Annotated in this window: 47 protein-coding genes and 5 pseudogenes (2 of these 52 cut by a window edge); 25 read left to right on the forward strand and 27 right to left on the reverse strand. The window is 61.6% G+C overall.

The features are described from left to right. The 7 genes from ACS4RR_RS26670 to ACS4RR_RS26700 all read right to left on the reverse strand — a co-directional run. Positions 1-837 carry the 5' portion of a glycosyltransferase family 2 protein gene (locus tag ACS4RR_RS26670; protein ID WP_456190428.1) on the reverse strand. The gene continues 402 nt to the left of window position 1, outside the view, so only the first 837 of its 1239 coding nucleotides appear in the window; the start codon lies at positions 835-837; its stop codon lies off the left edge, out of view. Positions 838-854: 17 nt separating this feature from the next. Next, on the reverse strand, positions 855-1481 hold the full coding sequence (locus tag ACS4RR_RS26675) for an SIS domain-containing protein (RefSeq protein ID WP_456190429.1): 627 nt from the start codon (positions 1479-1481) through the stop codon (positions 855-857). Positions 1482-1921: 440 nt separating this feature from the next. Further along, positions 1922-2899 (reverse strand): ABC transporter ATP-binding protein, encoded by a 978-nt coding sequence (locus tag ACS4RR_RS26680; protein ID WP_456190430.1) that lies wholly within the window; start codon positions 2897-2899, stop codon positions 1922-1924. 4 nt (positions 2900-2903) lie between these two features. Beyond that, positions 2904-3731, reverse strand: coding sequence for a carbohydrate ABC transporter permease (locus ACS4RR_RS26685; RefSeq protein WP_018483069.1), 828 nt, complete (start codon positions 3729-3731; stop codon positions 2904-2906). After that, positions 3728-4606 carry a carbohydrate ABC transporter permease gene (locus ACS4RR_RS26690; protein ID WP_456190431.1) on the reverse strand — a complete coding sequence of 293 codons (879 nt, stop codon included), beginning with the start codon at positions 4604-4606 and terminating at the stop codon, positions 3728-3730. The genes ACS4RR_RS26685 and ACS4RR_RS26690 overlap by 4 nt, the downstream gene beginning before the upstream one ends. Before the next feature lie 66 nt (positions 4607-4672). Further along, positions 4673-5956 (reverse strand): ABC transporter substrate-binding protein, encoded by a 1284-nt coding sequence (locus ACS4RR_RS26695; protein ID WP_456190432.1) that lies wholly within the window; start codon positions 5954-5956, stop codon positions 4673-4675. A 37-nt stretch (positions 5957-5993) separates the two neighbouring features. Then, positions 5994-8315 carry a family 78 glycoside hydrolase catalytic domain gene (locus ACS4RR_RS26700; protein ID WP_260112119.1) on the reverse strand — a complete coding sequence of 774 codons (2322 nt, stop codon included), beginning with the start codon at positions 8313-8315 and terminating at the stop codon, positions 5994-5996. 139 nt (positions 8316-8454) lie between these two features. Between ACS4RR_RS26700 and ACS4RR_RS26705 the strand changes: the two genes are divergently transcribed. Beyond that, positions 8455-9513, forward strand: coding sequence for a LacI family DNA-binding transcriptional regulator (locus ACS4RR_RS26705; RefSeq protein ID WP_162117492.1), 1059 nt, complete (start codon positions 8455-8457; stop codon positions 9511-9513). A gap of 42 nt (positions 9514-9555) precedes the next feature. Here the strand turns inward: ACS4RR_RS26705 and ACS4RR_RS26710 are convergent, their stop codons facing one another. Next, a complete protein-coding gene (locus tag ACS4RR_RS26710; RefSeq protein WP_222384976.1) occupies positions 9556-10572 on the reverse strand; it encodes a LacI family DNA-binding transcriptional regulator in 1017 nt (338 codons plus the stop codon). 179 nt (positions 10573-10751) lie between these two features. On the opposite strand from ACS4RR_RS26710, the gene ACS4RR_RS26715 reads away from it, so the two are divergent. From ACS4RR_RS26715 to ACS4RR_RS26735, 5 genes are all read left to right on the forward strand, one after another. Continuing rightward, positions 10752-11999, forward strand: a complete 1248-nt coding sequence (locus tag ACS4RR_RS26715) for an ABC transporter substrate-binding protein (protein ID WP_260112120.1) — start codon at positions 10752-10754, stop codon at positions 11997-11999. Between the two features lie 83 nt (positions 12000-12082). After that, positions 12083-13006, forward strand: coding sequence for a carbohydrate ABC transporter permease (locus tag ACS4RR_RS26720; RefSeq protein ID WP_260112121.1), 924 nt, complete (start codon positions 12083-12085; stop codon positions 13004-13006). Beyond that, positions 13006-13875 carry a carbohydrate ABC transporter permease gene (locus tag ACS4RR_RS26725; protein WP_260112122.1) on the forward strand — a complete coding sequence of 290 codons (870 nt, stop codon included), beginning with the start codon at positions 13006-13008 and terminating at the stop codon, positions 13873-13875. The genes ACS4RR_RS26720 and ACS4RR_RS26725 overlap by 1 nt, the downstream gene beginning before the upstream one ends. Before the next feature lie 27 nt (positions 13876-13902). Next, positions 13903-15846, forward strand: a complete 1944-nt coding sequence (locus ACS4RR_RS26730) for a glycoside hydrolase family 127 protein (protein WP_260299778.1) — start codon at positions 13903-13905, stop codon at positions 15844-15846. Between the two features lie 9 nt (positions 15847-15855). Beyond that, positions 15856-16956 carry an ABC transporter ATP-binding protein gene (locus ACS4RR_RS26735; RefSeq protein WP_456190433.1) on the forward strand — a complete coding sequence of 367 codons (1101 nt, stop codon included), beginning with the start codon at positions 15856-15858 and terminating at the stop codon, positions 16954-16956. Positions 16957-17005: 49 nt separating this feature from the next. On the opposite strand, the gene ACS4RR_RS26740 is transcribed toward ACS4RR_RS26735, so the two are convergent. After that, entirely contained in the window at positions 17006-17917 is a 912-nt protein-coding gene (locus ACS4RR_RS26740; protein WP_260112124.1) for a dihydrodipicolinate synthase family protein, read from the reverse strand. A gap of 150 nt (positions 17918-18067) precedes the next feature. On the opposite strand from ACS4RR_RS26740, the gene ACS4RR_RS26745 reads away from it, so the two are divergent. Further along, the gene (locus tag ACS4RR_RS26745; protein WP_017968568.1) at positions 18068-18772 is read left to right on the forward strand and encodes a GntR family transcriptional regulator; all 705 of its coding nucleotides are present in this window, start codon (positions 18068-18070) and stop codon (positions 18770-18772) included. 29 nt (positions 18773-18801) lie between these two features. Here the strand turns inward: ACS4RR_RS26745 and ACS4RR_RS26750 are convergent. Next, positions 18802-18957, reverse strand: a pseudogene (locus ACS4RR_RS26750) (alpha/beta fold hydrolase); the annotation flags it as partial. Between the two features lie 149 nt (positions 18958-19106). Between ACS4RR_RS26750 and ACS4RR_RS26755 the strand changes: the two are divergent. Further along, entirely contained in the window at positions 19107-20249 is a 1143-nt protein-coding gene (locus tag ACS4RR_RS26755) for a M24 family metallopeptidase (protein ID WP_456190434.1), read from the forward strand. 258 nt (positions 20250-20507) lie between these two features. Next, positions 20508-21248 (forward strand): hypothetical protein, encoded by a 741-nt coding sequence (locus ACS4RR_RS26760; RefSeq protein ID WP_456190435.1) that lies wholly within the window; start codon positions 20508-20510, stop codon positions 21246-21248. On the opposite strand, the pseudogene ACS4RR_RS26765 reads toward ACS4RR_RS26760, so the two are convergent. Beyond that, positions 21185-21376, reverse strand: a pseudogene (locus tag ACS4RR_RS26765) (hypothetical protein); the annotation flags it as partial. The gene ACS4RR_RS26760 and the pseudogene ACS4RR_RS26765 sit on opposite strands and share 64 nt — an antisense overlap. 11 nt (positions 21377-21387) lie before the next feature. Here ACS4RR_RS26765 and ACS4RR_RS26770 point away from each other — a divergent pair. After that, a pseudogene (locus tag ACS4RR_RS26770) lies at positions 21388-21580 on the forward strand (efflux transporter outer membrane subunit); the annotation flags it as partial. Positions 21581-21640: 60 nt separating this feature from the next. Here the strand turns inward: ACS4RR_RS26770 and ACS4RR_RS26775 are convergent. From ACS4RR_RS26775 to ACS4RR_RS26800, 6 genes and pseudogenes are all read right to left on the reverse strand, one after another. Further along, positions 21641-22477, reverse strand: a complete 837-nt coding sequence (locus ACS4RR_RS26775) for an HpcH/HpaI aldolase/citrate lyase family protein (protein WP_260112127.1) — start codon at positions 22475-22477, stop codon at positions 21641-21643. After that, positions 22474-22926, reverse strand: coding sequence for a MaoC family dehydratase (locus tag ACS4RR_RS26780; RefSeq protein ID WP_260112128.1), 453 nt, complete (start codon positions 22924-22926; stop codon positions 22474-22476). Before ACS4RR_RS26780 ends, ACS4RR_RS26775 begins: the two co-directional genes overlap by 4 nt. Continuing rightward, on the reverse strand, positions 22926-24791 hold the full coding sequence (locus ACS4RR_RS26785; protein ID WP_260299779.1) for an acetyl/propionyl/methylcrotonyl-CoA carboxylase subunit alpha: 1866 nt from the start codon (positions 24789-24791) through the stop codon (positions 22926-22928). Before ACS4RR_RS26785 ends, ACS4RR_RS26780 begins: the two co-directional genes overlap by 1 nt. Before the next feature lie 7 nt (positions 24792-24798). After that, a pseudogene (locus ACS4RR_RS26790) lies at positions 24799-26410 on the reverse strand (carboxyl transferase domain-containing protein). Beyond that, positions 26407-27552, reverse strand: a complete 1146-nt coding sequence (locus ACS4RR_RS26795; RefSeq protein WP_260112131.1) for an isovaleryl-CoA dehydrogenase — start codon at positions 27550-27552, stop codon at positions 26407-26409. Before ACS4RR_RS26795 ends, ACS4RR_RS26790 begins: the two are co-directional and overlap by 4 nt. Before the next feature lie 43 nt (positions 27553-27595). Beyond that, positions 27596-28681 carry an AraC family transcriptional regulator gene (locus ACS4RR_RS26800; protein ID WP_260112132.1) on the reverse strand — a complete coding sequence of 362 codons (1086 nt, stop codon included), beginning with the start codon at positions 28679-28681 and terminating at the stop codon, positions 27596-27598. 82 nt (positions 28682-28763) lie between these two features. On the opposite strand from ACS4RR_RS26800, the gene ACS4RR_RS26805 reads away from it, so the two are divergent. The 7 genes from ACS4RR_RS26805 to lpdA all read left to right on the forward strand — a co-directional run bounded on the left by ACS4RR_RS26805 (position 28764) and on the right by lpdA (position 36836). Next, entirely contained in the window at positions 28764-29531 is a 768-nt protein-coding gene (locus tag ACS4RR_RS26805) for a 3-hydroxyacyl-CoA dehydrogenase (RefSeq protein WP_260112133.1), read from the forward strand. A gap of 23 nt (positions 29532-29554) precedes the next feature. Further along, positions 29555-30763 carry an acetyl-CoA C-acyltransferase gene (locus ACS4RR_RS26810; RefSeq protein WP_260112134.1) on the forward strand — a complete coding sequence of 403 codons (1209 nt, stop codon included), beginning with the start codon at positions 29555-29557 and terminating at the stop codon, positions 30761-30763. Continuing rightward, the gene (locus ACS4RR_RS26815; RefSeq protein ID WP_260112135.1) at positions 30760-31887 is read left to right on the forward strand and encodes an acyl-CoA dehydrogenase family protein; all 1128 of its coding nucleotides are present in this window, start codon (positions 30760-30762) and stop codon (positions 31885-31887) included. Before ACS4RR_RS26810 ends, ACS4RR_RS26815 begins: the two co-directional genes overlap by 4 nt. Positions 31888-31952: 65 nt before the next feature. Beyond that, positions 31953-33185 carry a 3-methyl-2-oxobutanoate dehydrogenase (2-methylpropanoyl-transferring) subunit alpha gene (locus ACS4RR_RS26820; RefSeq protein ID WP_260112136.1) on the forward strand — a complete coding sequence of 411 codons (1233 nt, stop codon included), beginning with the start codon at positions 31953-31955 and terminating at the stop codon, positions 33183-33185. A 1-nt stretch (position 33186) separates the two neighbouring features. Further along, positions 33187-34200, forward strand: a complete 1014-nt coding sequence (locus ACS4RR_RS26825; protein WP_260112137.1) for an alpha-ketoacid dehydrogenase subunit beta — start codon at positions 33187-33189, stop codon at positions 34198-34200. 3 nt (positions 34201-34203) lie between these two features. Further along, on the forward strand, positions 34204-35433 hold the full coding sequence (locus ACS4RR_RS26830; protein ID WP_260112138.1) for a dihydrolipoamide acetyltransferase family protein: 1230 nt from the start codon (positions 34204-34206) through the stop codon (positions 35431-35433). A 5-nt stretch (positions 35434-35438) separates the two neighbouring features. Further along, entirely contained in the window at positions 35439-36836 is a 1398-nt protein-coding gene (gene lpdA / locus ACS4RR_RS26835; RefSeq protein WP_260112139.1) for a dihydrolipoyl dehydrogenase, read from the forward strand. A 342-nt stretch (positions 36837-37178) separates the two neighbouring features. Here lpdA and ACS4RR_RS26840 read toward each other — a convergent pair. Continuing rightward, a pseudogene (locus tag ACS4RR_RS26840) lies at positions 37179-37418 on the reverse strand (IS66 family transposase); the annotation flags it as partial. A gap of 16 nt (positions 37419-37434) precedes the next feature. On the opposite strand from ACS4RR_RS26840, the gene ACS4RR_RS26845 reads away from it, so the two are divergent. After that, the gene (locus ACS4RR_RS26845; protein WP_260112141.1) at positions 37435-37560 is read left to right on the forward strand and encodes a hypothetical protein; all 126 of its coding nucleotides are present in this window, start codon (positions 37435-37437) and stop codon (positions 37558-37560) included. Positions 37561-37813: 253 nt separating this feature from the next. Here ACS4RR_RS26845 and ACS4RR_RS26850 read toward each other — a convergent pair whose 3' ends face one another. Continuing rightward, complete coding sequence (locus ACS4RR_RS26850) at positions 37814-38338, reverse strand: hypothetical protein (protein ID WP_222385006.1); 525 nt, start codon at positions 38336-38338, stop codon at positions 37814-37816. Between the two features lie 677 nt (positions 38339-39015). Next, the gene (locus ACS4RR_RS26855; RefSeq protein WP_260112142.1) at positions 39016-40083 is read right to left on the reverse strand and encodes a cyclic nucleotide-gated ion channel; all 1068 of its coding nucleotides are present in this window, start codon (positions 40081-40083) and stop codon (positions 39016-39018) included. Between the two features lie 160 nt (positions 40084-40243). Here ACS4RR_RS26855 and ACS4RR_RS26860 point away from each other — a divergent pair, with 160 nt between their 5' ends. After that, positions 40244-42205 carry an elongation factor G gene (locus tag ACS4RR_RS26860; protein WP_456190436.1) on the forward strand — a complete coding sequence of 654 codons (1962 nt, stop codon included), beginning with the start codon at positions 40244-40246 and terminating at the stop codon, positions 42203-42205. 91 nt (positions 42206-42296) lie between these two features. Here the strand turns inward: ACS4RR_RS26860 and ACS4RR_RS26865 are convergent, their stop codons facing one another. The 4 genes from ACS4RR_RS26865 to ACS4RR_RS26880 all read right to left on the reverse strand — a co-directional run bounded on the left by ACS4RR_RS26865 (position 42297) and on the right by ACS4RR_RS26880 (position 47145). Beyond that, positions 42297-43856: a gamma-glutamyltransferase family protein gene (locus ACS4RR_RS26865; protein WP_456190437.1), complete on the reverse strand. Its 1560-nt coding sequence runs from the start codon at positions 43854-43856 to the stop codon at positions 42297-42299. 72 nt (positions 43857-43928) lie between these two features. After that, positions 43929-45410 carry an FGGY-family carbohydrate kinase gene (locus ACS4RR_RS26870; RefSeq protein WP_260299788.1) on the reverse strand — a complete coding sequence of 494 codons (1482 nt, stop codon included), beginning with the start codon at positions 45408-45410 and terminating at the stop codon, positions 43929-43931. A gap of 15 nt (positions 45411-45425) precedes the next feature. Then, the gene (locus tag ACS4RR_RS26875; RefSeq protein ID WP_222385011.1) at positions 45426-46226 is read right to left on the reverse strand and encodes a BtpA/SgcQ family protein; all 801 of its coding nucleotides are present in this window, start codon (positions 46224-46226) and stop codon (positions 45426-45428) included. 67 nt (positions 46227-46293) lie between these two features. After that, positions 46294-47145 carry a DeoR/GlpR family DNA-binding transcription regulator gene (locus tag ACS4RR_RS26880; RefSeq protein ID WP_260112145.1) on the reverse strand — a complete coding sequence of 284 codons (852 nt, stop codon included), beginning with the start codon at positions 47143-47145 and terminating at the stop codon, positions 46294-46296. 164 nt (positions 47146-47309) lie between these two features. Here ACS4RR_RS26880 and ACS4RR_RS26885 point away from each other — a divergent pair, with 164 nt between their 5' ends. Both ACS4RR_RS26885 and ACS4RR_RS26890 read left to right on the forward strand, forming a co-directional pair. Beyond that, positions 47310-48095, forward strand: a complete 786-nt coding sequence (locus ACS4RR_RS26885) for an SDR family NAD(P)-dependent oxidoreductase (RefSeq protein ID WP_260112146.1) — start codon at positions 47310-47312, stop codon at positions 48093-48095. A 46-nt stretch (positions 48096-48141) separates the two neighbouring features. Beyond that, a complete protein-coding gene (locus ACS4RR_RS26890; RefSeq protein WP_170281469.1) occupies positions 48142-49290 on the forward strand; it encodes an ABC transporter ATP-binding protein in 1149 nt (382 codons plus the stop codon). A 116-nt stretch (positions 49291-49406) separates the two neighbouring features. Here the strand turns inward: ACS4RR_RS26890 and ACS4RR_RS26895 are convergent, their stop codons facing one another. From ACS4RR_RS26895 to ACS4RR_RS26905, 3 genes are all read right to left on the reverse strand, one after another. Continuing rightward, positions 49407-50225 carry a carbohydrate ABC transporter permease gene (locus ACS4RR_RS26895; RefSeq protein WP_260112147.1) on the reverse strand — a complete coding sequence of 273 codons (819 nt, stop codon included), beginning with the start codon at positions 50223-50225 and terminating at the stop codon, positions 49407-49409. After that, positions 50222-51163: a carbohydrate ABC transporter permease gene (locus tag ACS4RR_RS26900; RefSeq protein ID WP_162117523.1), complete on the reverse strand. Its 942-nt coding sequence runs from the start codon at positions 51161-51163 to the stop codon at positions 50222-50224. The genes ACS4RR_RS26895 and ACS4RR_RS26900 overlap by 4 nt, the downstream gene beginning before the upstream one ends. 152 nt (positions 51164-51315) lie before the next feature. Continuing rightward, positions 51316-52602 carry an ABC transporter substrate-binding protein gene (locus ACS4RR_RS26905; protein ID WP_024322518.1) on the reverse strand — a complete coding sequence of 429 codons (1287 nt, stop codon included), beginning with the start codon at positions 52600-52602 and terminating at the stop codon, positions 51316-51318. A gap of 218 nt (positions 52603-52820) precedes the next feature. On the opposite strand from ACS4RR_RS26905, the gene ACS4RR_RS26910 reads away from it, so the two are divergent. The 4 genes in view from ACS4RR_RS26910 to ACS4RR_RS26925 are tightly spaced (at most 37 nt apart) and all read left to right on the forward strand, a layout consistent with a single transcriptional unit that may run on beyond the window. After that, complete coding sequence (locus ACS4RR_RS26910; RefSeq protein WP_260112148.1) at positions 52821-54272, forward strand: FAD-dependent oxidoreductase; 1452 nt, start codon at positions 52821-52823, stop codon at positions 54270-54272. Beyond that, positions 54269-55306 carry a questin oxidase family protein gene (locus ACS4RR_RS26915; RefSeq protein ID WP_260112149.1) on the forward strand — a complete coding sequence of 346 codons (1038 nt, stop codon included), beginning with the start codon at positions 54269-54271 and terminating at the stop codon, positions 55304-55306. Before ACS4RR_RS26910 ends, ACS4RR_RS26915 begins: the two co-directional genes overlap by 4 nt. An 18-nt stretch (positions 55307-55324) precedes the next feature. Further along, on the forward strand, positions 55325-56521 hold the full coding sequence (locus tag ACS4RR_RS26920) for an amidohydrolase (RefSeq protein WP_456190438.1): 1197 nt from the start codon (positions 55325-55327) through the stop codon (positions 56519-56521). Between the two features lie 37 nt (positions 56522-56558). Then, positions 56559-57085, forward strand: the beginning of a protein-coding gene (locus ACS4RR_RS26925; protein ID WP_260112151.1) for an 8-oxoguanine deaminase. Its footprint extends 823 nt past the window's final position; only the first 527 of its 1350 coding nucleotides appear in the window; the start codon lies at positions 56559-56561; the stop codon falls past the right edge of the window.

Below are 57085 nucleotides of genomic sequence, written 5' to 3' on the forward strand. Positions count from 1 at the left end.
AGGTCCAGCGAGCAGCGGCAGCATGATGATCAAGCCGAGGGCCAGAAGCAGGAAGCCCGGCCAGATGAGAAAGAAATCGAACCCGTAGACGAACATCGCCTGGAGATTACGCCAGCCTGCGCGCCACGGCTCCATCCAACCCCGCCGCTTCATGTGGCTGAGCCGTCCATCCGGATCTTTCAGGAAGTGGATCGGCACTTCGGTGGTCGGAAGCTCCATATGCACGGACTTCAGCACCATTTCCGACGCATATTCCCATCCTTGCGACCGAAGATCCATGCGCAGCAATGCATCGACGCTGATGCCGCGCATGCCGCAATGGATGTCGGAAAAGCGGCTGGCGAACATCCGATTGAGAATCCACGTCGTCAGTGGCGTTCCGAAATAGCGATGCAGGGGCGGCATCGCATTGTCTTCGATCGAGCCCTTGAACCGCGAGCCCATCACGAAGTCGGAGCCCTTCCGAAAGGCCTCGATAAACGGCGCTATCTGGCGAAAATCATAAGTGCAGTCCGCATCGCCCATGATGATGAACTTGCCGCGGACGAATGGAATGGCATCGATATAAGCCCTGCCCAAACCGCGCTTCGGCGTCCGCAACACGCGGGCGCCCCTGTCACGCGCGATTTCGGGTGTGCGATCGGTTGAGCTGTCGACGATGAGGATCTCCACCGCCGCACCGCTTGCCGCAATACCCTCGCGGCACCAGTCGACGAAGGTCCCGATCGTCAATTCCTCATTAAGAGACGGGACGAGGATGGTCACTTCAGGTTCGGTGACATCATCGTCGGGGGTAAGGAGCGTCAATTCCGGATCGTGAATGCTGGGAAAAGTCATGCGCGCAAATCGGCTCGTTAGGAAAGAGTAGGCGGGACAAGTCCGCAGGAAAAATCCAGTACGGCATGGCAAATCGCCAGATGTGCGATCTCCACATAGCCATATTGATCGGAAGCCACATAAAAGTTCAGGTCACCCAGATCACGCAGCGGATTGCCCGGCGCGAATCCGCTCAAAGTCACGACGGCGCAGCCTTTATCCCGGGCCGTATGGACGGCCTTGGTAATGCTTTCGGATCTCCCCGAACTGCTGATTGCCACCAGCAGGTCACCTTCGTTCGCGTGCATGGCGATTTGCGTCGAGAACACGTTCTCATATCCGAGATCGTTTGAGAGGCATGTCAGCGTCGCGCCGTCGTTCATCGCCATGGCGCGCAGCCCGCCGTTTTTCGAATAGTCGGTTGCCATGTGGCTGGCGATTGCCGCGCTGCCGCCATTGCCAATGAACATGATCTTCCGTCCGGCATCGTGCGTGGCGCGAGCCAGTTGCATGGACTCCGTCACCGCTGCTGCATAATCCAGGCTCTCTCCCGCTGACCGCGTAGCGGTTGTATTCACAAGAACATGGCGGAGAAATGTGAAGTAGCGATCCAGGTCGCCGGCTGTTACGCCAAGCCCAGAAGATCTGTTCTCATTTTGTAACATGCTCGTTCCGTCCCTACGCCTTGGGAATTGGGGCGTCCTTAAAGACAAAATGAGACAAAGGCAAGTTGCCCGCCCCTCTTTCAGGGTTGTCGGCGGGTGTCGCGGCTTTGCAACTAGCGGTCTTCCGTGACGTGAGGCTCGGCGGGCACGCCGCTCGCTTGAGTATCGGCGCTTATTCTTTCGGCTGGAAGTGAGCCACGCGCGAACAAGGCAGGTGTGAAGGCAAAGTCCGTATCACGACGCACCTTGGGGTCAAACCGGGGGAGCGGATCGAATTCGACAAGCTGCCTGGGGGCGAGCTGCGGGTAAAGGCTGCTCGTCCGACGGGGACAATCGACGACTTTATCGGTCGGCATGCTGGAAATTCCGCAGCCTCATGAGCGGGTCGATGCTGAGCGGCCGCAAGCTTTTCAACGCTGAGACGACGGGCGGCGTTCGCTTCAGAACCGATGTTCCGCTCCCTCGACCGGATTTGCCCAGACCGTCATGCCCGGTGCAAACGGCGTCTCGCCTTCGGCGCGCACGACCATCTCGCCGAGCTCGGGAATGTCGAGGTAGAGGATCGCGTCGGCGCCAAGCCGCTCCACATGCCGGATCCTGCCCTGCCATTGCCCGGCACCTTCCGAAAGCCTGATATGTTCCGGGCGAATACCGTAGGTCGCGCAGTTCATTCGCCGCGCTATCTCGCCGCCATAGAGGTTCATCCTCGGGCTGCCGATGAAGCCGGCGACGAAGGGTGTCGCCGGATTGCGGTAGAGCTCCATCGGACTGCCGATCTGTTCGACCGCGCCGCCCTTCAGGACGACGATCTTGTCCGCCATCGTCATGGCTTCGACCTGGTCGTGGGTGACATAGATCATCGTCGATTTCAGGCGGGCGTGCAGATCTGATATCTCAAGGCGCATCTGGGCGCGAAGCGAAGCGTCGAGATTGGAGAGCGGCTCGTCGAACAGGAAGACCTTGGGATCGCGGATGATCGCGCGGCCGATGGCGACGCGCTGCCTCTGGCCGCCGGAGAGCGCTTTCGGCTTTCTCTCCAGCAACTGGGTGAGCTGCAGCGTTTCAGCCGTCGCCGCGACCTTGGCGGCGATCTCAGCCTTTGGGCGGCGGGCGAGCGAAAGGCCGAAGCCGATATTCTCGGCAACGGTCATATGCGGGTAGAGCGCGTAGCTCTGGAACACCATGGCAATGCCGCGCTCGGAGGGTTCGGCATAGGTCACGTCCTTGCCGCCGATGGTCAGCGCGCCTGACGTTGTTTCCTCCAGGCCGGCGATGATCCGCAGCAGCGTCGACTTTCCACAGCCAGACGGACCGACGAAAACGACGAACTCGCCCGAGGCAACCTCCAGATCGATCCCCTTGATGACTTCAAGTGCGCCAAAACTCTTGCGAACCTGTTTGAGAGTGAGCTCAGCCATTCGGTTACCCTTTTACTGCGCCTGATGTCATGCCGGCGACGATCTGCCGGTTGAAGAAGATGAAGACGACCAGCGGCGGGATCGTCACCAGGAGGATATTCATGAAGAGGAGATTGTACTGGCTCGTATACATGCTCTGGAAATTATAGAGCGTCAGCTGCACTGTCACGTTCTCCTTGCCGGGAAGGTAGTAGAGCGGGTTGGTAAAATCGTTGAAGATCGCGATCGACTGCACGACGATGTTGGTGACGGTCACCGGCTTCAGCAGCGGCAGGATCACTCTGAAGAAAATCTGTCGGGGCTTGGCGCCATCGATCAGCGCCGCCTCGTCGAGGTCGCGGGGTATGGTCGAAATGAACGACCGGTAGAGCAATGTCGAGAACGAGAGATTATAGGCGACCTGGATCAGGATCATCCCGGTCATGGTCTTGAAGAGACCGATCTCCTGCAAGAGGCCGATGGTGGGGACGACGGCTGGGGGCATCATCAGACCCATGAACAGGGCAATGGAGGCCACCCTGTTCCAGACGGTCTTGCGGCGCTGCATCACATATCCGACCATTGCCGACAGCAGGATCAGGATCGTGACGGAGACCACGGTGATCAGCGTGGAGTTGAAATAGGCGAGCGCGAGCTGGTAGTCGCGCGCCTTGAACACGGCGATCAGATTATCCCAGAACAGCCACTGCTCGGGCAGTTCGAAATCAAGGCGAGAGGCTTCGGATTTCGATTTGACCGCCTGGAGAGCGACGAAAACGAAAGGCATGACGAAGATGACGGCCGCCACCGCAAGGGCTATCGCGCCGGTCACGTAAGGGCGGACGCTTCTCATTCCTCGACCTCGCGCCGGTTGAACCACAGGGTGAATGGCAGGATGATTATGGCGATCAGCGCGAACAGGATGACGTTTCCGGCCGTCGACAGACCGTAGAAACCCGCCTGGTACTGCTTATAGATGACCGAGGCGATCACGTCGGAGGAGAAACCAGGCCCGCCGCGGGTCATGGCCCATATCAGGTCGAAGGATCGAAGCCCGCCGATCAGCGACAATGTCACCACGATGACAGTGGCGGGACGCACGAGCGGGAGGGTGATCCGGAAAAATTGCTGGAGACGCGTGGCCCCGTCAATCCTTGCGGCCTCATAATAATCGGGGCTGATCGCGGCAAGCCCGGCGATGAAGATCAAGGTGGCGAGGCCGACACCCTTCCAGACATCGACCAAAGCCACCGAAAAAAGCGCCAGCGCCGGATTGGTGAGCCACCCAGGTCCTGGAATGCCGAGCGTTTCCAACGTGACATTGATGATGCCCCTGGTCGGATGCATCATCACCGTGAAGGTGATGCCGATGCCGATCGTCGAGACCAGGACGGGAAAGAAGACCAGCGTGCGCAGGAAGCCGCGGGCGAAGATATTGCTGGTCAGCAGCACGGCGAGCAGCAACCCGCAGACCGTCTTCAGGCCGGAGGTCGTCACGGCGTAGATCAGTGTGTTGACGAGCCCTTTGACCAGAAACGGTTCGGAAAAGAACTGCTGAAAATTTTCGAGCCCGATGAATTCGGCGGTCGAAAGATCCCAGCGCGTCAAGCTGAACCAGAGAGAGGATAGGGTGGGAACGAGAAAGAGCACGCCGTAGATGATGGCGGCGGGAATGAAAAACCACAGCGGGTAGGGCGATTTGCGCGAACGGCGGCGTGTCTCGGTCATATCAATCTCTTCGATCGGGTGGAACCTCGCTCCATCAGGAGCGAGGATAACTTGCCCGAAAGACCGCTACCAGTTGGGCAGGCCAAGCTGCTTGGCCTGCTTGCGCACATCGTCGTCATAGAGTTTCGCCGCGTCGGCCGGCTGGCGAATACCGGAGCCGACTTCGACGGTGATCTGCTCGAGAGCCGGTCCCTTGATTGGCGAAACGAATTCCAGCGCCGGGGTCGTCTTGTCCTTGGCCTCGAAATAGGGGAGCATGTCCTTTATCGCAGGCGGCACGCTAGCTGGCAGGTCGCAGCCGTCGATCAGAGAAGGCCCCTGAACGGCATTGGTTTCCACCATGATCTTGCAGGCCTCGACGCTTCCGGCGAAATCGACGAATTTCCGCGCTTCCTCGGCGTGCTGGCTGGTCAAGGGAATGTAGAGGGCGGGCGGCATCCAGACCGTCAAACCGTTGGTTGCGGCGTCGTCGCTCGGCTGGGCGAAAAAGCCGACATCGTTGAGGTTTTCGGGATAATTCTGTTTGAGCGCGCCGACCGCGAAGCTCAGCATCGGATAATGCGCCGCCTCGCCGGTTGCCACCATTCTCAGGCCATCGTCGTAGCTTGCCGCGCCGAAATCGTCGTTCATCAGACCGGCGTCGTGAACGTCCTTCAGCCGTTCGAAGCCCTTCAGGGCCGCAGGCGTCTCGGCGTATTTTGCCTTGTTGGCGGTATAGTCTGCGGCGAAGTTCGGCACGGCAGCGTGCAGGTTGTAATAGTCAGCCAGAACGAACAACTGCGAGGTCCAGGTATCGCGATAGGTCTGCGCCACGGCGACCTTTCCTGACGCTTTGACCTTCGCGTTGTTCGCCATGAAGTCCGCCCATGTCTTCGGGACGGAGAGGCCAAGCTCCTGGTAGATTTTCCTGTTGTAGAGGATCCCGCCCGCCATCGCCGTGCCGAAGGGAACGCCGTAGAGCTTGCCATCGGCACGGACGACCGATTTGAAACCGTCGTCGACCTTCGCCTGCGACGAGAGATCGCTCAGATCGACAAGCGTCTGTGTCGGCTTCAGCGCCTGTAGCAGCGAGCCGGAATTGTAGAGGAACACATCGGACATCTCCCCCGTCGCCAGGCGCGTCTTGATGATGTTGTCGCCCTCGCCACCGCCGGCCCGCGGCTCGATTTCAATCGTCACGTCGGGTGCATTTGCCTGATAGGCGGCAACCAGTGCCTCGGCCGCCGCGACGGTGTCGGGGTTGTTGTCGATCAGGAATGACAGCGTGGTTTCTGCATGCGACGGGCCAGCCGCGGCCAGTGCCAAAAGCGCGGAGGCGCCCGCAAGAATGAGTTTTATCCGATGTGTCATGACGTTCCTCCTCTGAACGATGCGACGTGTATGCTCCTCAAGAATTGGGTAGGGAAAAGACCAGCTGGTGTGTCCCGGGGGGAAGAATGGCTTCCGCGACGACAGGTTCTCCATTGAGCGACGGGTTTTGATGCCGTTTTCCAGGTCGGAACCGGCCGATGCAGCCTTTCGGAAGCGTCAGCACATAGGTGATCTTGTTGCCGTCGCATTGCCAGCCGGCCTCTATGCGCCCCTGGCTGCTATCATGATGGGCCGAAACCGGCGAAAGGGACGGAATCGGCGCCGGATCGACGATCACCTCGGTAAATCCGGGCGCGCTCGGGCTCGGCGAAATTCCGGCGACGCTTTCGAACAGCCACTGACAGACCGCGCCATAGGCATAGTGGTTGTAGCTGTTCATGTCGGGTTCGTAGATGGTGCCGTCAGGCGCCATGGAATCCCAGCGCTCCCAGATCGTCGTCGCTCCCTTCGAGACCTGGTAGAGCCAGCCCGGCACATCCTCCTGCAGGAAGACCTTTTCGGCCAGATCGTCCATGCCGAGCTTCGTCAGCGCCGGCAGCAGGGCGGGCGTGCCGATGAAGCCGGTGCCGATCTTGTAGTCTGCATCGATGATCACCTGCCGGAAATGCTGCTGTGCGGCTTGCGTGTGCTCCGCCGGTATCAGGTCGTGGAGGAAGGCCAAGGCATAGGACGTCTGGTCATTATGCGCGAGCCGTCCCGCCGGCGTGATGAACTCGTTGGTGAATGCCCGCCGGATCTCGCTTGCGCGCTGTTTCATCTTCTCTTCAAGCGCATGCTCGCCGAGAATGGCTGCGATCCTTGCCAGAAGGTCGGTCGAGATGAAGTGGTAGAGCGTCGCCGCGCAATCGTCGGCGATCGTCGGACGAGGCTTTCGATTGTCGCCGACCGGTTGCAGCCAGTCGCCGAAAGTGAAACCTCGGGCCCCCCAATGCGAGGGCGGACGCACGAGCGGACCGTCCGAGATCGACCAGACGAAATCGACCCAGCGCACCATGGAATCCAGGCACTCCGACAGGACGGCCCGGTCGCCGTAATGCGTGTAGAGTACCCAAGGAATCACGACGATCGCGTCGCCCCAGCCAGTCGAACCGGCATAGCCCGGGAAATTGGCCGGATGCAGACGCGTCGGATCCGGCGAAAAATGTGAGACGGCGCCATCCTCGCGTTGATCGGCCATCACATCCCGCAGATACTTCCTCAGGAAGAATTGGCTGTCGCTCAGCCAGCATGCGGTTGCGGCAAAGACCTGGGCGTCGCCCGTCCAGCCCAAGCGCTCGTCGCGTTGCGGGCAATCGGTCGGTACTTCGACGAAATTGGCGCGCTGCGACCAGATGGTATTCTCGACGAGGCGATTGACCAGTGTATTGCCCGAGGTGAAACCGCCGGCGGGCTCGGGCACCGACGAGATCGGGATGGACGCGATTGCAAGGATCTTCGCATCGCCCTTGATCGTTACCCTGGCATAGCGGAAGCCGTGGAAGGTGAAATGCGGTGCGTAGGTTTCATCGCCGTCTCCCCGCAGCGTGTAGACAGTGTGCGCGGTGGCCGTGCGATAGTTGCGATTGTCGAAATGACGATCGGGGCCGAGTACCTCCGAATGCTCCACCCGAATTTCGGCGCCGGCGGTGCCGCGGACTGTATATCTGACATAGCCGCCGGAATTCTGGCCGAAATCGTAGACCGTCCTGCCCTCATCGTCGGTCCAGCTGTCGACCGGGGCGAGTGGCCGCAACTCGCGCACGGCAGCCGTTTCATGCGCGACGAGCAGTTCCCTGTCGAATGGCAATCGTTCGGTGCCGTGGCTCTCCAAGTAGTTTTCGTGGCGGGCATCGTAGATTTCGCCGAAGTAGATCCCCGACTTCAGGATCGGCAGAATACCGCTTCGCCATGTGGTGTCGGTGGAAAGAACGGTGCCATCCGATCCGATCAGATCGGCAATGGCGCCGATCCTGTCGCCCCAGCAATTTGGGATTGCCTGGGCGCCCCACATCAAAGGCGACCGGTACCATCCGTCGGCAAGCCAGATCTCGATCCGGTTGAGGCCCGGCTTGAACAGGTTCGAGACGTCATATCGCTGATAGGCAAGGCGATCGTCGTAGTTCGTCCAGCCCGGGGTCAACAGGTCGTTGCCGACACGAACGCCGTTGATGAAGCAGCGGTAGAGGCCAAGTGCGGAGATAAAGAGCTCGACGGGAAGCTTGGCGCCGTCATGTTCGAAAGTCTTGGAGACGAAGCTTGCGGCCGTTCCCTGACCGCCATCCGATAGTGGCGCGATCATTTCCCCCGACCAGGCACGCGAAACGAGGTTGCCGCCGATGGCTGCCGGCTGAAAGTTCATCAAGTCCTCCCGACAGATGTAGAACGTTCTCCATATAACGTTCTACATTTTCTTCGGAAGCGCAATAGAATTTTCGTTGCCAGTCTGCCATGGTGGTTCTGCGGACGATGTTGACGACCCGCAGCAAGCCAGAGATTTCATGCCAATCGAAGACAAACAAAAGCCGCAACGAAACGATCGCGTGACGATCCGGACCGTGGCAACTCACGCAGGCGTATCGGTCGCAGCGGTTTCCAAGGTGATGCGAAATGCCTATGGCGTCAGCGATGCGCTGCGCGCAAGGGTGATTGATGCCATCGAGGCACTCGCCTATCGCCCCTCGCGGGCGGCACGCGGGCTGCGTGGCCGGAGTTTCACCATCGGAGTGCTCCTGATCGATATCCGCAATCCCTTCCTTCCGGAGGTGATTGCCGGCGTGAACGAGGTGCTTGGACCTTCGCATTACCAGGCGATGATCGGCGTCAGCGATGCGCGCGTGCAGTTGGAGACGTCGTTGATCGAGTCGATGATCGACTACAAGATGGACGGCCTTATCCTTGTTGCGCCGCGTTTGCCCTCGGAGATTCTGGCGAAGTTCGCAGTCCAGATACCGATCGTCGCGGTCGGCTACCACGATGCCAGCGCCACGGCCTTCGATACCGTCAATGCCGACGATCAGCGCGGCGCGGAGATCGCCGTGGAAGCGCTTTTAGCCTGCGGCTATCGCGACATCGAAATGCTCAGCCTTGGCGAGCGCCAGGGGCACGCGGTCTCTGTCGTCCGCCAGCGTGAGATCGGGTTCCGCCGTGCGATGCAGCGTGGCGGGCTCGGCTCCTCGCCAGCGATCGGCAAAATTCCGATTGCTTCGCCAAAACGGGAAGAGGCGATGCGAAGGTTCCTATCGAGGAAGGATAGACCGCGCGCCGTGTTCTGCTGGAGCGATCTCGACGCGATCACCCTTCTGAGCTTGGCTATGGAGATGGGGGTGCGCGTGCCCGAAGACCTCGCCGTCATCGGATACGACAATTCGTCGACCGCAGCACTTGGCCTCGTCAATCTCGCAAGCATCGACCAGTCGGGCAGGGAGCTCGGCCAGATCGCTACCCGGGCCCTCATTTCCAGAATAGAAGGCCGTACCGCTTCCGAGCATATTTTCCAGATACCGTCGCTGGTCAGCCGCAACAGCCTGACCCGTCCTGGCAATTCCACGGACAGATAATAGCGACGGCGGCCGGCTTGCCTGTGTTGCTTGCCGTCGTTTTCAGTCGGATTGAAGGGGGCTGCCGCAAGACTGCCGCACGACCAGGCGACACGGCAATCTGGTGATGCCGGCAGGGACCGGTTCACCCTTGGAGAGGCTGAGAATTGCCAGGCCGGCGCGATGGCCCAGTTCCTTCAACTCCATGTCGATGGTGGTCAGCGGCGGGCGCGTTTGCCGTGCGACGACCTCCCAATTGTCGAACCCGACCACGGCGACATCCGTGGGAATCTCCACATTGAGGTCGCGCAGCGCGTCGATGACGCCGCGGGCGATCTCGTCACTGCCGCAGAAGATGGCGTCGGGCTTTGCGCCGGGCCGGGCAAACACCGTCTGGACGGCTTCGTGACCCCATTCCTCCGACCACTCGCCGAACATCGGTTCGGCACCGCCGCCACAGGCGTCGAGATAGGATTGGGCGCGGATGCGAGCGGCTAGGTAATCCCGCGGGCCGGTGATGTGCAGGATCCGCGACCGGCCCAGTTCCTTGAGATGGTCGACGGCGAGGCGCGCGCCCTGTTCGTCGTCCGGAAAGAAGGTGACGCTGTCGGCCGGTCCCTCGGCAAAGACGTAGACGACGGGTATCGGCAAGCGGGACAACTGGACCGGCGGCTCGAGGTCAAGGCGCGTCGCGGTGAATATGATGCCGTCGACCTGCCTGTCGAGAAGCGCCTCCAGGTGCAGCTGGGCGAGCCTCGGATCATTGTTCGTGGCGCAGAGGAAGACGGACACGCCGTGATCGACGAGCACTTCCGACACCCCGGCCGCCATCGGCAGCGTCAGTCTGCCATAGGTGTCGTTGGTCAGCATGCCGATCGCATGGCTTCGCTTGCTCAGCAACCCACGGGCGAGTGCATTGGGCCGAAACCCGATCTCCTCTGCCACGCGCCGGACCCGTTCGCGCGTCTCCGCATTCGTCCGGCCGGTGCCGTTCAGCGCGTTCGACGCCGTCGAAATGCTGACGCCCGCAGCCTTCGCCACGTCGTAGATCGTCCGTCTCCGATCACCGGTATTCTTCAAACCACGCCTCGTCTTCAATTCATGCTAAAAGCTTTTAGCAGAAAAAATCGTGCTGTTAAAAGGTTTTATCAATCGCATGCCAGATTTATGCACACAGACTGTCGACACCAAAAAAATTCTGATTTAACGTCCGTTTCGTCCGAAGGCCTGAGGCCTGAACGAGAAAAAGGGGAACAAGCATGCTTCGACTGAAAACAACGATCACTGCTCTTGCGCTGCTGGCAAGCTCTTCTCTCGCCAGCGCCGAAGAAATCACCCTATGGGTGCGCACGTCCTCCGGCGCCGTCCTTCAGGGACTGGCCGACAAATACAACGCATCGCACTCCGACAAGGTCAACGTCACCCAGATAACAGCCGAGCAGATGGTGCCGAAGCTGGGTGCGGCAATTGCCGGCAGCGCGGCTCCCGACGGCGCCGTGCTCGACCTGATCTATCTCCCGACCTTTGCCGCGGCGGATGGTCTCGAGGATATCTCCGACTTCGTGAAGGGCTTGCCTTATTCCTCCGCCATGAGCCCGTCCCACATCCGTCTTGCCACCTATGACGGCAAGATCTACGGCGTGCCGGCACTGCCGGATGCCTCGATCATCGCCTACAATACCGATCTCTTCACCAAGGCCGGCCTCGACCCCAACAAGGCGCCGGCATCGATGGAAGAGATTGCCACGGACGCCAAGAAGATCGCCGCGCTCGGCAACGAGACCTACGGCTTCTATTTCGTGGCGAATTCGGGAAGCTGGCTGATCTACGACTTCCTGCCGCATCTTTGGGCCGCCAATGCCGATGTGCTGAGCGATGATGGCCGTAGCGCCACCGTCGATACGCCGGCGCTGCGCGAGACCATCGCCGCCTATCGCGATATGTGGAGGGCTGGTGCGATCCATCCGACCTCGCGGTCGGGCAATGGCAACAATGCCGTCGAGGCCTTCGCCTCGGGCAAGGTCGGCATCCTGATGACCGGCTCCTACATCGTCAATCTGCTGACCAGCAAATATCCCGACGTGAAGTTCGCCGTTGCGCCGATCCCGGGGCCGGAGGGTGGTGCATCGAGCTTTGCCGGCGGCGACACGCTGTCCCTGATAAAGGGCATCAGCGGCGAGAAGAAGAAGGTCGCGCTCGACTTCGTCAATTTCTACATGCAGCCCGAGCAGCAGGTCTATATCACCCAGGAATCGGGCATGCCGTCGCGCACCGACCTCGCCGCGGAAGCCTATGCGAAATTCGACCCGCGCAATCTCGTTGCCTACGATATCCTCGCCAAGGCGCGCACGCCCTACACTTTTTCGTCCGATGAACTCTTCGTCAGCCGCACCGGTCCCTTCCTCAATCTGATCCAGGGCACGATCTTCGGCGACGACGTCGACGGAACGATCGCTAAAACGCAGGCCGACTTCACCCGCATCCTCGAACGCACCAATCCGAACTGAGCCCGATGGGCTTCGGCAGGGTATCTGTGGATGTCCTGCCGTTTCCTTCACATCTCGACGTTCAAACGGAAGGAGGAGTTGCGGTGATATCCTCGACACTTCGCAACCGGAGGCGCGCAGTCGCAGCCGGAGAGCCCGAGCCGAAGGGTTGGCTCGGCCTTGCCTTCATCCTGCCGGGCTTGCTGTTCATCGTCGTGCTCTTCCTCGTGCCGCTTGTCATGACGGTCTGGATGAGCTTCTACAATTGGCCGCTTCTCGGCCGGACGAAGTTCATAGGCCTTTCCAACTATGCCGAACTGATCAGCGACACCCAGCTCTGGCATTCCCTAGGTTTCACGCTGCTCTACACGGTGCTCGTCACGGCTGCGATCTTCCTGGTGGCCTTTCCCCTGGCGCTGCTCGTCGACCGGCCGCTGCGGATCGCCGGCTTTTTCCGCACGATCTATTTCATGCCTGTTGTCATCGGCTTCGGGGCGGCCTCGACATTGTGGATGTGGCTGCTCAATCCCGATAGCGGCGTCTTTGCGCAGTTGTTGCGCAGCGCGGGCATCATCGACAGCGCGCCGAGGCCGCTCGAAAGTTTCTGGCCAGCACTCGGCGTCGTCATCCTGATGGTCGTCTGGAAAACAGCGGGCTTCACGATGATCATTCTCCTGACCGGCCTTCAGAGCATATCGAACGACGTCATCGAAGCCGCCAGGATCGACGGCGCCAGCGTCTGGGGCCGGTTTCGCCGGATCACGCTGCCTTTGATGAGGAACTCGGTGGTGCTGGCGCTCGTCCTCAACGTCACTTCATCGATGCTGGCCTTCGATCAGTTCTTCATCATCACTCAGGGCGGCCCTGAGAACAGCACGATCTCCGCGGTCTTCTCGATCTATCTCGCCTCGTTTTCATCCTATCGTCTCGGTTATGGCTCGGCGATCTCCTTTGCCCTGCTCGTCGTCCTGGTGGCGATCAGCGCGATCCAGTTCGTCCTGCTGCGCCAGCGGCCGGAGGAGGGTTGATGGAACGGCTCAACCACAATCTCGCAGCGAAGCCGGCGAGCGAGCGGCTCGGTTATCTCGCTTTCGTTCTGACGGCATGCGTCTTTGCCATCTTCTTCGTGATGCCGATCGTCTGGTCCTTTGCCAATTCCTTCAAGCCCGCGGCCGCAGCACTTGCCGATCCGGCAGCGCTTTTCTCGAAGGCATTCTCGCTCGAGAACTACCGCCGCCTCGAGCATGTCGGCGCCGGCTGGTACGTCTATGCCGCCAATTCGGTGCTGATCGCGGCCGGAACGGTGATCCTGACAGTGCTCGTCGCGGTGCCGGCGGGATACGGCTTTTCGAAATTCCGCTTTCCCGGCCAGTCGCTGCTCTTCGTGCTGATCATGGCAACGATGATGATCCCGTTCCAGTCGATCCTGACGCCGCTTTTCCTGATCCTGAAAGTCTTCCGGCTGCAGAACAGCCTTCTCGGGCTGGTGCTGATCTACGTGACCTTCCAGCTTCCTTTTTCCGTCTTCATGATGCGCAACGCCTTCGATGCAGTGCCGAAGGCGCTGATCGAAGCGGCGCGGATAGACGCCGCGTCGCAGGCGACGATCCTGCGCCGGATCATGCTGCCGATCGCGCTTCCCGGTGTCGCCACCGTTGCGATGTTCGCCTTCCTGAATTCCTGGAACGAATTCCTCGCTGCCCTCATCTTTCTGTCCGATCAGAACAAGTTCACGCTGCCGATCATGCTGGTGAATGTTTCGTCGGGCATCTATGGCATCATCGACTGGGGCGCGCTTCAGGCCGGCATAGCCGTGACCATGGTCCCCTGCATCCTGCTTTTCCTTCTCTTGCAACGATATTACGTGCGCGGCCTGACGGCCGGCGCCGTGAAGTAACAGCGCTCGTCCCGCTCAGGAGTCCTCATGACCAGCTCACCTCGCTTTCAACCGGCACGCGCTGCGGGACGGCAGCGATACAGGCCTGCCGACCATTCCGGTGTCGTATTTGATGGCGGTTTCTGGCAGAGCTGGACGGAGACGGTTCGCAACGTCACCATCCCGACACAGCACAAGCGGCTGGAAGAGGAGGGCTTCCTCGAGGTGCTCGATTTTGACAAGCCGGCCGGGCCGCTGGTGCGCCCGATCCAGCCGAGCGGACTGTCGATGCAGCATTTCTTCGATTCCGATTTCGGCAAATGGATCGAGGCCGCAAGTTACACGCTGAAGGCTCACCCGAATGCTGCGCTTGAGGCGAAGATCGATGCTATCGTCGAAAAGCTCGAAAAAGGGCAGATGGCCGATGGCTACGTCAACAGCTGGTTCATTCGCCGCGAGCCGGACAGGCGCTGGACCAATCTGCGCGACCTGCACGAGATGTATTCGATGGGCCACTTGCTGGAAGGGGCCGTCGCCTACTACGAGGCGACGGGAAAGCGCCGTTTCCTCGACGTGATGATCCGCGCAGTCGACCATATCATGGAAACCTTCGGTGCCGAGCCCGGAAAGCTCAGGGGTTACGATGCCCATGAGGAAATCGAGTTGGCGCTGGTCAAACTCTACCGTGTGACGCGCGATCCGCGGCATCTGAAGCTTGCGACCTATTTCGTCGACGAACGCGGCCGGATGCCCTCGTATTACGACGAGGAGGCTCGCAGGCGCGGCGAGAACCCGGACGATTACGTCTACAAGACATATGCCTATAGCCAGGCCCATATGCCGGTGCGCGACCAGCACCAGGTCGTCGGACACGCGGTTCGCGCCATGTACCTCTTTTCTGCGATGGCGGATCTCTCCCGTGAGAACGACGATCCGACATTGAAGGAGGCCTGCGACCGGCTCTTCGACAACCTGGTCGGCCGCCAGCTCTACGTGACCGGCGGCCTTGGCCCCTCGGCATCCAATGAAGGGTTCACCCGGGAATTCGACCTGCCGAACGAGACGGCCTATGCCGAGACATGCGCAGCCGTCGCGCTCGGCTTCTGGAGCCATCGCATGGCGCAGATCGATCTCGACGGCAAGTTCACGGACAGGCTGGAAACGGTGCTCTACAACGGCGCGCTTTCCGGCATCTCACGCGACGGTGAACATTATTTCTATGAGAACGTCCTTGAAACCCACGGGCAGCACCGTCGGTGGAAATGGCATTACTGCCCCTGCTGCCCGACCAACATTGCCCGTTTCATCACGTCGCTCGGCCAATATTTCTATTCGACTGATGATCATGAGCTCGCCGTCCATCTCTACGGCACCAATTGCGCAGATCTCATAGTCGGCGACAGCTTCGTGCGCCTGGTCCAGGAGACGCAATATCCCTGGGATGGCGACATCAGCCTGCGGTTCGCCGTCGAGCGGCCAAGCCGGTTTCAGCTTCGTCTTCGCATCCCCGGATGGTGCAGGCAGGCGCAGATCTCGGTCAACGGCGTTGCCGTCGATCTCGATCAATGCGTGACGAAGGGTTATGCCGCAATATCAAGGGAATGGCAGAATGGTGACGAGGTCCGCATCGGCTTCTCGATGCCGGTCGAGCGCATCTACGCGCATCCTGCCGTCTCCGAAGACGGCGGACGCGTCGCGCTGCGGCGCGGGCCTGTCGTCTATTGCATCGAGGAGACGGATCTCGGCGGCGAGCCGCAGCGGCTCCGCCTGCCGGCATCTGAGGAAATTTCTGCCCGTTACGATGCCGCGCTTCTCGGCGGAGCGACCGTCCTCGAAGGCACCGCGCTCGAAGCCGATATAGCCGATTGGCAGAATGCACTCTATCGCACCGCGCCCTCCGCGCTGAAGGAGCGGCCCTTCACGGCGATCCCCTATCACCTCTGGGCCAATCGCGAGCCCGGAGCGATGGCGATCTGGTTGCAGGAGGTCTAGGAGAAAACCATGGCGCGGCTGGAACTCAAGAGCATCGTTAAATCCTATGGCATCTACGAGGCCGTCCGCGGCATCAGCCTTGACATCGAAGACAATGAATTCGTCGTTTTCGTAGGCCCGTCGGGATGCGGAAAATCGACGACATTGCGCATGATTGCGGGTCTCGAACACATCACCGGCGGCGAGATCGTCATCGGCGACCAGGTCGTCAACCGGCTCGGCCCGGGCAAACGTGACATCGCCATGGTCTTTCAGAACTACGCGCTCTATCCGCACATGACGGTGCGGGAGAATATTTCGTTCTGCCTGGAGCAGCAGAAGCTCGCCAAGAGCGAGATCGACGCGCGTATCATCAGGGCGGCGGAAACCCTGCATATCAGCGAGTTGCTCGGCCGGCGCCCGGGCCAGCTTTCGGGCGGCCAGCGTCAGCGCGTCGCGATGGGCCGCGCGATCGTGCGGAACCCGAAAGTCTTTCTCTTCGACGAGCCGTTGTCCAACCTCGATGCCAAGCTTCGCGTGCAGATGCGCACGGAGATCAAGCGGCTGCACCAGCTGTTGCCGACGACGACCGTCTACGTCACCCACGACCAGGTCGAGGCGATGACCATGGCGGATCGTGTCGTGGTGATGAATGGCGGCATCATCGAGCAGGCGGGGCCGCCGCAGGCGCTCTATCATCGTCCCGTCAGCCAGTTCGTCGCCGGCTTCATCGGCTCGCCGTCGATGAATTTCCTGTCCGCGACGCTGCTATCAGGAGAGAAGGGTCTCGTCGTCAAACTGACTGACGGCAGCGAGCTTGCCGTGCCGGGAGCGCGCGCCGGCGATTATGCCAGCAATGCCGGCAAACCAGTGGTGTTCGGGATCCGGCCGGAATCGATCACCGACCGCCAGGCCCGTCCTGGTTATGCCGACATCGAAGCCAAGATTGATCTTGTGGAGCCTCTCGGGCCGGAGACTATGGTCTATTTCGCGATCGGCGAGGCAAGTCTTTGCGCCTGCATCGATCCCGAGAGCGGGCCGAGGCCGATGTCGACGATGCCGCTCTCGTTCAACATGAACCAGATGCATCTGTTCGATCCGGCGACCGGCCGGTCGCTGGCGCTTGCCTGAACAGCAAACACGGAAAGGCCGGCAACCGCGGGGTTGCCGGCCTCGTTGATCAGGCAGCCTGACGGATCTTCGAAGGACGCGTGGCAGCGGCCTTCTCTACCATGGCGGTGACTTCGGCGCGGCGGGCGCCCGAAAGCGGCAGGCGCGGCAGGCGGACGCGCTCGGAGCCGCGGCCCATGATCTGCTCGGCAAGCTTGATCGACTGCACGAGATCGTGTTCGGCATCGAGGTGCAGAAGCGGCATGAACCAGCGATAGATCTTGCGGGCCTCTTCCCAGTCGCCGCGTTCGGTGGCGGCAACGAGCTGCACGGATTCCTCCGGGAAGGCGCTGGTCAAGCCCGAGACCCAGCCCTTGGCGCCGAGCATCAGGCCTTCGAGCGCGACGTCGTCGAGACCGGCAAAGATATCGAAACGATCGCCGAATTCATTGATGAGATCGGTGAAGCGGCGCGGATCCGGCGCACTTTCCTTGACCGCCTTGATGTTCGGCACGTCGGCAAGCACCTTCAGCACATCGGCGCCGATATTGACGCGGTAGGCCGGCGGATTGTTGTACAGCATGATCGGCAGCGAGGTCGCTTCGGCGACGGTGCGGAAATGCGCGATCAGCTCTTCGGGCTTCGGCACATAAACCATGGCCGGCAGCAGCATCAGGCCGTCGGCGCCGAGCTTTTCGGCGTCGCGGACGTAGGCGACGGCGCGGCGCGTGTCGAATTCGGACACGCCCGTCACCACGGGAACGCGGCCATTGACGACCTCGACGGCAGCTTTCAGGATCGTGCGCTTCTCCTCGGGGTCCAGCGAATTGTTCTCGCCACATGTGCCCATGACGATCAGCCCGTTGACGCCATCCTTTACAAGCGCGTCCTGGACGCGCTGGGTCGAGGGCAAATCAACGGAAAGATCATCGTTGAACTGTGTCGTTACGGCGGGAAATACGCCCTTCCATCCTGTGGTCATTGATCGAGCCTCGTTGAAACTAGTTGCCTTATATACAAACTGTCGACAAGATTCAATGATGTGAGCTTACAAATTTGAAGCCCCCGAAGACCGACATTGCGAGAATCGGCCAAAACGAAATACAAGGCTCTAACGAAAGAGGGCGGACAAATGCGGAACGACGCGGAAAATGTGCGGGTGCGCGGCTCTGGCACGCAGAGCGTCTATGTGACGCTCAGGCAGGAAATCCTGTCGATGGCGCTGGAACCCGGCAGTCCGCTCGACGAGGTGCGGCTGTCGGAACGTTTCCGGATGTCGCGGACTCCCATTCGCGAGGCGCTGTTGCGGCTCGCTGCCGACGGGCTCGTCACGACGCTGCCGAACAGGAACACGATCGTTGCGACGATCGATTTCGCAAGCCTGCCCACCTATTTCGAAGCGCTGACGCTGATGTACCGGGTGACGACGCGCGGCGCGGCGCAACGGCGAAACGGCGAAATCATGAAGACCGTCCGCCGGCATCAGAAGGACTTCGCCGAAGCCGTTGCCGCGCGCGATGCCTATGCGATGATCGAGGCGAACCGCGAATTTCACGTCGCGATCGCCGAACTTGCCGGCAATTCCTATTACACGGCCTTCTTCGCCAGGCTGCTCGACGAGGGCCGCCGTATCCTGCGCCTTTACTACTCGACATTCGACGACCGTCTGCCGCGCCAGTATGTCGACGAACACGAGGAGATCATCGCCGCGATCGAGGCCGGTGACGTCGAGCGGGCCGACCGGCTGGCGATCGCCCACGCCGGGCAGATCGTCCGCCAGATCCAGGAATATATCGCCCGCGACCTCGACCGGCCGGTGGCGATCAGCATGTCCTGACGCGACGAGAGCAATGAACCGTTGGAGCCTCAGGAGGCGAGGGGGCCGCCTTGCTCCCTGACCAAGGTCATCATCCGGCGCAGGACAGCCGCCGACTGGCAAACACCGTCATGCTCGAATTCGTTGGTCACCACGTTGGCGACGTGGCGGGCTGTTTCGAGCGAAAGCCCGGCACGTATCAGCATGCCCGGTCAGGTGTATTCGGCCGCCATCGTCATCTCCTCATTTTTCATGTCGACATATTGCCTACAGCGGCATTAGTGTCGGTTCAAGATCCCCGCTGCAAGGCGAGGGTTTCATCGATCTGGAAGCGCAAGAAAAGCAGGAAAACAACATGTCGTGGCAGCACCCCGTACCCCGCATCACTGAGGACGAACGGCAGAACCGCCTCGCCAGGCTTCGCACAATGGTCGAAGCCGAAGGATTGGCTGCGGTGCTTCTTGGGCCGACCGAAAGCCTGCATTACTTCACGGGGCTGGTCTGGCATCCGAGCGAGAGGTTCCTCGGCGCGCTCGTCACGCCCGCGGCCATATCCTACATCGTTCCAGGGTTCGAGCGCAGCCGTGTCGAAACGCTGCCGCATCTGCCGGGGGAAATCCTGGTCTGGGAAGAGGAGGAGAGCAGCGCCGCTCTCATCGCCCGCCTTGTTGCCCAGGGCGGCAGACTTGCCCTCGACGATGGTTTGCCGCTTTTCTTCTATCATGCATTGGCAGCGGAGATGGGCGCGGCGAGGCTTGCCGATGGCGGGCGGCTGATCCGCGACCTGCGTTGCATCAAATCGGCCGCGGAGATTGCCCTCATTCAGTATGCGATGGACCTGACGCTTGACGTACACAGGCAAGCGCATGGCCTCTTGAAGCCGGGCATCAAATCATCCGAGGTGGTCGATTTCGTCGACCGGCAGCATCGCCAGGCCGGCGCCGATGCCGGCTCGACATTCTGCATCGTTTCCTTCGGCGCGGCGACCTCGCTTCCGCATGGCGCCGACGGCGATCAGGTCCTTGGTCGTGACGACGTCATTCTCATCGATACCGGCTGCCGGATCGACGGTTATCATTCCGATATCACCAGGACCTATATGCTGGAGGGCGGCGAAAGTGCGTTCGAACGGGCCTGGTGGATCGAGCGCGAGGCGCAACAGGCCGTCTTCGACGCAGCCCGGATCGGTGCCGCCTGCTCGAGCCTCGACGATGCGGCCCGTAAGGTGCTTGCCAAACACTCCCTTGGCCCCGACTATCGCCTGCCAGGTTTGCCGCATCGCGCCGGTCATGGCCTCGGGCTCGAGATCCATGAGGAACCCTATATCGTTCGAGGCAACGACGCGCCGCTTGCCGCCGGCATGTGTTTTTCCAACGAACCGATGATCGTCTTCCCCGGGAAATTCGGGATTCGGCTGGAAGACCATATGTACATGACCGCCGAGGGACCATGCTGGCTGACCAATCCGGCGGCGGGACCGACCGAGCAATTCTCCTGAGCGGGCACCATCTCCTGCCCGCTCTCGTCCGGCAGATCCAGGAATATATTGCCCGCGATCTCGACCGACCGCTGGCGGAGGCTACCCGAGCCTGAACGTTGGCGATATGGCGGGGGCCGTTTCGCGGCATCGGACATATCGACCGGATCGCGGGTAGCCTGCAATTCGATCTATCAAGTAATTCGTCACAAACGTTACTTGCTTTCTGACGTGCTACAAGGTTGACTGTGGTTAATCTACAGTCTCGAGGATAGGACGATGGACCTGCTCAGAAAGGATGAGGATGACTCGGCCCAACTTCGGAAACTGACACTGAATGGCAGATATAGAAATATGGCGGCGATGCTTTCGATAGCAGTGGTTGTCTTTTCTGTATTCTTGGTATCGCTTGGCACTTTAATTGAATTTTTTAAACCCGAGTTTTTTCCAAACGTCATTCTCGATGACGTCCCTTTGCACTACATCGCCTGGTTCATGATTACCTTCGGGATAACTATCGCTATCATCAACGTAATTCTGGCGGCAAGACGGGAGATCGATCAAGAGAGAGCAGAAAAGATGCTCCCATCGGATATGGTCGAGATCAAAAGGCAGGCTTTGCGTGACCTGCGGACGCATCGAAACTGGTATGCGCGATCCTCCAGGGTGAGTCAGTATCTCTGGAATTTTCTCACATTGGGGATCATCGTTCTGAGCGGCCTCTCTTCATTATTTTCGGCTTATAGCACGGTTATCCCCCAATGGCTCCCAATGGCGACCTCCGCGCTCGTGGCGCTTTTCGGCACGATAATCGTTCAATTCCGCATCCGGGACGTCTGGCAATTGAGAGAGCAGGGAAGGATCGAAGCAGAGATGCTCGTCGCCGAGGCTCATCTCATTGACATAACGGATGAGCTAGCGACGCTCAAACAGGCAGTCGCTCTTAGAAAGCGCGCTCATGCGCTGGAGATGAAGCAACTCAACCAGTTCTTTGTAGGGACCACCGGAGCCAATCCCTGAGCCCTCTGAATGCCAGCCGCGCTCCCTGGCTTGAGCTTGAGCTCGATGACAGGGACCACGATCTGAGCTCGGCGCACCGGCAGGACGAATGTCAGTTGATCTTCGCCGACGGAGAACTGGGTGCTCGCTCACAAGGTATTCGCAGCGTATGACCATCGGCACCACGAACACGACAGGCGGCGAGGCCAGCCTTTTCTGGCTGCTCGACTTCTTCGCCCAATACCGTCGCTCCAAGGAGAGTGCGATTGCCTCGCTGGGGGGCCGCCTATGCAACGGCTGACAATGCAAAGCTCACCTTCCTGAAAGACCTGGTCGAAAGCTATATCGACGCCCCGAGCCAACGGCGAAGTCAGACTAATTGGCCGAAGACAGTCAAGCGAGCGGCTCGCTGGCTATCGGCCTGCTGTCTCCAGGATGCGGAGGGCAAGCTTGAGATGCGGCAGGTCCAGCATGCGTCCGTCGAGCTGGATGACGCCCGCGTCGGGCCTGGCGGCGAAGGCGGCGGCGACTTTCTCCGCCCAGGCGATCTCGGACGGATCCGGCGTGAAGGCGTGATTGATCGTTTCGACCTGGCTCGGATGGATGGCCATCATGCCGGAAAAGCCGTCGCGCCGGGCGCGGCCGACATAGGCCCTGAGACCGCCCACATCGTGGAAATCTGGATAGACGGTGTCGACTGCCGCAACGGCGGCGGCATGGGCTGCGAACAGCGTGAGCGAGCGGGCAAGCTCGTAAGGCGGCGTGTAACGGCCATCCGTCCTGCGCGCGGTCGTAGCCCCTATCGCGGCAGATAGATCCTCAGCACCCCAGGTCAAGCCGCAGAGGCTGCTCGCGACATCCCGGTAGCTGCCGATCTCGAAGATCGCGGATGGCGTTTCGGTTGCGATCGGCAGGATGGGAATTGCAGATGCAAGAGAGCCTGCGAGCTTCAGCACCGAAGCGGCACCCTCGGCCTTTGGCAGCACGATCGCGAAAGGATGAAGGCCGCTCAAAGCGGTAAGGTCGTCTTCGAATTCTGGCGAGGCGAGGGGATTGATGCGGATCAGGAGAGGGGTCTCGCCGGCATGATGCAGGACGAACTCGTGCACGCTCTCGCGCGCTTTCGCCTTGTTTGAGGGCGCAACCGAATCTTCCAGGTCGAGAATGACGGCATCGGCGCCTGAGGCGAGCGCTTTTTCGAAACGCTCCGGCCGGTCGCCGGGCGCAAAGAGCAGCGAGCGCAGCCTCATGACGACTTCACCTTCAGCATCGCCATGCGCAGGCATTGGCAGACGGTCTCGCCGCGCTGGTTCAGGGTGATATGCCGGAAGGTGACGATGCCGGCATTGGGGCGGGAGTTCGAGCGACGCAGCTCCATCACCTCAGTTTCCACCCGCAGCGTATCGCCGATGAAGACCGGTTTCGGCATCGTCACCTTGTCATAGCCGAGGTTGGCGACGAGCGTGCCGAGCGTGGTGTCGCCGACCGAAAGGCCAACGGTGAGGGCAAAGGTGAAGGTGCCGTTGACGACGATCCGGCCAAATTCGGTGCCTGTGGCATAATCGGCATCGAGATGCAGCGGCTGCGGATTGTGGGAAAGCGTCGTGAACAGCAGATTGTCGGTCTCGGTGACCGTGCGGCGGATGTCGTGGGCGATGCGGTCGCCGACCGTCCACTCGTCGAAATAACGGCCGGCCATCAATCCTGCTCCTTCACAATGCTGACGACCAGCTGGTTTTCCGAGACCCTGATCCCCGAGGAAACCTGCAGCTTTTCGACGATGCCGTCGAAGGGCGCACGTAGAGAATGTTCCATTTTCATCGCTTCGACTGTCAGCAGGCGGTCCCCCTTGGCGACACGATCGCCGTCGGCCACATCCACCGAAATGACGAGGCCGGGCATGGGTGACAGAATCGCGCCATCGCCGGCACCCTGACTTGCCTCGACTTCACTTGCCACAGGCAGGCTGATCGGCCAGGCATTGCCGGCGTCGAAAAGCGCCATCGTTTCACCGATCGTGACGGCATTTGCCTCAAGCTCCCGACGTGATTGCCCCCAAAGGAGGTGCTCGCCGATACGGATGCGCACCCTCTTGTCATCCGCGCCGGCGATGCGGAACCCGGCAAGCGCGGACCAGGGATCACCATCCGTATTTCTTGAAAGCACAGTGGCCGCGGTGTCGATCGCGATTTCGCTCGGCTCCGTCGCCACCAGGCTATCGCCATGGCGGTCGAGAAAGCCGGTATCGATCCGAGCTGCGCGAAAATCCGGATCGACGGCGATGCGGGCAAGCAAGCCGGCATTGGATTTGACCGGCCAGACCTCGATACCTGCGCAGGCGGCTGCGAGCTTCGAAAGTGCGGCCTCGCGGTTCGGCCCATGGGCAATGACCTTGGCAATCATCGGATCGTAGAAGGCGGTGATCTCATCCCCTTGCTCGACGCCGCTATCGACGCGGATTGTTTCTGGCAGGCTGAGATGTTCGAGCCAGCCGGTCGAGGGCAGATAGCCGGCGGCAGGATTTTCGGCATAGAGGCGGGCTTCGAAGGCCCAGCCGTTCATGGCGATTTCGTCCTGGCTTTTCGGCAGCGGCTCGCCGCTAGCGACCTTCAACTGCCAGAGCACCAGATCCTCGCCACTAATTGCCTCGGTGACCGGGTGCTCGACCTGCAGGCGAGTGTTCATCTCCATGAACCAGATGCGATCTTCGCGAAGGCCTTCCGAGGCATCGGCAATGAATTCGATGGTGCCGGCGCCGACATAATTCACTGCTCTTGCGGCTTTCACCGCCGCATCGCAGATCACTGCCCGGGTTGCGGCATCGAGGCCGGGGGCAGGGGCTTCCTCGATGACCTTCTGGTGGCGGCGCTGCAGCGAACAATCGCGTTCGAAAAGATGAACGCAATTGCCGAGCGTATCGGCGAAAACCTGAACCTCGATATGACGCGGATTGGCGATATAGCGTTCGATCAACACGCGGTCGTCGCCGAAGGCGGCGGCCGCCTCACGGCGGCAGGAGGCGAGACGTTCGGCGAAATCCTGCGGGCGTTCGACGCGACGCATGCCCTTGCCGCCGCCACCGGCGACGGCCTTGATGAGCACGGGATAACCGATGGTATCCGCCTCGGCCGCCAGCCTTTCTTTGCTCTGGTCCGCGCCAATATAGCCGGGGGTCACGGGCACGCCGGCTGCCTGCATCAATTCCTTGGCCGCATCCTTGAGCCCCATCGCCCGGATGGCGGCGGGCGGTGCGCCGACCCAGAGGATACCGGCCTTTTCCACCGCTTCGGCAAATCCGGCATTTTCCGAAAGGAAACCGTAGCCGGGATGGATCGCCGCAGCGCCGGTTTTCCGGGCGGCCTCGAGGATGCGTTCCTGCGAGAGATAGCTTTCGCGGGCCGGCGAGGGGCCGATGGCGATCGCCTCGTCGGCCTCCCTTACGAAAGGCAGGCCGGCATCGGCTTCGGAATAGACGGCGATGGTGCGGATGCCGAGCATCTTGGCCGAGCGGATGATGCGGCGGGCGATTTCGCCCCTGTTGGCAATGAGAAGACTTTCCATCATTGGCGCCTCACATCCTGAACAGGCCGAAGCGCGGGCCTTTCGGGATCGGCGCATTCAGGCAGGCGGAAAAGGCAAGGCCCAGCACATCGCGCGTCTGGCGCGGATCGATGATGCCGTCGTCCCAGAGGCGAGCCGTGGCATAATAGGGATTGCCCTCCGCCTCGTAGCCGGCGCGGATCGGCGCCTTGAAGGCTTCCTCCTCTTCAACAGGCCAATTCTCACCGCGCGCCTCCATGGAGTCTCGACGGATCGTGGCGAGCACTGAGGCCGCCTGTTCGCCGCCCATCACGCTGATGCGGCTGTTCGGCCAGGTGAAGAGGAAGCGCGGGCGATAGGCGCGGCCGCACATGCCGTAATTGCCGGCGCCGAAGCTGCCGCCGATGATGACCGTGACCTTCGGCACGCTCGCGGTCGCAACCGCCGTCACCAGCTTTGCCCCATCCTTGGCGATGCCGCCGGCCTCATAGCGGCCGCCGACCATGAAGCCGGAGATATTCTGCAGAAACAGCAAAGGTATGCGGCGCTGGCAAGCTAGCTCGATGAAATGCGCGCCCTTCAGTGCGCTTTCGGAAAACAGCACGCCGTTATTGGCGATGACGGCGACGCGGCATGCCCCAGACGCGGGCGAAGCCGCAGATCAGCGTGGCGCCGTAGAGCGGCTTGAACTCATGCAGTTCCGAGCCATCGACGATCCGGCCAATGACCTCGCGCACATCATAGGGCGAGCGAACATTCTCCGGGATCAGGCCGCAGAGATCCTCGGGATCGAGTTTCGGCGGTCGTGGCTGCTTGAGGTCGATATCAATGGCCTTCACGCTGTTGAGAGTGCTTGCGATATCACGGACGAGCAGCAGCGCATGTTCGTCGTTTTCGGCGACATGATCGACGACGCCAGAGCGGCGGCCATGGGTTTCGGCGCCGCCGAGCTCTTCGGCCGAAATGATCTCGCCGGTCGCGGCCTTCACCAAAGGCGGGCCGGCGAGGAAGATCGTGCCCTGATTGCGCACGATGACCGTTTCGTCGGACATGGCGGGCACGTAGGCACCGCCGGCGGTGCAGCTTCCCATCACGCAGGCGATCTGTGGGATTCCCTCGGCCGACATCTGCGCTTGGTTGTAGAAGATCGCGCCGAAATGATCGCGGTCGGGAAAGACCTCGGCCTGATGCGGAAGATTGGCGCCGCCGCTGTCGACGAGGTAGATGCAAGGCAGGCGGTTCTGCAGCGCGATCTCCTGCGCCCGCAGATGTTTCTTCACCGTCATCGGGAAATAGGCGCCGCCCTTCACCGTGGCGTCATTAGCGACGATCATTACTTCGCGGCCGGAAACGCGGCCGATGCCGATAATGATGCCGGCGCCTGGCGCCTCGTCATCATACATGCCATTGGCGGCCAGCGTGCCGATCTCCAGGAACGGGCTGCCGGCATCGAGCAAAAGCTGGATGCGGTCGCGCGGCAGCAGCTTGCCCTTGCTCGTATGGCGCTCGCGCGCCGTTTGCGATCCGCCCTCGCGCGCCTTTGCTGAGCGCTCATAGAGCTCGTCGATGAGGGCCTTGTTCTTGCCGGCATTGGCCTTGAAGCTCTCGCTGTCGCGGTCGATCGCAGTCGAAATCACCGTCATGACGCAATGAGCTCCCGGCCGATCAGGTAGCGGCGGATCTCATTGGTGCCGGCGCCGATATCGTAAAGCTTGGCGTCGCGCAAAAAGCGCTCGACCGGCCATTCCTTGGTATAGCCGGCGCCACCGAGCGCCTGGATCGCCTCCAGCGAGACCTTCACGGCATTTTCGCTGGCAAAAAGGATCGCGGCGGCGGCATCGGTGCGTGTAGTGCGGCCGGCATCGCAGGCGCGGGCGACGGCATAGACATAGGCGCGCGCCGAATTCAGCGCGACATACATGTCGGCGATCTTGGCCTGCATCAGCTGGAAATCGCCGATCGGCTTGCCGAACTGCTTGCGATCGCGCACATAGGGCAGCACGACATCGAGGCAGGCCTGCATGATGCCGAGCGGCCCGCCGGCAAGCACGGCGCGCTCGTAATCAAGACCGGACATCAGGATCTTCACGCCTTCTCCCTCCCGGCCCATCAGCGCCTCCGCCGGCACCGCGCAATCCTCAAAGACCAGTTCGGCCGTATCGCTGCCGCGCATGCCGAGCTTGGAGAGTTTTTTCGAGACGCTGAAACCGGGCAGGCCCTTTTCGATGATCAAGGCGGAAATGCCTTTCGGGCCGGCTGCTGGATCGGTCTTGGCATAGACAACAAGCACATCGGCATGCGGCGCATTGGTGATCCAGAACTTGGTGCCGTTCAGGATATAGTGGTCGCCCTTTTTCTCGGCGCGCAATCGCATGGAAACGACATCGGAACCGGCGCCGGCTTCCGACATGGCGAGTGAGCCGACATGTTCGCCAGAGATCAGCTTCGGTAGATAGCGGCGCTTCTGCTCCGGCGAAGCCCAGCGGCGGATCTGGTTGACGCAGAGATTGGAATGGGCGCCGTAACTGAGCCCCACGGAGGCCGAGGCGCGCGAAACCTCTTCCATGGCGACGACATGATCGAGATAACCAAGACCGGCGCCGCCGAATTCTTCCTCGACGGTGATCCCATGCAGGCCGAGTGCACCCATCTCGGGCCAGAGCTGGCGCGGAAACGTGTTGCTTTCGTCGATCTCCGCAGCCAGCGGAGCAATATGATCGGCGGCAAACCGCGCCGTCGTGTCACGGATCGCGTCCGCGGTTTCGCCGAGCGAAAAATCAAACATGGCACTCCTCCCGCTGAAATATGTAGCGCGGGTTGCGGCGGGTTCAAAGTGCTCTTGAATGCGATGGCTCATACAATTGCGAGAGGGCTTCCTCCCGCCGAAAGCCCTCCGGGCTCTTGCCCGCCCATTTCCGGAAGGCCCGGAAGAAGGCGCTCGGCTCGGAATAGCCGAGCTGCACGGCAATCTCACCGATGGTCTTGGGTGTGTTCAGCAGCAGTTCGACGGCGAGGTCGCGGCGGATGTCGTCCTTGATGGCGGCATAGCTTTGTCCCTCGTCGCGCAGGCGGTGGCGGAGCGTGGAGGGCGGTATGCGCATATCGGCGGCAAGCTTGGCGAAGCTCGACCACGCAGCCGGTGTGGCCTGGCTCAGGCGGCGGCGGACGGCGGCGGCGATGCCGGCATCATAGCGGTAGCGCACCAGAATATTGGCGGGTGCGCCGCGCAAGAATTGCTTCAAGGCCTGTTCACTGCGTGAGATCGGCAGGTCGAGCAAGGCGCTGTCGAAGCCGAGCCGGCTGATGGCTTGAGAGAAACGCACCGGGGCGCCGAAGAAGAGCCGGTAGTCGGCCCCTTGTTTGGGCTCGGCGCAGCGGAAATCGACGAGGCGGATCGGAATGCGCCGGCCGACCAGCCAGCAGATGATGCCGTGCAGGATGATCCAGTAGGTGCGGTAGGCGAAGGCTGAACGTGGGCCGCCGGCGTCGCTGAGTTCGATCTCGGCCAGCCCTTCGCGGATGACGAGCCGTCCCCGGGGATCGTCGAGCACAACATCGAGGAAGCGTAGCGCCCGGCGGAGCGCATGACCCAGTGTCGGCGCATGCAGAACAGAGTGGCAGAGCAGCGTGAAGCTGCCGCTGCGCATCGGCCGTGCGCCCATGCCGAAGAATTCATCGTCCAGCTTGGCGGCGATCGCCAGCCAGAGCGCGCCATAGGTCTCTGCCGAAACCGGCTGATCGACCGGGGACGCCAGGCCGACCCGGGCAAGGACCGGCGCCGTCGGCTTGCCGAGCCGCCGCAGGCTGTCGAGTGCCTCTTCCACGAAGGCTGGCGCGATCATGCGTCGCTCGATCTCGGCCATTCTATCCTCGCTATGGCAAAACTGGCCGAAATAATGAAGCAGTTCTGTCATCGCTTGCAATAGGTGGAGCGAATAGAATCGTATCCGTCGGTTGCGCCTGGAGGGGGCGCAGTCGGCAGGGAGGAAGACATTCATGCTGATCCGTGGAGCAAGTTTCATCGTGACCGGCGGCGGCTCCGGCTTGGGTGCGGCAACAGTGCGCGCGCTTGTGGAGGCTGGCGGGCGTGTGACGATTGCCGATCTCAATATGCAAGCGGGCGAAGAAATCGCCCGGGAATTCGGAAGCGATGCCTGCTTCGTCAAGGCCGATGTGACCGATGGCGAGGAGGGGGCCGCGGTGGTTGCCGCTGCCGTCGAAGCCTTCGGCAGCCTGCGCGGATTGGTCAATTGCGCGGGCGTGGCGCCGGCCGAAAAGGTGATCGGCCGCGACGGACCGCACCGGCTGGAGAGTTTTGCGCGCACGGTCGGCATCAATCTCATCGGCACGTTCAACATGATCCGGCTGGCCGCCGCAGCGATCCAGACGACCGAGCCGGATGCGGAAGGCGAACGCGGCGTCATCATCAATACGGCCTCGGTTGCCGCCTTCGATGGTCAGATCGGTCAGGCAGCCTATGCCGCCTCCAAGGGCGGGGTGGCGGCGATGACCTTGCCGATCGCCCGCGAGCTTGCCCGTCACGGCATTCGGGTCGTGTCGATCGCGCCGGGCATTTTCGAGACACCGATGATGGCTGACATGCCAGCCGAGGTTCAGGCAGCACTCGGCAAGAGCGTGCCCTTTCCACCACGGCTCGGCCGGCCTGCGGAATTTGCCGGGCTGGTGCGCCATATCTTGGAAAACAACATGCTGAACGGCGAGGTCATCCGCCTCGACGGCGCATTACGGATGGGCGCGCGCTGAGCGCGTTGCCCAGAGGAGGAAAAATGGTTCTGCAAGACCCCATCGTTATCGTCGGCGCGGCGCGCACCCCGATCGGCAGCTTTCAGGGAGAGCTGAAGGATGCGACTGCGCCGGAACTCGGAGCAACCGCGATCCGAGCGGCGCTGCAGCGTAGTGGCGTTGCGGCCGAAGCGATCGAGGAGGTCGTCTTCGGCTGCGTGCTGCCGGCCGGCCAGGGACAGGCGCCGGCGCGTCAGGCGGCGATCCATGCCGGCCTGCCTTTCGCGACCGCGGCCAGCACCGTCAACAAGATGTGCGGCTCGGGCATGAAGGCGGTGATGATAGCGCATGACCTGATCGCCGCCGGCAGCTCCTCCCTGGCTGTCGCGGGCGGCATGGAAAGCATGACCAATGCGCCCTATCTCCTTGGCAAGGCCCGTGGCGGCTACAGGCTCGGCCATGGGCGTGTCGTGGATCACATGTTCCTCGACGGGCTGGAGGATGCTTATGACAAGGGACGCTTGATGGGCAGCTTCGCGGAGGATTGCGCCGAGGCCTATCAGTTCACACGCGAGGCGCAGGATAGTTACGCCATCGCCTCGCTGACGCGGGCGCAGAAGGCGATTGCCGAAGGCTGTTTCGACAGCGAAATCGCGCCGGTCACGATAAAATCCGGTAAAGCCGAGCAGGTGGCGAGCCGCGACGAACAGCCCGGAAAGGCGAAGCTCGACAAGATCCCAACGCTGAAGCCCGCCTTCCGCGAGGGCGGCACGGTGACCGCCGCCAATTCCAGCTCGATTTCCGATGGCGCGGCAGCGCTGGTGCTGATGCGCCGCTCCGAGGCGGAGCATCGCGGCCTGAAGCCGCTTGCCACCATCCTCGGCCATGCTACCCATTCGCAGGCACCTAATCTTTTCGCCACCGCGCCGATCGGCGCGCTGCAGAAGCTGTCCGATCGCACCGGCTTGCCGCTGTCGGAGGTCGATCTGTTCGAAATCAACGAGGCTTTCGCCGTCGTCGCCATGGCGGCGATGCGCGATCTCCACCTCCCGCATGAAAAAGTGAACGTGCATGGCGGCGCCTGCGCGCTCGGCCATCCGATCGGCGCATCGGGAGCCCGGATTCTGGTGACGCTGCTTGCGGCGCTGGAGCGATACGACTTGAAGCGCGGCATGGCCGCGCTCTGCATCGGCGGCGGCGAGGCGACGGCTGTCGCCATCGAGCGGCACGAGCGGGGAGGGCGGAACAGATGATCCTTTCCGACCTTCAGCAGCAGATCTCAGATCTCGCCCGCGACTTTGCCCGCGACCGGCTGGCCCCGGGGGCCGCCAAACGCGACCGGGAGCATCTCTTCCCACGCGAGGAATTGAAGGAAATGGGCGAGCTCGGGCTGCTCGGCATGCTGGTGCCGGAGGCCTATGGCGGGTCGGATACGGGCGTGATTGCCTATGCCGCGGCACTCGAGGAGATTGCCGCCGGCGACGGGCCGTGTTCGACGATCATGAGCGTGCATAGTTCGGTCGGCTGCGTGCCGATCCTGAAATTCGGTACCGAGGAGCAGCGGCAGCGCTTCCTGCCGAAACTGGCCAGTGGCGAATGGATTGGCGGCTTTGCGCTGACCGAGCCGCAGGCCGGTTCCGATGCCTCCAACCTGAAGACCCGGGCGCGGCGTAACAGTGATCACTACGTGCTCGACGGCTCCAAGCAATTCATCACCTCGGGAAAGAACGGTAATATCATCATCGTCTTTGCCGTCACCGATCCCGATGTCGGCAAGAAGGGCATCACCGCCTTTATCGTGCCGACGGATACGCCGGGCTACGAGGTGATCCGGGTCGAGGAAAAGCTCGGGTTGCATTCCACCGACACCTGCCAGATCGCCTTCAACAGCATGCGCATCCCGGCCGAGCTGAGGCTCGGTGCGGAAGGCGAGGGCTATCGCATCGCGCTCGCCAATCTCGAGGGCGGGCGGATCGGCATTGCGGCGCAGGCCGTCGGCATGGCGCGGGCGGCCTTCGAGGCGGCGCTCGACTACGCCCGAGAGCGCATCGCCTTCGGCAAGCCGATCGTCGAGCATCAGGCCGTTGCCTTCCGCCTTGCCGATATGGCGGTGCGGATCGAGGCGGCGCGGCAGCTCGTCTTTCACGCAGCGTCTCTTCGGGAGGCGGGGCTGCCCTGCCTGTCGGAAGCATCGATGGCGAAGCTCTTCGCCTCTGAGATGGCCGAGCGCGTCTGCTCCGATGCGATCCAGATCCATGGCGGTTATGGCTACATGGCCGATTATCCGGTCGAGCGCATCTACCGCGATGTGCGCATCTGCCAGATCTATGAAGGAACGAGCGACGTGCAGCGCATGGTGATCGCCCGCAATCTCTAAGCACCACATCCGGCCCTGCTTCCGGAGGAGAGGGGCAAGGCCGGCAAAGGGAGGAAAGAAAAAACATGGTGGATTCCGCTCGTTTGAGCCTGCATGTCCCCGAACCCGCCGTTCGCCCGGGCGGTCAGCCCGATTTTTCCAACGTCAAGATTGCCAAGGCCGGATCGGTGCCGCGGCCGGAGGTCGATGTCGCATCCGAAGATATTCGTGACCTCGCCTATTCCATCATCCGCGTTTTGAACCGCGAGGGCGAGGCGGTCGGCCCCTGGGCCGGGTCGCTCTCCGATCAGGCGTTGCTGACCGGACTTCGCAACATGATGAAGCTGCGTGCCTTCGACGCCCGCATGCTGATGGCGCAGCGGCAGGGCAAGACCTCCTTCTATATGCAGCATCTCGGCGAAGAAGCCGTCAGTTGCGCTTTCCGCAAGGCGCTCGAGACGGGCGATATGAATTTCCCGACCTATCGTCAGGCGGGCCTCTTGATCGCCGACGACTACCCGATGGTCGAGATGATGAACCAGATCTATTCGAACGAGAGTGATCCGCTGCACGGCCGGCAGCTGCCGATCATGTATTCTTCAAAGGAACACGGCTTCTTCACCATCTCGGGCAATCTCGCCACCCAATATGTGCAGGCCGTCGGATGGGCAATGGCCTCGGCGATCAAGAACGACAGCCGCATCGCCGCTGCCTGGATCGGCGATGGGTCGACGGCGGAGTCGGACTTCCATTCGGCGCTTGTCTTCGCCTCGACCTACAAGGCGCCTGTGATCCTCAACATCGTCAACAATCAGTGGGCGATCTCCACCTTTCAGGGAATTGCCCGCGGCGGCTCCGGCACCTTTGCCGCCCGCGGCCTCGGCTTCGGCATTCCGGCGCTGCGGGTCGACGGGAACGATTATCTCGCCGTCCATGCCGTCGCCCGCTGGGCGGCCGAACGCGCCCGGCGCAATCTCGGCCCGACGCTGATCGAACATGTCACCTATCGCGTCGGCGCGCATTCGACCTCCGACGATCCGAGCGCCTATCGGCCCAAGACGGAATCGGAGGCCTGGCCGCTCGGCGATCCCTTGCTGCGGCTGAAGAAACATCTGATCGTCAAGGGCGCCTGGTCGGAGGAGCGGCATGTGCAGGCTGAAGCCGAAATCATGGATGAGGTGATCGAAGCCCAGCGCCAGGCCGAGGCGCATGGGACGCTGCATGCCGGCGGCAGGCCTTCGGTGCGCGACATTTTCGAGGGCGTCTATGCCGAAATGCCGGCGCATATTCGTCGCCAGCGGCAGAAGGCAGGGTACTGACATGGCCAGGATGACGATGATCGAGGCCGTGCGCAGCGCCATGGATGTCTCGATGGCGAAGGACGACAATGTCGTTGTCTTCGGCGAGGATGTCGGCTATTTCGGTGGCGTTTTCCGCTGCACCCAGGGCCTGCAGGCAAAATATGGCAGCACGCGTTGCTTCGATACGCCAATTAGCGAGTCCGGCATCGTCGGCACGGCAATCGGCATGGCGGCTTATGGGCTGAAGCCCTGTGTCGAAATCCAGTTTGCCGATTACATGTATCCCGCCTATGACCAGTTGACGCAGGAGGCGGCGCGCATCCGCTACCGTTCCAACGGCGATTTCACCTGCCCGATCGTCGTGCGTATGCCCACGGGTGGCGGCATCTTCGGCGGCCAGACCCACAGCCAGAGCCCGGAAGCGCTTTTTACCCATGTCTGCGGGCTGAAAGTGATTGTGCCGTCCAATCCCTATGACGCCAAAGGCTTGCTGATCGCGGCGATCGAGGATCCTGATCCGGTCATGTTCCTGGAGCCGAAGCGCCTCTATAACGGCCCCTTCGACGGCCATCACGAGCGGCCGGTGACGCCCTGGTCTAAACACGACCTCGGAGAGGTGCCCGATGGCTATTACACCATCCCGATCGGCAAGGCCGAAGTGCGGCGCGCGGGATCGGCGGTGACGGTCGTTGCCTATGGCACGATGGTACATGTGGCGCTTGCTGCGGCCGAAGATGCGGGCATCGATGCCGAGGTGATCGATTTGAGAAGCCTGCTGCCGCTCGATCTCGATACGATCGTCAAATCGGTCTCGAAGACGGGACGCTGCGTGGTCGTGCATGAGGCAACCCTGACATCCGGCTTCGGCGCCGAGGTGGTGGCGCTGGTGCAGGAACATTGCTTCTATCATCTCGAGGCGCCGGTGGTGCGCGTTGCCGGCTGGGACACGCCCTATCCGCATGCGCAGGAGTGGGACTATTTCCCCGGTCCCGGCCGTGTCGGGCGGGCGCTTGCCGAAGTCATGGAGGCCTGAGCCGTGGGCGAATTCATTATCAAGATGCCCGATGTCGGGGAAGGGGTCGCCGAGGCCGAGCTCGTGGAGTGGCATGTGAAGACGGGAGATCCCGTCCGCGAGGACATGGTGATCGCCGCTGTCATGACCGATAAGGCCACGGTGGAAATTCCGTCTCCCGTCAATGGCACCGTCATCTGGCTTGCCGGCGAGGTCGGAGACCGTATCGCGGTGAAGGCTCCGCTGGTGCGGATTGAGACGGCGGGAGATGTCGGCGAGGTGCAGCCCGTAGGGATTTCGCAGACGCCGATTGCCGAAACGCCCAAGGCCGAGATGGCAAAACCTGCTCCGGCAGCGCCAACTCCTGCGCTGGCGCCGGCGGAAAAGCCGCTTGCCGCTCCCTCGGTGCGGCTCTTCGCCAGGGAAAGCGGTGTCGATCTCAGGCAAGTGCAGGCGACAGGACCGGCCGGGCGCATCCTGCGCGAGGATATCGAGCAATTCCTAAGCCAAGGGACCGCGCCTGCAACGGCAAAGAACGGCTTTGCCAGGAAGACGGCGACCGAAGAGATCAAGCTGACCGGCCTGCGCCGCCGCATCGCCGAGAAGATGGTGCTCTCCACTTCGCGTATTCCCCACATCACCTATGTGGAGGAAGTCGATATGTCCGCGCTCGAAGAGTTGCGCGCCACCATGAACGGCGATCGCAGGCCTGACCACCCGAAGCTGACGGTTCTGCCCTTCCTGATGCGGGCGCTGGTAAAGGCCATTTCCGAGCAGCCTGACGTCAATGCCACTTTCGACGACGATGCCGGCATCATAACGCGCTATAGTGCCGTGCATATCGGCATCGCCACGCAGACGCGTGCCGGTCTGACCGTGCCGGTGGCGCGGCATGCCGAAGCCCGTGGCATCTGGGATTGCGCCGCCGAAATGAACCGGCTGGCGGAAGCGGCGCGCTCGGGTACTGCAACACGCGACGAGCTTTCCGGCTCCACCATCACCATCAGTTCGCTGGGCGCGCTCGGCGGCATCGTCTCGACACCCATCATCAATCATCCTGAGGTGGCGATCATCGGCGTCAACAAGATCGCCACACGACCGGTCTGGGACGGCACGCAGTTCGTGCCGCGCAAGATGATGAACCTCTCCTCCAGCTTCGATCATCGCATCATCGACGGCTGGGATGCCGCAAACTTCGTGCAGCGCATCCGCACGCTCCTCGAAACGCCGGCGCTCATTTTTATCGAAGGCTGAGGTCCATGAAAGAGATCGTCTGCAAGCTCCTCGTCATCGGCGCCGGTCCGGGCGGTTATGTCTGCGCCATCCGCGCCGGACAGCTCGGCATCGATACCGTCATCGTCGAGGCCGGCAAGCCGGGTGGCACCTGCCTGACGGTCGGCTGCATTCCCTCCAAGGCGCTGATCCATGCGGCCGAGGAATTCGAAGCGACGCAAAAGATGCTTGCCGGCAAGAACCCGATGGGCATCCGCGTCGAAGGCGCCTCGATCGATCTCATAAGGACGATTGCCTGGAAGGACGGGATCGTCGGCCGGTTGACGAGCGGTGTTTCCGGGCTGCTGCAGAAGGCGCGGGTCAAGATCGTCCATGGCCGAGCCCATTTCCGCGACGGCAAGACGGTGGAGGTGGAGACGGAAACCGGCCAGCAGATCATCCGCGCCGAGACGGTGGTGATCGCCACCGGTTCGGATCCGGTGGAGTTTGCAAACTTGCCTTTCGGCGGCCGTGTCATTTCCTCGACAGAGGCGCTGTCGCTGACGGAGCTGCCGAAAAAACTCGTCGTTGTCGGCGGCGGTTATATCGGGCTGGAACTCGGGACCGCCTTTGCCAAGATGGGGTCTGATGTGACGGTCGTCGAGGCGACGGCACAGGTGCTGCCGCAATACGATGCCGATCTGGTGCGGCCCGTCATGCGCAAGCTGACCGAAGCCGGTATCCGGGTATTGACGGGTGCCAAGGCGATCGGCCTTGCCGACAATGGCCAGGCTCTGATCGTCGAAACGGCTGATGGCCGGCAGCAGACCCTGCCGGCCGACCGCATCCTCGTCACTGTCGGCCGTCGTCCAAGAACCGCAGGATCCGGCCTCGAAGAACTCGATCTCGATCGTGTCGGCCCTTATCTGAGGATCGACGACCGTTGCCGCACCTCGATGCGCGGCATCTATGCGATCGGCGATGTGACCGGCGAGCCGATGCTTGCCCATCGGGCCATGGCCCAAGGCGAGATGGTGGCGGAAATCATCGCGGGCAAGAAGCGGGCCTGGGACAAGCGATGCATTCCCGCCATCTGCTTCACCGACCCGGAGATCGTCAGCGCCGGCCTGTCGCCGGCAGAGGCGAAGGCGCAGGGTTATGAAATTCGCACCGGCCAGTTTCCGTTCAGCGCCAACGGACGGGCGATGACGATGCTGTCCGAAGAAGGTTTCGTGCGCGTCGTGGCCCGCGCCGATACCAATCTCGTGCTCGGCCTGCAGGCGGTGGGAGCCGGGGTCTCCGAGCTTTCGGCGGCTTTTGCGCTGGCGATCGAGATGGGGGCACGTCTCGAAGATATCGCCGGCACCATCCACGCGCACCCGACCCGCAGCGAAGCGGTCATGGAGGCGGCGCTGAAAGCTTTGGGAAGCGCGCTGCATATCTGAGTTGAAGCCCAGTATGAAAGAGGTGACAATCTTCTAAGAAGTTGAGCGGGGAAATCGTCGCACCATGATCGTCGAACTTCTTGGCGATCTTCGTTCCCCGCAAGCGACAGACCGGCTGGTTTCGTTCAGTTCTCTTTCGGTCAGGCTCTGAAGGGGCATATGACAGAGGGACGATTTCATCATGGGCGTGCAACGATCCGCAGACCGGCTTCGAAACGACGTGATAAAAACTTAACGCTGCTCGCTAATTTACACCACTGGCGCCAAACCACAATCAACGGATGGATATTGAAAGCTAAACCCGCTCACATTGCCCCTCCTCAATTCCAATGCCGTCTCGTCGAGGATAACATTGCGCGCAACATGGCCATCGCGGCTCATTGTGCCACCAGAGATCTTCCGCTTCGTGACAAACGTTTGTAGGTCATTCTCCGATGCGTTGGTGTGAAGCGGGATGCCGGGATGCTCCAGGACCTTCAGCAACTCGTTCTTCCTTCGATACAGCCGCTCAAGCAGCTTGTCGAGTGCCTCATAACCGGTGCGCAGGGTGAAGATCCGTTTGAACCGTCGTCGAAACGCAGGAGGTAGCCTGTATCAAATGGAAGTCAACGGCAAGGCAGGGGCGGACATGATCGGCTTTCGCATGAAGATGATCGCCGCCGGCTACGAGGATGAGCGAAACGGCTTCGTTTCCGTCGCGATGATGTTCATGAACGGAAAATGATGAACCTGATGGAGCGTCCCTTATAGAACCTTCCAAGCATTACTGCGTGTTCAGAGGTGTGTGACGAGGGTTCACGATCCGTTCGACTTTAGCGCACAATTTTGCACTGCTCTTTGCTGCCTTCCGTTTTGCCCTCTTCACGCCCGCCGGCTCTGCCAAAATTCAATGACGACGACATACTCCGTCCCATCCCGCCCTACAGATCCTCATGCTCCCCATGAAAGGCAAATGAGTGGTCAGAGCGAGTGGGTCACTAGGAGAGGCACTTGCGGCCCATTGCCATCGCCTTGTAAGTCCCCTTCAGATCGACGACGAAGGTCCCCTTGGTTTCCGGAAACACGATCATTTCATATTGCTTCGCCACGTCGCGCTTGAAATTCGGGTCGTCTGTCAGGATGTAGCCGCCGGAATATCCCCCCTTGAGTTCGCCGCTCGTGCTAGTGGCCACACCACTATAAAGATGGCCGGCGATGGAGACAAAGATTTGCGATTGGTTCCCGTTCTGAAGGCCGATATCCGCTTTCGTAAACACGCCAAGATATCCGACCTCCTGATTTGCGGTAACGCCCATTTGCACCGAATTTGGGCCATCTGAGCGCACGATCAAGCAATCTCCGCGGGTTCGATTTGCATAGACCGTCCAGCCCTCGACGTCGTCTCCGTATCGGACAAGCACATCGCTAGCCTTGGGAAGGGGACTTTGGTCTTGTGCGTAGGCTGCCATGGCAGACGAAAGTGCTACAGACGTTGCCGCGATGAGTCTCATGAAATTTGGCATTGATACTCTCCTCTGGTGTGCTGGGTTGAATTGTTTTGTGGATTTTTCGTGCCACCGACGCGTTATGCGGAGGCTGACCGCATGGGAGTGCGCCATGGTTACCGAGTCGTTCCAATCATGTTGGCCGGTTCGACTTTGAGAGTTTGGATCATTCCCGCCACATCGTCCGCCATCGTCTGTAGTGTGACCCCGTTGTTTGAACCGGTACTCTTGCCCGAACGCCGAAAGTTGATGCCGACCATCCACCTCAGGGGGTCGGGGCAAAACGCTAATTCGGGGCCGCGATGATACCGGGCGGCTGCCGCGTCCCTTGGCCGGAGCGAAGTAGATCTCGCTTCGTCAACATTTGCCGTATTCTTGTATTATTCGATGAGTTATCGAAATCCCCCTCGGCAGCACTTCCCGCCCTATCCAACCAGGAGACACGGGAGTTGCCTTCAACCGCGATCCTGACCGGGCATTGTAAAAGCGCAAGTATGTAACGGTAACATACGAGTATCGCGCCGGGCGTTTCGGACATGATGCCGTTCGGTCTTGGAGCTGGCATCATGCTCGGCGTGGTCATGGTGGCGCTGGCCGTTTCTGCCTCGGACCCTAATCCATTCCGGAGGAAATTACCCGTGGCAGGTCACGTAACCCCCACCGGCTGCGGCAATGCCGCAGCCATCAGGCTTGGATTATTCCTTCGGCGGCCCGCTCCGCCGCTCCAGCGCCGTCTTGCGGATGGTCTCCGCGATCTCCGGACTACTGTTCGACAACATCTGGAAATCCACGGCGTAGAGCGACAGCAGCGATACCTCGGTTGCTGCGCTGACTGTCGCTGAGCGAGGTTCGCCACTGATCAGCGCCATCTCGCCAAAGAAGTTTCCGGCACCGAGTTCCACTGGATGATCGGGTATAGCCACGGTGACCTGCCCCTCGACAATGAAGAACATCTGATCGCCAACATCGCCCTTGCGGCAGATCACGGCACCTCCGGGGACAATGCGCGGTCGCAACGCCCGAACGATGTCGATCAGTGCAGCGGAACCAAGCTTCTGAAACAAGGGTACCGCAGCGACCAGTTGCCAGTTGCGAACGAAGTCTTGGCGGCGAACCTCTTCGTAAAAGCCGGTGGCGAGGATGCCGGCCCAAAGTGCAAAAATACCGATCCCGCTCATCATCACCAATCCGGCCAGAACTCGACCTGCAAAGCTCTGCGGGATCTCGTCACCGTAGCCGGTCGTCGACAGCGTTACGACCGCCCACCACATCGCCTGCGGAATGCTGCCGAACCTATCGGGCTGGACGTCTCGCTCGATGAGATAACCGGCCAACGCCGCGCCAAAAAGAACGATGCCGAACACCGATGTCACGCCAAGCAGATTGCGCGATTCATTCGCGACCACCTTTGCCAGCAGCCTGAAGAAGGTCGAGTCGCGCAACGGCTTGAGAAGCCAAATGGCGCAATAGAGGTTTCGATCGCGGGACCCAACGAACAAGAATGCAGCAGCCGGAACCAGAACCGCGAGCAAATCGATCACGAGGGCCGGGATCCCGCCCGACAAGCGGTGTCGCCGTGAAAGCAATGTGCCGCTCAATTGGAGGACATAGGCAAGCCAAATTGCCGCAAGTAGCAGCTCAAAGACAAGCCTTTCCTGTCCAGTAAGGCCCTGCGTCGTGAGTGCGGCGACGACCAAGAGACCGATTGTAGCGAACAGCGCGTTGAGCGGCGTTGAAATCTTTGAGAAAGGCACTGCCGACATTACATACTCCCAACTGCCCGGCATTCGTCGACAATAGATACCTTCGGGCGGCCATACGCAACGGAACGGGGGACTGATGCAATGTGTCTGGCGCCTTGCAGCGGTTCAGGGCATCCTATGATGGTTGAATATCGTGTTTATGGCAGTTGGAGGAATGCCGATGCGCTGCTTTACCGTGCTTGGACCTTCGCAGACCGGAAAATCAACAGTGGTGGAAAAGCTCGGCTCCCTGGAGGGAGCGCCGAGAAAATCCAGGTCCCCTTATGGATTGAATCTCACAGAATTCACCTTTGGAAACGAGGCGTGGTGTGCGCTGGATGCGCCAGGACCCAACGAAGCGTTGGTGCATGCACAGCACGCGCTTCTTGCCAGTGACGCCTGCATACTGTGCGTTTCATCGGCACCCGAGGAGGCTGTGCTCGCCGCGCCCTATCTGCGGATCGTCGAAGCCTCGGGGACGCCGTGCATCCTCTTCGTCAACCGGATGGACGAACCGAGAGGGCGGCTGAGGGATGTGATCGCCGCGCTTCAAGACTACACCAACCAGACCCTTCTGCTTCGCCAGATCCCGATCCGCGAGTGGGATAGGGTCATTGGCAGTTGCGATCTGATTTCGGAACGGGCGTGGCGCTACCGGGAAGGCCAGATTTCGGCGCTGATCGCAATCCCCGAAAGCACCGCCGAGCGCGAGCACGAAGCGCGCAGCGAGCTCCTGGAACACTTGTCCGAATTCGATGACTGGCTTCTCGAGGAACTGATCGAGGACCGCGAGCCGCCCAGCGACGCGCTCTATGCCATTTCATCGCGGGTTCTCAGGGAAAACAGAATTATTCCGATCCTGATCGGTGCCGCAAGTCACGGCAACGGCATGATGAGGCTGATGAAGGCGCTGCGCCACGAGGCGCCGCAGGTAGGGGTTCTTCGACAGCGCCTGGCTCGTGCGGGCAATGTCGATGAAAACAAGCTGACCGCTGTGGGCTTCCATGCCTATCATCGTCAGAATATCGGCAAGACGGTGCTGGTGCGTGCGTTTGGTGACGGACTGCGGCAAGGCGCATTACTGGGCGGCTCCAGCCTCGGCGCCGTGCAGGATCCCGCAAACGGACGGTCCAGCTCGGCGATCGTGCCTGCACCGGGGGATGTCTTCGCAACAGTCAAGTCCGACCACTTGCCCGTCCCGTCGCTGTTGACATCACACGCGCCGGTCGCCTCGCCCGAATGGACCGAGCCACCTACGCCGATGCTTGAAAGGATCCTGGTCCCAGGCAGCGAACGCGATGAAAACAAGCTCTCCGAAACGCTGGCGAAACTTTCCGAGACGGATCGCGGTCTTGTCGTTTTGCAGGAGGAAGGCACGGGCGCCCAGCTCATCCGCGCCCAGGGCCCGGTACATCTGCGCGATCTCTGCCGAACCCTGTCCGACGTCTTCCACATCGAGGTCACCGATCGAATGCCCAGCCCAATCTACCGGGAGACAATCGCGAAGCCGTCCGAGGTTCACTACCGGCATCGCAAACAGACCGGCGGTGCCGGGCAATTCGCGGATGTCAAGCTGAGCATTCGCCCCAACGAGCGCGGCCGCGGCTTCACCTTCAGCGAAACCGTCAAGGGTGGCGTCGTTCCGCGCAACTACATCCCCGCCGTCGAAGCAGGCGCGCGCGAAGCGATGGAGAAAGGCCCGCTCGGCTTCCAGGTCATCGATGTCGGCGTAACGCTGTTCGATGGTCAATACCATGCCGTCGACAGTTCGGAACACGCCTTCAGGACTGCGTCGAAAATGGGAGTGCGACAGGCGCTTTCCGAAGGGTCGGCCGTTTTAATGCAACCGGTCTTCCGCAGCGAAATTCACATTCCGTCGATCTATTCCGGCAGCCTCGTCCAGATCGTCTCCGCTCTCAAGGGTCAGGTTCTCGGCTTCGACCGGGATGAAACCGCTAAGGGATGGGACATCTTCCGCGCACTTATTCCGGGCGGCGCACTCGACGATCTGGCGCGGGCGCTGCGCTCGGCGACGCAGGGCATTGGTTACTTTTCCAAGGCCTTCGATCACTTCGAGGAGCTATATGGCAAGGAAGCGGACGCCATCGTGAGGGCACACGAGGAACCAAGCGTCGCACACTGAAACGTTCTCGCCACTTCATGCTCGTTCACAGAGCCGGGCTCACGCCCGCCCTTACGTTTGAGCGCGTCTCGCGGACGCATAACCCCATAACTCATGCTCGGGAAGAGATCCCGATCGCCAATCCGTCGCCACGTGGATCATGTGCGCCGGTCGCCATGCCGTCCTCGTCGATAACGATCACACCTGCCTGACCTGCAAGCGGGCTCTGCGCCTCGATCGGTGACAGTGCGTGGCCTCGTGCGGCCAGTTCGGCAAACACCGCTTCGCCGGCATCGCTTTCCAGCTTCAGGCTGTCACGGCTGTCGGAAAAGGTCCTGCCGAGAAGAAAGCGCGGACCCGCCAGCGCGGCTGCCGGTTCCTCATCGAAGTCGATCAGCCGGGTTAGCAGCATTGCCAGCGTCTGCGGCTGGCCGTCGGCGCCTTGTGTGCCGTAGAGCAGGGCGGGCTTGCCGTTGCGCAGGCCGAGGCCGGGATTCAGAGTATAGAAAGGCCGTTTGCCGGGTGCGATGCCATTGACATGCTTAGGATCGGACGAAAAGGCGGCCCCGCGGTTCTGCCAGAGAATACCCGTATCGCCGACCACGATGCCGCTGCCCCAGTCGAAATAGGTGCTTTGCAAGACGCTGGCGCTGCCGCCCTCTGCGTCGGTTGCGGCAAAGAACACGGTGTCGCCGCTGTGAAAGGGCGCCGGCCATTCGAGCGCGCGTGCCGGATCAATGGAGGCTGCCGCCTGCGCAAGATGCTGCGCGCTCAGCCATTCCTCCACCAGCTGCGGCACGACATCGGGATCGGCAATGCCGCTGCGGTCGAGGAAGGCGCGTTTGACGGCTTCGACGCAGAAATGGAGATGATCGGCGCTGCCGGCCGTATGCGCGGCAAGATCGAAATGGGCGAGAATGCCCATGATCGCCAGTGTCGACAGACCCTGTGTCGGCGGCGGCGGCGCAAGCAGCTCGAAATCGCGATACGAGAGACTGACGGGTGCCATTTCGCGCGTTCGGGTTGCCTTAAGATCGTCGCTGGTCAGCGGAGAGCCCGCGGCCTGCAGGCCCGCCGCAATCCTCGTGCCGAGTTCGCCCTCGTAGAATGAACGCGGGCCGTCACGGGCAATCAGCGAAAGCGACAGCGCCAAATTCTCCTGCCGGAACAGGCTGCCAGTTTCGGGCGCCGCGCCATCCGGCATGAAAAGTGCGCAAAAATTCGGCCAGCCGGCTGCCTCCGCCTGCCGGAAGCCAAGCCAGAAACTCTGCGAGCGCGTAACAGGAAATCCCGCTTCGGCATGACGGATCGCATCGGCAAGCAACATGGGGAAATCGATCTTTCCGCCCCAGTGCCGCGCGGAATAGTCATGCGCGTGCCGCCACGCATCGACGGCGCAGGCCGAGGTCAGCGCCGAAAGCGGTCCGCGCAGCGGAATGCTGCCGTCGAAATCCGGCAGTTCCCGCGCCGCCTGGCCGATGCCGAGAAAACATGTTTTCCGCCCGCTGCGATCGGCAACGATCCAGACGGAATCGCCGCCAAGCCCGCAGAAATGCGGGTAGACGACGGCAATGGTGCTGCCGATGGCGATCGCAGCTTCCAGCGCATTGCCGCCGGCTTGCAGGATCGCCGCACCCGCCTCGCTCGCCAGCGCATGCGGGCTTGTTATCATGCCGCCACGCCCGACTGCCTGTCTCGTGGAATCCCGTTCTGCCGGTGTCGTCACGCTCAAATCTCGCTGGGTCTATGGCCTGTAAAGCCCACGATAGGTCCGATAACCCCGATCATAAACCGCTGCATTGTCGGGATCGGGGAGGATCCTTTCACCCTGGCCGACAAAGGCCGTCACACCGGACCAATCCTCGGTCAACCCCGCACCGATCGCCGCGACCCAGGCGACACCGAGGCAGGAGCCGGGATGGCCGGTCAGACCCTGCAGTGGCTGCTGCAGCACGTCGGAAACGATCTGCATCCAGATCCGGCTCTGCGATCCCCCGTCGGAAACGATGAAACGCGTTGTCGGATGGCCGATGTCGTTCAGCACGTCGATATGATGGCGCAGCGCATAGGCGTAGGCTTCCAGCATCGCCCGCCAGAGATGGCCTATATGATGCGACAGCGTCAACCCGTCAATCAGGCCGCGCGCACCGGCATCATGGATCGGCGTCTTCTCGCCGAGGAAGTAAGGCAGGATCGTCAGCCCGTCCGCGCCGGGCGCGCATGCCGCCGCCAGCCGATCGAGATAGCGGTACACGGATATTCCCTCCGCCTTGGCCGCGATTTGCTCGCGCCCGGCGAAGGTGCTGATGAACCAGTTGAGCCCCGAGCCGCCGGTCGACATGCAGCCGTTCGGCATGTAAAGCCCCGGAACCAGGTGATAATCGAGGAACATGCGCGGGTCGGGCCGCACGACGTCCGTCGCCGTCAGGATATCGACCGCGCCCCCGAATTTCAGCAACACGTCGCCCGCCTTGTTGATCCCCGCGCCGAAGGCCGAGGCGATCATGTCGGCCGCCCCGCCGATAACAGGCGTTCCGGGTGCGAGCCCCGTGGCCTTCGCCGCCTCGTCGGTCAGATGGCCAAGCACCTCATGCGAAGCGGCCTTCCTGGGAATGGCGTCCCGCCGGACTCTGGCAAGCCCGATCAGTTCGTCGTCGAGCTTGCCGGTGTTTATATCGACGAAACCCGCTTCCAGCGCCCAATTCTGTTCGATCGCCTTTTCGCCGGTCAGTTTCCAGTTGATGAAATCATAGGACCCCATGACGGTGGCAATGCGCTCGAAAACAATAGGCTCATGCCGGGCGATCCAGCGCAGCTTCGCCGTCACCAGTTGCTGGTTGATGCCGTTTCCCGCCTTGGCGAGAAAATCCGCTTCATTCCATTCGGCCCTAAGTTCCTCGACCTGCTCACCGCAGCGCCCGTCGCTCTGCTGGATGCTCGGCCTCAGCACGTAGCCGGCGTCATCAAGCAGCACGACCGCCGGCAGCATGCCGGTCACGCCGACAGCCGAGGTTTTCCCGGCCTCGATCCCGGTCGTTGCAAGAAGTTCCCTAGTGATCTCGCAGACATTCGACCACCATTCCGCCGGGTCTTCCTCGGCCCAGCCATGCTGCGGCGAATGAAGCGTTGACGGTCGTGAGGTGAGGCCGAGCACGCGGTTCGGCAGCTCGATCAAGATGCCGATGGTGGAGGTGGTGCCGATATCGAGGCCGAGCGTGATGGACATGGCGGGTCCCTTCACCTAGCGCAGCGCATCGACGATCTCCATGAAGCGCTTGACCCGGTCGCCGTCGACCGGGTTCCAGGTATTGCCGTCCACCTTGAAATGCGTGCCGATGATGACGCCGCTGGCAACGCTCAATATGTCGCGCACATTGTCCTTGTTGACGCCGGTATTGGCAAAGACAGGGACATCCTTGACCGTCTCGCAAACGCGCCTGAGGTCCGATTGATCGACGGCCTGTCCGGTCAGTGGTCCCGACACCAGGATGGCATCGGCAAGCGATGAGAACACGGCACTCTTCGCCCTGAGTTCAATCGGTCGCTGGTCCAGCGAATGGGCAAATTCCGCGTTGATGTTGAAGAGCATCTTCATGTCGTCGCGGCCGAGGCTGTGTCGCAGCCGTGCCGCCTTGGCGCAATCCGGCTGCCAGATGCCCATGTCTGATGCAAAGACGCCGGTGAAGATCTCGCGAACGAAGCTCGCGCCCGTCACCGCACCGATCGCAACGCTTGCCGAGGGATCCCAGAGATAGTTGACGCCGAACGGCACGGTCAGTTGCGGTTTCACCCGCTCGACGATCGCGGTCATCGCCGCCAGCCCTTCCGGCGGCGCCTGGAAGACGTAAGGCCGGTCATTCTCGTTGCCGAACATGATGGCGTCGACACCACCCGCCTGCAGCTTGTCGATGTCGGAAAGCACGTCGTCGACGAGCTTGTTCACACCGCCGGCGGCGTCATAGGCGGGCGAGCCGGGCAGGGCTCCGATATGCGCCATGGCGATGACCGCCTTCTTCTTGACGCCGAAAAAATCGAAGACCATGTGAGAACTCCTGAAGCGGAATCGAGTGGACGGGCACCCGCTGGGGGACGGATGCGGGAAAGGCAAATCAAAGCAGCGGCTGCTCCTCGGGCGCGATGCGCACCTCGACGCCAGCGGCGGCGAGCGCATCGGCAAGATCGGCCGGCGGCATGGCATCGGTGATCAGCATGTCGAATTGCTGCAGCGGCGCGATGTGCACCAGCGACATACGCTTGAACTTGGTGGAATCGCAAAGCACCACCGTCTGCGTCGCGCGGTGCAGATAAACCCGTTTCATGTCGGTGTCTTCGAAGGAATAGTCGTAGATTCCCTGCGCCGTAATCCCGGACACGCCGACGAAGGCGATATCGAACCAGAGTTCCTCGAATTGCGAAACGGCGGACTGGCTGCTGATCGCCATTTCCTCGCCGCGCATGCGCCCGCCGGGTAGATAGACTTCGCCGAAGCCAGTGCCGAGCTGCATGGCATTGCGTACGCTGTTGGTGAAGATCTTCGTATGCGGCTGGTTGAGCAGCAGGCCGGACAGCAGATAGGTGGTGGTGCCAACGTCGAGCGCCAGGGTTCGCGCGCCGGCAGCAACGCCTGCCGCCGCCATCGCGATCGTCCGCTTCGCGGCGGCATTGCGCGTCAGCCGGGATTCGAAGGTCGGCTCCTCGCGATCGACCGTTTCGCTGGCGATTGGCTCGAAGGCCTTGCCGCTGCGCACCGCGCCGCCATGGGTGCGCACTAGCCTGCCGTCCTTTTCGAGTTCGATCAGGTCGCGGCGGACGGTCATTTCGGAAACGGCAAGCTGGGAGGCGACATCGCTGACCGAGACCGCGCCTTTGCGGGCCAGTGTCTCCAGGATGCGCGCATGCCGCACCTGGGCCAGAACCTTCGGTTTTTCCGCTGCGGCGACCATCTGCTGTTCCGCGTCCATGATATCGTTCTCATCCTCCCGCCGTCGCAACTCGTGGCTACGATTGTCTGATTGTTGCTCCCTATGTATCGAATGACTCGAACAAATTCAAACATAAATTTTGCTTGTTGTGTATGATTTTGTTGTTATATGATCGGTGATGTTTCCAGTCGATGAGGGCGAGCATGCAATCTCCGAGCTTTCCAGAACTATCCGGCAAGCGTGCGATCGTCACCGGCGGAGCGACTGGGATAGGGCGCGCGATCGCGACCGCGCTCTCCCGCCAGTCGATCCAGGTGGCGATCTGCGACATCAACCTGGCGGCCGCCGAACAGACGGCGGCCGAGATCGGCAACGGCGCCACTGCCTATGCGATCGACGTTCGCAAGCGTGCCTCCGTCGAGGCGACCTTTTCCGAGGTGATCGAGAGGACAGGCGGTTACGAGATCCTCTGCGCCAATGCTGGTGTCTCCACGATGCAGCATGCGCTGGAACTGACCGACGAGGAGTGGGACTATAATTTCGACGTCAACATTCGCGGCATCTTCCTGACCAACCAGATTGCTGCTCGCCGTTTCACGAGCACCGGGACCGGCGTCATCGTCAACACTGCCTCGCTTGCCGCAAAGATCGGCGCCCCGTTGCTGGCTCATTATTCCGCCAGCAAGTTTGCCGTGCTCGGCTGGACGCAGGCGCTCGCCCGCGAGCTCGCGGCTTCAGGCATTCGCGTCAACGCCGTCTGCCCCGGTTTCGTCAAGACCGGCATGCAGGAACGCGAGATCGCCTGGGAAGCGAGCCTGCGCGGCGTCACGCCCGAACGCGTCGTTGCGGATTATATCGCCCAGACGCCGCTCGGCCGGCTAGAAACGGCTGACGACGTGGCCGATGTCGTCGTTTTCCTCTGCTCGAATTCGGCGCGCTTCATGACCGGGCAGGGCGTCAACGTCACCGGCGGCGTCTACACGACCTGACCCATCCAGGTTCCACGGCAGGTCCCCCGTTCGGCAAGGAAAGAGCATGGCTGAAATCGTCTTCGACCAGATCAGCAAGAGCTACGGCGATGGCTATGCGGCGATCCGCAACCTGAACATGACCATCCGCGACGGCGAATTCCTGGTGCTTGTCGGTCCCTCCGGCTGCGGCAAATCGACGGCGCTGCGTATGATCGCCGGCCTCGAGGAGATCACCGACGGCCGCCTGACGATCAACGGCGCCGTCGTCAACGATCTTGCCCCGCGCGATCGCGATATCGCCATGGTCTTCCAGTCCTACGCGCTTTACCCGCATCTGACGGTGGCCGAGAATATCGGCTTCGGCCTTCGCGTCCGCGGCCTCGACAAGGCCGACATCGCCAGCAAGGTGCAGGAGACGGCAAAGCTCCTGGAGCTCGAGGACTATCTCGCCCGCAAGCCCGCCCAACTCTCCGGCGGCCAGCGCCAGCGCGTCGCCATGGGCCGGGCGCTCGCCCGCAGCCCTCAGGCCTTCCTGATGGACGAGCCGCTTTCCAATCTCGATGCTCGCCTGCGCGGCCAGATGCGCGCCGAAATCGCCCGCATGCAGAAGATGTCGGGCATCACCACGGTCTATGTCACCCACGACCAGGTCGAAGCCATGACCATGGGCGATCGCGTCGCCGTCATGAAAAGCGGCGTCCTGCAGCAACTCGGCACGCCGCGCAGCCTCTATGATCAGCCGGCCAATCTGTTCGTCGCGAGCTTCATGGGCTCGCCGGCGATGAACCTGCTAGCGACTGATCTCTTCGCGACGGAGAACGGCCCCGAGGCTCGCTTCGGCCAGGTATCCATCGTTTTTTCGGGCGAGGTGCTCGCCGAGCGGCCGCGCATCGCCTCCGCCGCCGGGCGTGCCGTTGTGCTCGGCATCCGACCGGAAGCATTCCAACCGGTCGACGCGGGCGGTCTCACTGGAACCGTTGCCTTCGTCGAGGATCTCGGCGCCAACCTGCTCGTTCATGTCGATGTTGAGGCCGCCGACCGGCTGAAGTCGCTTTCGGCCGAAGAGGACGACGTGACGCTATCTGCCCCGCGCCTGCGCCTCATCATTGACGGCACCCGCCGCGTCAAGATCGGCGAGCGCCTGTCGCTTGCCGCCGACCCCGCCCGCGTTCACGTCTTCGATGCCGCCACCGAAGCAGCGATCCGCGCTTGAGCGCATCGTCTCTTTACAGCGCCGCGCGTCTTTTCAGACGCGCAAAGGACGCTGTAACACTTTGAATCTACGCATCGTGCTTTCCGAAAATCGATTCCGATTTTCGGGCCGATGCGCTAGTGAATGCCTTTTGTCAGGCCCTGCACGAAATAACGGTTGAGGAAGAGCACGATCAACACGATCGGGATCGTCGAAAAATGCGCCAGCGCGCCGAGCGTGCCCCAGGTGATGTCCTTCGTGCCATAGGCTGAAAGCAGCGCCACCGAGATCGGCTTGGAATCGAGCCGAGTGAGAAACATCGGATAGAGGAAGTCGTTCCAAGAAAACATCAGGCAGAACAGCGTGGAGGCGACGACGCCTGAGCGCACCGCCGGCAGCGCCACGCGCCAGAAGGAGCCGAACAGAGTGCAGCCATCTGTCAGCGCCGCCTCTTCCAGCTCTTTCGGCAGGCTGCGGAAATAGGAAAACATCATCCAGGTGACGAAGGCCGAGTTCAGCATCGCGTTGATGAGCACGACGGCGACCCAACTGCCGAGCAGCCCGATATCGCGCATCATCAAATAGAAGGGGATCAGCGCCGCCACCGCCGGCACCATGCGGATTGCCATGAAGAAATAGGCGACCGCAATGGCATAGCGGCTGGTCGAGCGTGCCAGCGCATAGCCTGCCGGCACGCCGAGAAGCAGCGACAAGATCACCGAACCGCCGGCGATCAGCAGGCTTGACGATACGAGGCTCCAGACGTCGAACAGGCGGAAGACCGTCGCGAACTGCTCGAGGGTCGGTGTAAAAGTCAGTCTTGGCGGGATCGAGAAGATGTCGCGCGACGGCTTGTAGGCGGTCGATGCCAGCCACAGGAAGGGCAGCAGGAAAAAGGCGAGCATGACAAGGATGAAGGCGCGCTCGCCGATGCGGCTCAAGGTGCGTGTGCTCATCGCCCGTTCGCCTTTCTGTCCGCCTTGCGGATCAACAGGATGAAGCCTGCCGCGATTACGGCGATGCAGATCAGTGTCAGGTTGGAGATCGCCGAGGCGCGGCCGATATTGAAGAATTCCAGACCCTGTTTCACCGCATGCAGCATCAGCGTGTTGGTCGCGTTGCCCGGCCCGCCGCCCGTCGTCACGTAAACGCTGTCGAAGATGCGGAAGGCATCGATGGTGCGCAGCGTCAGCGCCAGCAGGATCGAAGGCAGCATCAGCGGAATGACGATGATTCTCAGTCGCTGCAGCGCCGTTGCCCCATCCACTTCCGATGCCTCGAGAATATCGCCCGGCAGCGCTTTCAGGCCAGCAAGCAGGATCAGCGCCACCAACGGCGTCCATTCCCATATGTCGACGAAGATAAGGGTCGCCAGCGCCGAACTCGGATTGGCAAAAAGCCCACGCGGATCGGAAAGCCCGAACTCGGCGAGATAATAGCCGACAAGCCCGTAATCGGAGAGCAGCAGCGCCCGGAAGATCAGTCCGACCACCAGCGGCGTGATCGTCACCGGTATCAGGATCAGCGCCAGGCAGATCCGATTGAAGCGGTCATCGCGCCAGAGCGCCAGCGCAATGGCAAAGCCGAGCAGCAGTTCGACAGTCACGGCACCGACCGTGAAGATGACGGTATTGACGAAGGCCCCGCGTGTCACCGGGTCGGAGAGGAGGTCGATATAGTTGCCGAGGCCGACGAAATGCGTCCGCGCCGGCTTGAGCAGATTATATTCGTAGAGGCTGAACCAGATGCCCTGCGCCAGCGGCCAGACGCCGATGACGAGCACGTAGATGAAGGCCGGCAGCGTCATCAGGATGAAGAACAGCCGCCTGCGCTCCAGATAGGAAACGCTCAAGGCCGGGGAGGGCTTCAGCGCGGAAGTGAGGGATAGGGTCACGTCATGTCCATCAGGTTCCTGGTTCGATGCGCGCTACCGGGATCGAGCCCGGGGCTCACCCGATCATGAAGCCTGAGGCGCATCGGATCAATGGTCTCGAAACGGCAGGGCCGCGACATAGGCCGCGGCCCCGGGAGGAAACCGTATTGTCCTCAGAAGAGCTTTGCAGCGGCTTCCTGAGCGGCGTCGAGCGCCTTCTTGGGATCGGCATTGCCGACGAGCACGTCGTTGACGGCGGTGCCGAGCAGGTCCTGAATCTCTGGATATTGCGGGATGCGCGGACGATATTCGCCGTCACCATGCTCGAAGGTTTCGGCGATGACAGGCAGGAAGGGGAACTTCTTCAGCAGATCGGGATCGGTCATCTCGCTCTTGCGCAGGAAGCTGCCGGCGCCCATCATGTTGAATTCCTTGTGCACCGGCGGACTGACTAGCCACTTAATGAAGGCCCAGGCGGCTTCCTTCTGCGTGTCCTTGATGCCGGCGTTGATCGCCATGCCCCAGCCGCCGATCCCATAGACCTTCGGCAGACCGGCGCCGCGGGGCGCCGTCGTGATCGCCACCTTGTCGACGATCTTGGAAATCGACGGATCATAATAGCCGGGCGCACCGACCGACCATGTCTGCATGGTCGCAGCAATGCCCTGGCGGAAGCTTTCCTCGCGTCCGCCCCAGTCATAATTAACGGCGCCGGGAGGTGCCGCTTTCATGAAGAGGTCCTTATAGACGGTCAGGCTCTTGATATTGGCTTCGGAATTCAGCGCTGGCTTGCCGTCGGAGCCGAGGATCGAACCGCCCATCTCGGTATTGTACTGCATCCAGTCCTGCGCGACCGCCGGGCCCTTCTGGCCGTTGGCGACGAAGCCGTAGATCTTCTTGCTGGGGTCGGTCAGCTTGTAGGCGGCCTCGACCATTTCCTCCATCGTCGTCGGCGCCTTCAGGCCGGCGGCATCGAAGAGATCCTTGCGATAGGCAAGCACGTTGGCATAACCGGCAAAGGGAAAGGCGACCTGCTTGTCTCCCCAGTGGCCAAGCGCGTTGAGAAGCGTCGGATAGATGTCGTCGAGCTTCAGTTCGGCGGCGTCGCGCTTCATCCACTCGGTGAGATCGACGGTGTATTTGTTTTCTGCATATTGGCCCGCCCAGACGATATCCATCGTCACCAGGTCGTAGCCGCCGGTGCCGCCGACGAAATCGGTCGTGGTCTTGGTCAACAGCGAGCCGTAATCGAGAATGTCGACCTTGACGTTGGCCCCCGTCTCTTCGGTGAATTTGGGGGCGATGGCAGCCAGAACGGCGGCGAACTGGTCGTTCTGCGAGGCAAGCGTGAGCGTGATGCCCTCATATTTCTTGTCGGCGCCGATAGCGGAGCCCACAAATGCGACCGAGACGAGGCCCGCGATCGCCAATTTCCGTGTGAGACTGTTGAGCGATTTCATTTTTGCTCCCCTTTTTTGATTGGCTTGAGGCACTATACATCAAACAAAATCGCACTCAAGCGCACTTGACAAAAAAGCACAAACATTAAAAATCACAAATTAGAACATATTCGCGCATAAATGTCCATATTTTGTGCGCGTTGCATAAAAAATAGCAGGGAGTTGATCATTCCCTGCGCGTCTATACTGTCCTGTCCAACGCGGCGAGCTGCACCTTCATGAAGACCACGCCCGATGAGCGCCTGAGAGAGCTGGAATGCCGCGCCCATGATGAAATGGCGCGCATTGAGGCGCTCTGTGCCGGCTGGCCGACGCTGGGCGATGAAGACCGGGACGAGCTGCATTCCGTTGTGATCTGCGGCGCTGGCCTCTCCGGCCTGTCGATCGCCTTCGCCCTGAAGCGGCGCGGTATCAGGTCTGTTCATGTGATCGATCAGAGCGAGGAGGGCCGCGAAGGCCCCTGGATCACCTGCGCCCGCATGCAGACCCTGCGTTCGCCGAAATATCTCTCAGGCCCGGATCTCGGCATCCCGAGCCTGACGCTGCGTTCCTGGTACGAGGCGCTGAATGGCGCCGACGCCTGGGACGCGCTCGACAAGATCGGCCGCCAGGACTGGATGGCCTATCTCATCTGGTTTCGAAGGACCGTCGGCATCGACGTCGAAAACGACACGACGCTTTCCTCGATCGATCAGGCGGAAGGCGGACTCGCTCTCACGCTGTCAAATGCTGACGGCACCAGCCGCACGGTCAGCTGCCGCCGGCTGGTGATGGCAACCGGCATCGACGGCTGCGGCGGCCCGCGCATACCCGCAATGGTCAAGGCGCTGCCGAAATCCGCCTGGACGCATAGCAATGAGCCGATACCGATCGATTTTCTCAAGGGCAGGGATGTCGCAATCCTTGGCGGCGGCACGTCGAGCTTTGACTGGGCGGTGGCGGCGCTGGAAACCGGCGCCCGAGAGGTGACGATGTTTGCGCGGAGCACCGATCTGCCGCGCACCGAGGTTCTTGCCTGGACAAATTTCCCCGGCTTTCTCGGCCATTTCGCCGACCTGCCGGATCTGGAGCGCTGGCGGTTCGCCCACCTCTACTTCAATTTCAAGGTGCCGCCGACCCAGGAGCAATATGAGCGAGCCCGTAGCCACCCTGGTTTCACCATGCAACTCGGTTGTGGTGTCCGTGAACTGTCGATGGACGGCGGCAAGGTCAAGCTGACGACCGCAAACGGCATTTATCATGCCGATCATCTCCTGCTCGGCACCGGTTACGAGATTAATTTCGCGCTCCGGCCCGAGCTTGCCGGCCTCGCCGACACCGCAGCGTTTTGGAAGGATTGTTTCCAACCGCCGCAGGGGGAGGAGAACGCCCTGCTTGGCGGCCATCCCTATCTCGGTCCTGGTTTCGAACTCACGCCCAGGCATGCCGAAGCCGGCTGGGTCTCGCGCATCCATATGTTCAATACCGGCGCGCTGGCGAGCCTCGGCCCGATCAGCAACGGCGTCACCGGTCTCAAATTCGGTGTGCCGCGCGTCGTCAGCGCCTTGGTGAAAGCGCTGTTCATCGAGGACTCCAACCGGTATCTTGAAGCGTTGGCCGCCTATGACGAACCGCATTTCGATCCCGGCATAGACGAGGACGTTACGACATCAAGGGAGGTTCTGGCATGAGACAGGCTGCCGCCGTTAAATTTTCGGGATTGGAGACCATCCTTTTGCGGGCCCGCGAGGATAGCGTCGAATTTCCCTATCTGCTGGCCAACCACGTTCCGATGGTGCTGATCGCGCTCGATCGCCTCGGCGCCTCGCCCGAACGGCTGGAACAATGGTACGAACAATATCGCGAGAGCCATGCACTTCCGCCCGTGCCGCCGCCGATTGCCCCGATTATCAGGGCGCAATGGGCCGAGGCGCTCGGCGATCGTACGCGCGAGGCGGATTACCGCCCCTTCTTCATCGCCGAAACCCGCCGGCTCGGCATCGATGCCGTCATCCGCACCTATTTGCCCGCCATGGTGAACGGCCTTGCCGGCAGCGCCACGCATCCGCTGATGCGCCTTGCCTACGGTGTGCTCAAGAAGGACGACCAGGAGGTTGGCACTGCGCTCGGCTATTGGGCGGCCTGCTATCTGCCGCTGCCATCCGCGACCGGTGCCGCGCCCGATACGGATGATCCGGGGAGCGTGCTTGCCGATGTCGGCAATATCGAAGGCATCCGCGATTATGAGCCGGAAACCGATCTGCTCTGGCATAATATCCGCGCCGTCGCCGCACTTCCGGGCTTCCGCCCCGTTATCGACCGTCTGGCTTTCAGCGCCGATACACCGCGCCGTATGGCCGCGACCTCGCTTGCCCTCTTTGCCGGAACCATGGATTTCACCGCACTCCATTCCGTCACCGGCATGCACTGGCTGCGCCTCGTCTCTCCGCACCTCGAAAATCCCGAGCCTTTCTACCGCGCCTTCTGGCAGGTGATCGCCTCACTGGTGCCGAAGATCGGTTTTCCAGCGCTCCCCACCGCCGAAGCGCTGGAAGAAATGCGCAGACGACAGGCGCCTGCCTGGGCGGAGATCAAACGCGCCGCGGTATCCTCGGACGACGAACACGATGTCAGCCTGGTCTTTTCTGCCCTGCAGGAGGAAGAGGTGTGGAAGGATCCGCTCTATCGCGTCGTTGCGGCGCGCCGGGTCGGGCTGATTGCATAACGGATGATGGAAGAATTGATGACGCCGAGCCTCGTAGTCGAAAACGCCAGGACAGAAGCCGGCGAGATCGTCTCGCTTATTCTGAACAATGACCGGATCGCCGCGATCGGCCCGAACGCGGCCGCCGGCATCGACCCCGCAGTGCCGCGTTTCGATGCTGCCGGCGGCCTGCTCTGCCTTCCCTTCGTCGACGCCCATATTCATCTGGACAAGACGCTGATTGGCTTGCCATTCATCCCGCATATTCCGGGCGATACGGTCGCCAAACGGATCGAAGCGGAGAAAACGCTGCGGCGCATGGTGGCGCTGCCGGTCGAAGCCCGCGGCGGCGCGCTGCTGGAGAAGCTCGCAGCCTACGGCACACTTTCCGTTCGCAGCCATGTCGACATCGATACCGAAATCGGCTTGAAAGGCCTCGAGGCCGTGCTCTCGCTGAAGCAGAGCCATGGTCATCTCGTCGATATCCAGACCGTTGCCTTCCCGCAATCCGGCGTGCTGCGCGATCCCGGCACGGCCGGGCTGCTCGATGCGGCGATCGCCGCCGGCGCCGATCTCGTCGGTGGCCTCGATCCCGCCGGGATCGACAACGATGTGACCGGCCATCTCGATGCGATCTTTTCCGTCGCCGGCAAATACGGTGTCGGGCTCGATATCCATCTGCATGACGGCGGTGCACTCGGCGCCTTCGAACTTCGCCAGATCGCCGATCGCACGGCAGCACTCGGCCTCGAAGGCAAGGTGGTCGTCAGCCACGCTTTCTGCCTCGGCGAGTTGGACGATGCCGAATTCGGCCGCACTGCCGCCGCACTCGCCAGATCGGGCGTGGCGATCATGACCAGCGCGCCAGGAGCCGTGCCAATGCCACCGGTCAAGCGGCTTGCCGCCGCCGGCGTCCGGCTGTTCTGCGCCAACGACAATATCCGCGACGCCTGGTCGCCGTTCGGCAATGGCGACATGCTGGAGCGTGTCGGCATCCTCTGCGATCGCCAGGATTTCCGTTCGGATGAGGATCTGGCGGCGGCCTTCCGCCTGGCGACGCAGGCGCCGGCCGAAATCCTCGGCCGTCCCGTCGGCCCGCTCCAGGCCGGCTCACCTGCTGATTTTGTTATTTTGCCCGCAGCGTCGCTGGCAGAAGCCGTCGCTGCCCGTCCCCTCGATCGCATCGTCTTTCGCGGCGGCACTATTATCGCCCGCGGGGGCCGGCTCGTCGTCTGATTTTTCCATCAATGTATGGCGCATGGGAGCACCGCAGATGAAGGGCCGACTTTGGATCCGATCGCCGCTCGCCATCATGGCAGAAGGCGCCGAAGGAGGTATCGTCATCGAGAATGGCCGCATCGTCGAGCTGGTCGCAGCTGGACGGCAGCCTTCGACCCCCGTCGATGCACACTTCGACGCCGGCCGGCATGTCGTCATCCCCGGTCTCGTCAACACCCATCACCATATGTTCCAGACGCTGACGCGCGCCCATCCGGCTGCGATCAACAAGTCGCTTTGGCCATGGATCCGTGCGCTCTATCCAATCTGGGCGAGGCACATGACGCCCGAAGCCTTCCGTCTTGCCGTCCGTCTTGCGCTGACCGAGCTCCTCCTCTCCGGCTGCACCACCACCTCCGATCACCACTATCTCTATGCCGCCGGTCTCGAAGACGCGATGGATGTCGAAGCCGAGGAGGCGGCTCGCCTCGGCATGCGCATCACGCTGACGCGGGGCAGTCTCAATATCAAGGACCAGCAAGGCGTGATTTCGCCCGCCAATGTCGTGCAGGATGACGATGT

The organism is Rhizobium zaerense, assembly GCF_051810725.1.
Classification (GTDB): Bacteria; Pseudomonadota; Alphaproteobacteria; order Rhizobiales; family Rhizobiaceae; genus Rhizobium; species Rhizobium leguminosarum_I.

Bases quoted from the DNA above. Each gene is read 5' to 3' on its own strand.
- ACS4RR_RS26785 (WP_260299779.1), bottom strand. From the start codon at position 24,791: ATGATGGAAAGTCTTCTCATTGCCAACAGGGGCGAAATCGCCCGCCGC.
- ACS4RR_RS26780 (WP_260112128.1), bottom strand. From the start codon at position 22,926: ATGGCCGGCCGTTATTTCGACGAGTGGACGGTCGGCGACCGCATCGCC.
- ACS4RR_RS26885 (WP_260112146.1), top strand. From the start codon at position 47,310: ATGCAATCTCCGAGCTTTCCAGAACTATCCGGCAAGCGTGCGATCGTC.
- ACS4RR_RS26705 (WP_162117492.1), top strand. From the start codon at position 8,455: ATGCCAATCGAAGACAAACAAAAGCCGCAACGAAACGATCGCGTGACG.
- ACS4RR_RS26715 (WP_260112120.1), top strand. From the start codon at position 10,752: ATGCTTCGACTGAAAACAACGATCACTGCTCTTGCGCTGCTGGCAAGC.
- ACS4RR_RS26825 (WP_260112137.1), top strand. From the start codon at position 33,187: ATGGCCAGGATGACGATGATCGAGGCCGTGCGCAGCGCCATGGATGTC.
- ACS4RR_RS26805 (WP_260112133.1), top strand. From the start codon at position 28,764: ATGCTGATCCGTGGAGCAAGTTTCATCGTGACCGGCGGCGGCTCCGGC.
- ACS4RR_RS26920 (WP_456190438.1), top strand. From the start codon at position 55,325: ATGACGCCGAGCCTCGTAGTCGAAAACGCCAGGACAGAAGCCGGCGAG.
- ACS4RR_RS26915 (WP_260112149.1), top strand. From the start codon at position 54,269: ATGAGACAGGCTGCCGCCGTTAAATTTTCGGGATTGGAGACCATCCTT.
- ACS4RR_RS26685 (WP_018483069.1), bottom strand. From the start codon at position 3,731: ATGAGAAGCGTCCGCCCTTACGTGACCGGCGCGATAGCCCTTGCGGTG.
- ACS4RR_RS26880 (WP_260112145.1), bottom strand. From the start codon at position 47,145: ATGGACGCGGAACAGCAGATGGTCGCCGCAGCGGAAAAACCGAAGGTT.
- ACS4RR_RS26910 (WP_260112148.1), top strand. From the start codon at position 52,821: ATGAAGACCACGCCCGATGAGCGCCTGAGAGAGCTGGAATGCCGCGCC.
- ACS4RR_RS26905 (WP_024322518.1), bottom strand. From the start codon at position 52,602: ATGAAATCGCTCAACAGTCTCACACGGAAATTGGCGATCGCGGGCCTC.
- ACS4RR_RS26755 (WP_456190434.1), top strand. From the start codon at position 19,107: ATGTCGTGGCAGCACCCCGTACCCCGCATCACTGAGGACGAACGGCAG.
- lpdA (WP_260112139.1), top strand. From the start codon at position 35,439: ATGAAAGAGATCGTCTGCAAGCTCCTCGTCATCGGCGCCGGTCCGGGC.
- ACS4RR_RS26700 (WP_260112119.1), bottom strand. From the start codon at position 8,315: ATGAACTTTCAGCCGGCAGCCATCGGCGGCAACCTCGTTTCGCGTGCC.
- ACS4RR_RS26865 (WP_456190437.1), bottom strand. From the start codon at position 43,856: ATGATAACAAGCCCGCATGCGCTGGCGAGCGAGGCGGGTGCGGCGATC.
- ACS4RR_RS26815 (WP_260112135.1), top strand. From the start codon at position 30,760: ATGATCCTTTCCGACCTTCAGCAGCAGATCTCAGATCTCGCCCGCGAC.
- ACS4RR_RS26870 (WP_260299788.1), bottom strand. From the start codon at position 45,410: ATGTCCATCACGCTCGGCCTCGATATCGGCACCACCTCCACCATCGGC.
- ACS4RR_RS26820 (WP_260112136.1), top strand. From the start codon at position 31,953: ATGGTGGATTCCGCTCGTTTGAGCCTGCATGTCCCCGAACCCGCCGTT.
- ACS4RR_RS26725 (WP_260112122.1), top strand. From the start codon at position 13,006: ATGGAACGGCTCAACCACAATCTCGCAGCGAAGCCGGCGAGCGAGCGG.
- ACS4RR_RS26775 (WP_260112127.1), bottom strand. From the start codon at position 22,477: ATGAGGCTGCGCTCGCTGCTCTTTGCGCCCGGCGACCGGCCGGAGCGT.
- ACS4RR_RS26760 (WP_456190435.1), top strand. From the start codon at position 20,508: ATGGACCTGCTCAGAAAGGATGAGGATGACTCGGCCCAACTTCGGAAA.
- ACS4RR_RS26735 (WP_456190433.1), top strand. From the start codon at position 15,856: ATGGCGCGGCTGGAACTCAAGAGCATCGTTAAATCCTATGGCATCTAC.
- ACS4RR_RS26855 (WP_260112142.1), bottom strand. From the start codon at position 40,083: ATGTCGGCAGTGCCTTTCTCAAAGATTTCAACGCCGCTCAACGCGCTG.
- ACS4RR_RS26730 (WP_260299778.1), top strand. From the start codon at position 13,903: ATGACCAGCTCACCTCGCTTTCAACCGGCACGCGCTGCGGGACGGCAG.
- ACS4RR_RS26675 (WP_456190429.1), bottom strand. From the start codon at position 1,481: ATGTTACAAAATGAGAACAGATCTTCTGGGCTTGGCGTAACAGCCGGC.
- ACS4RR_RS26795 (WP_260112131.1), bottom strand. From the start codon at position 27,552: ATGTTTGATTTTTCGCTCGGCGAAACCGCGGACGCGATCCGTGACACG.
- ACS4RR_RS26800 (WP_260112132.1), bottom strand. From the start codon at position 28,681: ATGACAGAACTGCTTCATTATTTCGGCCAGTTTTGCCATAGCGAGGAT.
- ACS4RR_RS26845 (WP_260112141.1), top strand. From the start codon at position 37,435: ATGGAAGTCAACGGCAAGGCAGGGGCGGACATGATCGGCTTTCGCATG.
- ACS4RR_RS26890 (WP_170281469.1), top strand. From the start codon at position 48,142: ATGGCTGAAATCGTCTTCGACCAGATCAGCAAGAGCTACGGCGATGGC.
- ACS4RR_RS26810 (WP_260112134.1), top strand. From the start codon at position 29,555: ATGGTTCTGCAAGACCCCATCGTTATCGTCGGCGCGGCGCGCACCCCG.
- ACS4RR_RS26695 (WP_456190432.1), bottom strand. From the start codon at position 5,956: ATGACACATCGGATAAAACTCATTCTTGCGGGCGCCTCCGCGCTTTTG.
- ACS4RR_RS26850 (WP_222385006.1), bottom strand. From the start codon at position 38,338: ATGCCAAATTTCATGAGACTCATCGCGGCAACGTCTGTAGCACTTTCG.
- ACS4RR_RS26740 (WP_260112124.1), bottom strand. From the start codon at position 17,917: ATGACCACAGGATGGAAGGGCGTATTTCCCGCCGTAACGACACAGTTC.
- ACS4RR_RS26690 (WP_456190431.1), bottom strand. From the start codon at position 4,606: ATGACCGAGACACGCCGCCGTTCGCGCAAATCGCCCTACCCGCTGTGG.
- ACS4RR_RS26860 (WP_456190436.1), top strand. From the start codon at position 40,244: ATGCGCTGCTTTACCGTGCTTGGACCTTCGCAGACCGGAAAATCAACA.
- ACS4RR_RS26875 (WP_222385011.1), bottom strand. From the start codon at position 46,226: ATGGTCTTCGATTTTTTCGGCGTCAAGAAGAAGGCGGTCATCGCCATG.
- ACS4RR_RS26895 (WP_260112147.1), bottom strand. From the start codon at position 50,225: ATGAGCACACGCACCTTGAGCCGCATCGGCGAGCGCGCCTTCATCCTT.
- ACS4RR_RS26680 (WP_456190430.1), bottom strand. From the start codon at position 2,899: ATGGCTGAGCTCACTCTCAAACAGGTTCGCAAGAGTTTTGGCGCACTT.
- ACS4RR_RS26745 (WP_017968568.1), top strand. From the start codon at position 18,068: ATGCGGAACGACGCGGAAAATGTGCGGGTGCGCGGCTCTGGCACGCAG.